Source organism: Sphingomonas sp. SphC10 (assembly GCF_057004845.1).
Map to the genome: position 1 here is coordinate 3,691,792 of NZ_CM168044.1, position 56,998 is coordinate 3,748,789.

Sequence of the window (56,998 nt, forward strand, 5' to 3'; positions counted from 1 at the left end):
GTGGTCGAACGCCCGGTCGTCCGGCTGGAAGGACTGGTGGCGACCCCGGCCAGGGGGCTTTCGGGCGACCTCATCCCCTATCTGCTGCCCAGCCGTTACTGCGAGTCGGACCGGCTCGAGGGCTTTGTCCGCCAGCGTTTCGCTGGGCTTTCCGGCGGCGCGATGGCGGCGGCGCTGACCGATTGGGTGGCGACCCGCATGACCTATCAGTCGGGCGGGTCGAGCGGCGTCACGACCGCGCTGGATACCTTCGGATCACGCAGCGGGGTATGCCGCGACTATACCCATTTGCTGGTGGCGCTGGCGCGGGCGGCGGAGATTCCGGCACGCTGCGTCGCGGCCTATGCGCCCGGCGTCGACCCGCCCGATTTCCACGCCGTGGCCGAACTGTGGCTGGAGGGCGGCTGGCACCTGGTCGACGCGACCGGCATGGCGCAGGCCGACGAGATCGCGCGGGTGTGCGTCGGCCGCGATGCGACCGACATCGCCTTCATGACCGTATTCGGCGAGGCACAGCTTTGCGATCAACGGGTTACCGTGCGGCGATTGGACGGATCGGCTTAGGAACGCTTGTCCGATCTGGCTCGTTGATCCTGTCCACTATGATGGGGAAGTGACATGAACGACAGCATCGACGATCGCGCGCTGGACAGCGTCTCGGTCGCGCCGGGCGGCGAGCAGGCCGAGCAGGGCAACCGCCCGCGTCCCCCCGAACAGGATGCCGGGCAGGATCCCGCCATCACCGAGGATCTGCAGAAGAATCCGCAGGATGTCGACGCCCAGCTCGACGAGAGCCTAGACGAATCGATGGACGCCAGCGATCCGCCCTCGATCACCCAGCCCGGCCGCGACGGCCCGGCCGAGTCGTCGGGCTATAGCGAAGAGGATCGCTGATCCGCATCGCATGACCGGGGGCGGGGGCCGGACAGGGCCCTCGCCTCGGCTTTTTCACACGGAATTTGCCTGCCGTTGCGAGATCGCAACAAACTTGCCGAATATGTCGAAGACGGGCGTCATTGGGGAAATTGATTGCCGCGATGGCCATTCGTCGCAATCTATGTTGCGGCGCGGCGTTTTTCATGTTCGTCTGTCCTGGCTCGTTCAGCGTTGCGTTAACCAAATGGGCGCATGATGATCGGGTCAGTTTCGATTGGGCGGGGTGATGATATGGGATCGAGGAGCAGACCGGCCGAAGGCGCAATGACCTTGGCGGAAATGAAGGAATTTGCAGGCTTCGCGGCGGCGACGCAGCGTTATATCCGCCGGTCGCTCGATATCGGGCTGGACCGTGAAGACGCGATGACCCGCTGGTCGCGCGATGTGGTCGAGGCGGCGAGCATCCGCGCCCAGGCCCGGCTGTACCGCAACCTGCCGGAAAGCCGACACCTGATCCCGGTCGATAGCGGCCTTGAGGCGCTGGAGCCCTTCATGGCGCCGTTCGTCACGATTGCGGCCTTCGATCTGGGGCAAGGGCGGCTGACCAGCTTTTCGGCCTTCCGATTCCTCTATGAGCGGCTGATCGGTGCCGAGGTGCGGCCATGGCTGCCCTCGATTTTCTGCGCGGCAGCGGCCTTGCCGCATCTGCACCCCGAATTGCGGCGGCAGCTTCTCCAGTCGATCAGCGAAGCGGCGGCCACCGCAGCGGGCTGGTCGAGCCGTCAGCCTGCCTTCTTCCCGCACTGGGTCGAAAAGGTCGACACCAACGGGACGTCGCTGGCCAACTGATGATGCGCGATGGCGGGCCGGGGGGCTCCGCCATCGCTCCTGTTCCTCCCCTTGCAGGAGAGGAATTTATCCTCACCGGCACGCGCGCCAGCCCATCGGCCCGCGATAGGCCTGATCCAGATGGAAATGGTCGGCATGCGCCGCATTGTAATCGGGCGATAGGGTCGTCGCGAACAGGTCGCAGGCGCGGTCGCGGACACGGCGCAGGAACTGGCCCTTCGCCCCCTGATCCTTCCAGTCGCGCAGCACGCTGATCCGCCGCCCGTCTTTCAGGCGAAAGCCTGCTATGTCGACCGCATTGGCGCGGGCATGCTCGCTCCAGTCGCTGGTGCTGCGGCCGCTGATCCGGCGGCAATTATAGCTGCCCAGATGATCGACCGCGACGACCTCGCTGCCCAGCAGATCGCGCGCGGCGGGCTGCACCGCATCCCATTCCCACAGCGCGAGCGAGGCCGCGACCGGACACGACACGCCCAGTGCCGCAGGGCGATAGCCGATGGCCCTTGCCCCACCGACCGTAAAACGCACCGCGTCGTCATACCCGCATTGCGCGCCGTCCGACCGAGCGGGCAGTGCGGTGTAGCGGATGCCTGCGCGATCGAGCAGTCCGAGGCATTGTGGTCTGTCCTGGGTCAGTGCGGTCAGCTTGCGCCCGGTGAACATCCCGACCGGCTGGCCCAGATCGAGCGGTGCCCAGGGCACATCCTGCGGATTCCGCCGCGCCCAGCCCCAGAGCAGCAGCGCGAGCATCGCCAGTCCGGCGACCACGACCAGTACGGTCGTCCATCGCCGGAGCGCCCGCATCAGCCGCGTCTCGCGCTGGCGACGGGTTCCGCCGTGATCGGATAACCCAGATCGTCGGGGATGCAGATACAAGCCACGCCGTCACGCTCCGCCTGAAAAGGGGTGATCCGTCGTATCGGCCAGGCCCGCGCGTCGGCGGCGGCCGAAGCGAAATCGCGGTAGAGCGCCAATCGTTCCAGCGTCCGGCGGGTGGGAAGGATGATGCGGATCGCCCCGTGGTCCCCTGCCGCCAGCGCGTCGCGGGCGGTCATCCACATGGCCCCGACCGTTTCCGAACCGTCGATCGCGGGGGTCGACGCCTCACGCGCGATCGCCGCCAGATAGAAACGGGCATCGAACCGGCGGACCGGCACATGTTCGGGGCACCAGCGGGCAAAGGGCGTCAGCGCTTGTGTGTCGATCGTCAGGCCGTGCTCGGCGAGTGCCTCGGCAAAGGATCGTCCCGCCGCCATGGTTGCACGCAAGCGGGTCAGCGTCGCCGCATCGGGAGAGGGCGACAGGCCGATGCTCAAGCCCACTTCCTCAATCGTCTCCCGGATCGCGGCGATGCGGGCGGCGGTTTCCTCCCGGTCGGGGGCGTCGGCGGGGACCAGCGCATGATCGCCCGGATCGACCCGCCCGCCCGGAAACACCATCGCACCGCCTAGAAAGGCCAGTGCCGCACCCCGCTCGACCATCAGGATTTCGGGAAGCGCATCGGCGTCGGGCCCCTCGCGCATCAGGATCAGGGTGGCGGCGGGAATGGGATCGGGTGTCATCGCGGGGTCAACGCATCAGAGGCGTTGGCGGGTATCAGCGATGGAAGGGAAGGCGGGGTGGTGGAGCTGAGGGGAATCGAACCCCTGACCTCTGCAGTGCGATTGCAGCGCTCTCCCATCTGAGCTACAGCCCCGCCCCTTCACCCGACCATGGTCGGGAGCGACGCCATTAACCCGTGATCCGGGGCGACGCAACACCGCTTTGACGGCCAGACCCAAAAATTTTGGCCTGCTTTCGGCCTTTCGCATCACTCCATCCGTCGCGGCTGGAACCTCGCCAACGGAACCTGTCTTGATCTGCCTCATTGAAACACGCGGAAGGCACGGCCCGCCAGACGAGCGGCGTCGGCCCCCGCAGGATCGAAATTCAGGAGGGTTTAGGATGGCTTACGACCGCTATTCCCGCGACGCCAATCGTGGCGACCGCGACTTCGACTATGGCCGGGACTACGGCTCGGGGCGCGACTACACCTATTCCAGCGCCCGTGACTATGAAGCCGCCGGTGCGTTCGACGACGACCGCAACGACAGCCGGAACGACAGCCGCCGTGGATACGGCGCGCGCGATTACGGCAACCAGGGCTATGGCCGTCAGGGCTATGACCGCGGTAACCATGGTACGTCTCGTCAGGATTTCGGGCGCCAGGACTTTGGCGGCCGCCAGAATGAAGGCCGTTACGGCGAAGGCCGCTCGGGCAATTACGGTGCCTATCGTGGCGGCGAGAACCGCTATGATCGCGACTCGGGTCGTGAAGGTTATCGCGGCACGTCGAGCTACGGCGATTCGTCGCGCGGCTATGGCTATACCGGCGACCGTTACGGCCGCGACGACCGTCAGGGCCGCAACGACTATGGTCGTTCGGACTATAATCGTTCGGACTATGGCCGTCAGCAGCAGTCCGGCCGCGACTATGGTCGCCAGCCGCAGGGTTATGATTACGAGGATCGTGGCTTCTTCGCGCGCGCCGGGGACGAGGTCCGCTCGTGGTTCGGTGACGAGGATGCCGAGCGACGCCGTGAAGCCGATGCGCGCTTCGACGAGCGTTATTACGCCCAGCAGGACCATGACTATAACCACTGGCGCTCGGGCCAGATCGCCGCGCTCGACCGCGACTATGACGAATATCGCAGCGAGAACCGCACCAAATTCCAGAACGAGTTCTCCAGCTGGCGCACCGAACGCGAAGGTCAGCGCGGCCTTCTGCCCAAGGTGAAGGAACATCAGGAGGTCGTCGGCTCGGACGGCAGCCATGTCGGCACCGTCGACAAGGTGCGCGGCGACCGCATCCTGCTGACCAAGAACGACAAGGATGCGGGCGGCCAGCACCACTCGATCCCGTCGCGCTGGCTGAAGTCCGTCGAGGACAAGGTCACGCTGACCAAGACCGCCGAGGAGGCCAAGGCCCAGTGGCGGGATGAGGAAAATGCGCGCGCCATGTTCGGCGATCGCACCAACGAGAACGACCGCTACGGTCAGGCCAATCGCTATGGTCAGACCGCTACGGGCGGCCAAACGGGCGGTTACGGCCAGAGTGCGACCGGTACGACCAGCTCGGCACAGAATAGCAGCAGCACGACGGGTGCGACCTCTACCACCGGTACCACGACCGGCACGGGGACCAGCACCACCGGCATCGGCACCACGTCGGGCAGCACCTCGGACACCAGCCGGGGTTATTGATAAAGAAAAACGTCACTGAATGGTGACTTTTCTTGAAGGGCTCGGGTGGACATCACCCGGGCCCTTTCCCATGTCCGCAAACATCGATGAAAAGGATATGATGATGAAGGCTTGGACCCTGGCGGCCCGCCCCAAGGGCACCCCCGTGACGGGCGATTTCGCCCTGGTCGAGCGCGAACTGCCCGCCCTGAACGACGGCGAGGTGCGGGTCGCCAATCGCTGGCTGTCGGTCGACCCCTATATGCGCGGTCGGATGAACGACACGAAGAGCTATGTCCCGCCCTTCCAGCTCGGCGAGCCGATGCAGGGCGGCGCGATCGGCGAGGTGGTCGAGAGCCGTGCGGATGGAATCGCGGTCGGCACGCTGGTCAGCCACATGGCGGGCTGGCGCGACGAGGCGGTACTGTCCGCTGCGCATGTCCAGCCGCTGCCCGATCTGGGTGTCGATCCGCAGGCCTTTCTGGGGCAGTTCGGCATGCCGGGCATGACCGCCTATTACGGCCTGCTCCAGGTGGCCGAGGCCAAGCCGGGCGAGACGGTGTTCGTCTCGGCCGCAGCCGGGGCGGTGGGCTCGACGGTGGTCCAGATCGCCAAGGCCAAGGGCATGACGGTCATCGGATCGGCCGGTGGCGCGGAGAAGTGCGACTGGGTCCGCTCGCTGGGGGCGGATGCGGTGATCGACTATAAGTCGGGCCAGTCGGTGGTCGAGGCGCTTGGCGAAGCGGCGCCCGACGGCATCGACGTCTATTTCGACAATGTCGGTGGCGATCACCTGGACGCTGCGCTGGCCCATGCCAGGCAGAATGCGCGTTTTGCGATCTGCGGCATGATCGACGTCTATAATGACGCCAAGCCGACGAGCCTGAAATATCTTGCACGGATGATCGGCAACCGCGTGCGGATTCAGGGCTTTATCTTCGGCGACTTCAAGGACCACGCGGCCTTTTATCGCGACATGGCTGCGATCCTGAAGGATGGCGGTTTGCAGCGCGAAGAGACGGTGTTCGAGGGTCTGGACAAGACGCCCGAGGCATTCCTGGCGCTGTTCACCGGCGGCAACAAGGGCAAGATGCTGGTGAAGCTGTGAGGCAACTCCCCTCTTCTACTCCCCTCCCGCAGGCGAGTTTCAGGTCGGTCATGCCCCCGGCATGACCTAAACGATGCGGGGCATCGTTTACCTGAAACTGGGCTGGGGGAGGGCGGTACGTAGAGCGGCGTCGCTTGGGGCCTGCCCTCCCCCCGGCCCCCTCCCGCTTGCGGGAGGGGGAGCGTAAGCAGCGGAGTTAGTCGCGAAACCCCTCAGATCGCGCCCGAAAACGTATCGCACTGGGCCGGATCGCCGGTCTCGATACCTCGGCGCAGCCAGCGCATCCGCTGCTCGGAACTACCATGCGTAAAGCTGTCGGGCACGACGCGGCCCGTGGCTTCGCGCTGGAGCGTGTCGTCGCCGATGGCGCGGGCGGCGGTCATGCCTTCTTCGACATCGCCGGGTTCCAGCCGGTCGCGGTTCTTCGCGGCCCAGACGCCCGCATAACAGTCCGCCTGCAATTCCAGCCGGACCGACAGGGCATTGCCCTCCGCCTGGCCCGCCGCCTGCTGCGCCTGGCGCACCTTGTCCGACGTGCCGAGCAGCGTCTGGATGTGATGACCGAACTCATGCGCGACGACATAATAACGGGCAAAGTCGCCCTTCGCGCCGAAGCGGTTGGCGAGCTCGTTGAAGAAGTTGGTGTCGAGGTAGATCTTGCGATCGGTCGGGCAATAGAAGGGGCCGACCGCCGATTGCGCGACGCCGCACCCCGACTGGGCGCTGTTCGCATCCGGCTTGAAGAAGCGCAGGCCCGGTGCCTGGAAACGCTGCCCCGACTCCGCAAAGATCTTTTCCCAGGTGTTGTCGGCATTGCTGAACGCGCGGCAGGTATCGCGGCGCTCGGGCGAGGCTTCGCAAATTTGGCGGACGCTCTGGCCCGAGGATGAGTCCGCCGACCGGGTGACGGGGGCGTTGCCGCCGCCTCCGCCGGTCAGCAGGCCGAGCGGGTTCATGCCGACCACCGCCAGAATGATAAGCACGACGACGATGCCGCCGCAACCGAAGCGGCTGCCGATCAGCGGCAACAGCCCGAACAGCAGTCCGCCGCCGCCGCCGCCGCCAAAGCCGCCGCCACCGCTCTGCGCCTCGCCGACATCGATATTGTTGTCATAATCGTCGAGCCGCATCGTCTCACCCCTTTGTCATAGTGCCCGCCTATGCGGGTCTTCGCCGGATGGTTGAACCCGCAAAGCCTTCCGGCGGTTGCACGGGTCGGTATCTGATCGCATGGTGCGGTGCATAGCACGGGAGAATGGCATGTTCCTGAAGGGCAAGACGGCGGTGATCTCGGGTTCCACCTCGGGCATCGGCCTGGCCTATGCCAAGGCGCTGGCGGCGGAGGGCGCGGCGGTCGTGCTGAACGGCTTCGGCGAGGCGGACGCAATCGAGGCGAACCGCGCCGCCCTGGAACAGGCCAGCGGTGCGGCGGCGCTTTACGACCCGGCCGACATGACCCGGCCCGACCAGATCGAAGCGATGATCGAGCGCGCCGCGAAGGAAACCGGCTCGGTCGATATCGTCATCAACAATGCCGGTATCCAGCATGTCGCTCCGATCGCCGAGTTTCCAGTCGAGAAATGGGATGCGATCATTGCGATCAACCTGTCCTCGGCCTGGCACATGATGCGCGCCGCGATCCCGCATATGCGGCAAAAGGGCTGGGGGCGGATCATCACCACCGCCTCGGCCCACAGCCTAGTCGCCAGCCCCAACAAGTCGGCCTATGTCGCGGCCAAGCATGGCGTCGTCGGCATCACCAAGACCGTGGCGCTGGAGGTCGCGACCGACGGCATCACCGCCAACTGCATCTCGCCCGGCTATGTCTGGACACCCCTGGTGGAGAACCAGATTCCCGATACGATGAAGGCGCGGGGCCTGACCCGCGAGCAGGTGATCGACGATGTCCTGCTGAAGGCACAGCCGACCAAGGAATTCGTCACCATCGAACAGGTCGCGGCCCTGGCGCTGTTCCTCTGCCGCGACGAAGCGAAGTCGATCACCGGCGCCAACCTGTCGGTCGATGGCGGCTGGACCGCGCAGTGAGGTGGCCGCTGGTCCTGCTCGGCACGGCACTGGCGGCGGGCGGCGTGGCGGCCGCGCAGGCGCAGCGGGTCGAAGAGGCCAATGACTGGCGGCTGGCGGCGACCGAGGATGACCGTATCCGCCTGCGCGGCTGGCGCAGCGCCTGGGTCAAGGGGCTGGCACAGGCGCGGGCGGGCGGGGCGACGGCCGAGATCGCCGCGCTGGGGCAACTGGCCGATCCCGACTATTCGATCGCCGACCCCAAGCTGCCCGATGGCGATTATCGCTGTCGTACGGTCAAGCTGGGGTCTCAGGGGCGCGCGACGCTGACCTATGTCGCCTATCCCTATTTCCGCTGTCGGGTGGCGGGCGGCGGCCAGCAGCTGGCCAAGATCGACGGGTCACAGCGGCTGACCGGGCGTCTCTATCCCGATACCGATGCGCGCAGCATCTTTTTAGGTACGATGATCCTCGGCGATGAGGAGCGGTCCTATGCCTATGGCCGCGACCGGGCGCGCGACATGGCGGGCGTGGTGGAGCGGGTCGATGCGACCCATTGGCGGATCGCCTTTCCCTATCCGGCTTATGAATCGGTCGTCGACATACTCGAACTGGAGCCGTTGGCACCCTGAACCGGGGCGAGAGACGGCATGACCGGCGCTGCGGGCAGCGGCGGGAGCGAGGCGAGATACTCCTTGCCGTGCTGGCCGATCGGCGTGACCCGGCCAGCATTGGCCTGTGCCACGGCCTTCAGATAGGAGCGCGGCTTCTTCATCAGGTCGGGATGGTCGAGACCGACCAGGCCCAGCCGCCGCGCCGCTTCCTGCACGAAATGCACGCAGTTGCGGTCGTTCAGATTGTAATGCGAGTCGCCCGTCTTCTCGTCCCAGGCCGCGACCAGCGCCAATATGTCGCCATATTGCGCATCGGTCATGACATAGGAAAACTGTGCGTCGCTGGTCGAGACGTAGAAGGGCTTGGAGATGTCCAGCCGTCCCTTGACCGTGCCCATCAGGATGGCGGGTGACACCGATCGGGCGGTGAAGCCGTAATTGGCGTCGACCGGCTGGCCCGTCGCGTCCACCGTGCCGCGCAGCGAGAAAAAGGCATGGGGGAAGCTGTTGCCCAGTTCATGGCTCCAGAAGGTGATCGTGACCGCCGCCTGCGCGGGCAGCGCACAGCCGAACGTCAGGGCCAGGGCCATTGCGAGTCGCAGGAACATCGTCATGACCGCCCTCATAACCTAGGTTGCGGGATCGCCGCAGCCGCATTCTCGTATTTTTCGGGCCGGATATAGATGGACGACAGGCTGGGCACGGCACGCCGCAGATCGTCCTCCAGCCCCTCGATCATCGTCTCCGCTGCACCCATGGGCAGGCTGTCGACGAAATCGGCGCTGATCGCGGCGAAGATGCTGTCGGGTGCGGTGTGGATCGTGCGGACATGATTGACATGGGTGATCCAGGGACGCGCAGCGACGATGCGGCGGATCGTCTCGACCACCTCCGGGTCGGCACGCTCGCCGATCAGCAACCCCTTGGATTCGCGTGCGAGCAGGATCGCGACCAGCCCCAGCACCAGCCCGATCAGGATCGAGGCGATCCCGTCGATCCGGGCATCGCCCGTCTCGTGCGACAGCCAGACGCCGAGCGCCGCGATGACGAGGCCCGCGAGCGCCGCCGAATCCTCGAACAGGACGATGAAGCCCGGCGGGTCCTTGGAATCATGGATGGCGCGCCACCAGCCGCTATTGCCCTTGGTGCGGGAGAATTCGCGCACGGCGATGGCCCAGCTTGCCCCCTCCAGTGCGAAGGCGATGGCGAGGACGATATAGTTGACGGTGGGATCGCGCAGCGGCTCGGGCGACTTGATGTGCAGCCAGCCCTCATAGATCGAGATGCCGGAGCCCAGCGCGAAGATCAGGATCGCGACGACGAACGCCCAGAAATACAGCTCTCGCCCATAGCCGAAGGGGTGGATTGCATCCGGGCCGCGCTTGGCGCGCTTCTGGCCGTAGAGCAGCAGGATCTGGTTGCCGCTGTCGACCACCGAATGCACGCCCTCGGTCAGCATCGAGGAGGAGCCGGTGATCCCGGCCGCTACGAACTTGGCGACGCCGATCGCCAGATTGGCCGCCAGCGCGCCGTACAGGACGATATTCTCACGGATGCGTGCGGTCAGGCCGGTGTCGGGCATGGCCGGTACAGCGTGCGATGGGGGCGGTTGTTCCGTGGGGTTAACGAAGGGCGTTTTTGGGGGCGCTTATCCCCAACCTCCGTTCAGCCTGAGCGAAGTCGAAGGCCATGGGAATCCCGGCGCAGGTTCGGGCATGCACTTCGACTTCGCTCAGTGCGAACGGAGGTGGGGGAGCTTGGTACCGCCCTCCGTTCAGCCTGAGCGAAGTCGAAGGCCAAGGGATTACCTCAGGACGCGATCCGCCCCAGCCGGTGGTAGAGATGCGCGAACTTGATCGAGCGGGGGTCGTCGGCGACGCGCTTGACGTGTTCGGCGATGGCTTCCTTCATCAGCGCGAAATCCTCGGTGGAGAAGACGGCGCGGCTGCGTTGCGGTTCGGTCGGCATGGCATATTCTCCTTCGTTATGGGTGTCAGGCGGCCTGGACGAACTGGGCGGCCTCGGTGGATTCGGCGAGCGCGGTGGTCGAACTGTCGCCGCCCGCCGCGATCTGCGCGATCAGGTCGAAATAGCCGGTCCCCACCTCGCGCTGGTGGCGGGTCGCGGTGTAGCCGTTGGCCTCGGCGGCGAACTCGGCCTGTTGCAGCTCGGAATAGGCGGCCATGCCGCGATCCCGATATCCGCGCGCCAGCTCGAACATGCCGTAGTTGAGCTGGTGGAACCCGGCGAGCGTGACGAACTGGAACTTGTACCCCATCGCCCCGATCTCGCGCTGGAAACGCGCGATGTCGTCGCGGTCGAGATTGGCCTCCCAGTTGAAGCTGGGCGAGCAATTATAGGCCAGCATCTTGTTCGGATGCTCGCGCCGGATCGCCTCGGCAAACCGCCGCGCGTCCGCCAGATTGGGTTTGGACGTCTCCCACCACAACAGATCGGCATGCGGCGCGAAGGCCAGGCCGCGCTGGATGCAATGGTCGACCCCGGTGCCCGGCTTCAGGCGGAAAAAGCCCTCCGCCGTCCGCTCGCCGGTCAGGAATTCATGGTCGCGCTCGTCCACATCCGAGGTGATGAGCCGGGCGCTCTCGGCGTCGGTGCGCGCGCAGATGACGGTCGGTACGCCCGCCACATCCGCCGCCAGTCGCGCGGCATCCAGGTTGCGGATATGCGCCTGTGTCGGGATCAGCACCTTGCCGCCCAGATGCCCGCACTTCTTTTCCGAGGCCAGCTGATCCTCGAAATGCACGCCCGCCGCCCCTGCCGCGATATAGGCCTTCATGATCTCGTGGCAGTTGAGCGGACCGCCGAACCCGGCCTCGGCATCGGCGACGATGGGCGCGAACCAGTCGCGCGTCGCGCCGCCCTCAGCATGTTCGATCTGGTCGGCGCGGGCCAGCGTCGCGTTGATCTTGCGCGCCAGCTCCGGCCCGGCATTGGCGGGGTAGAGCGACTGGTCGGGATACATTTGTCCGGCGGTGTTGGCGTCCGCCGCGACCTGCCAGCCCGAAAGATAGATGGCCTTCAGTCCGGCGCGAACCATCTGCATCGCCTGATTGCCCGACAGGGCGCCCAGCGCGGGGACATAATCCTCCGAATGGAGCAACTCCCACAGCTTCAGCGCACCACGCCGGGCCAGCGTATGCTCGACCGTGATCGATCCGCGCAGCCGTGCGACATCGGCGGCGGTGTAGGGACGGGCGATGCCGTCGAACCGCCCGGCGGGGGCGGGTATCAGATCCTGGAAGCTCGGCATCGCATCGTCCTTTACAATTTGACTGTTCTTGACCGGGAGATTGCCGCGAAGATGCGCGATCTAGAAGACGCAGTGCGCCTCCGACCGCGTCGTGCCGTCGCCAATCCTGCCGCTGTAAGATGTCGCCTTGTAAAGAATTGACAGTCTCGCGGGTGCGGCGCAGCTTGGTGTGCAAGGAGAGCGGCGATGAGCGGAGCCAAGGTCATTGCGGGCCATGTCGTGCGGCGGCTGCGGCGGCAGAACGGCCTGTCGCAGGCAGCGATGGCGGAGATGCTGGATATCTCGCCCAGCTATTTGAACCTGATCGAGCGCAACCAGCGGCCCGTCTCGGCCGCATTGCTGGTCCGGCTGGTCGAGACGTTCGACTTCGATCCACGCGCGCTGACCAGCAATGCGCCGGGCGGCGGCGCGGCGGCGATGCGGCGGCGGCTGGCCGATCCGCTATTCGCCGATCTGGAGATCGACCGCGCCGAGCTGGAGGAATGGCTGGCGGCCGCGCCCGGCGGGGCGGAGGCATTTGCGCGCGCGTTCGACCGGCTCGCCGGGGCTGGCGGTGGAGGAACGGAGGCTCCGGCAATCCCCGACCCGACCGTGAGTGTCCGGCGCGAGATCGAGCGGTGGCGCAACCATTTCCCCGATCTGGACGCCGCCGCCGAGGGGCTGGCTGACGAACTGCGCATGGGGGCAGGCGATCTCTATGCCACGCTGGCCGAACGGCTGCGCGTCCGCCATGCGCTGACCATCCGTATCCTGCCGATCGACATATTGCCCGAACTGTTGACCCGGCTGGACCTCCATGCGCGCCAATTGCAACTGTCCGAGATGCTAGACGGTCCGGCGCGGGTCTTTGCCCTGGCGACGCAACTCGCCCAGCTGGAGGCGCGCGCCGAGATCGAGGCGCTGGCGCGCGGCGCGGCCTTTGGCGACCGGCTCGCCGAGCGGCTGTTCCGGCGGTATCTGCACCGCTATTTCGCGGCCGCGCTGGTCATGCCCTATGCCCGGTTCCTGCGGGCGTGCGAAGCGACCGGCTATGATCTGGAGATCCTGGCACGGCGCTTCGGCGTGTCGCACGAGCAACTGGCCCATCGGCTGACGACGCTGGGGCGGGTCGGCGCGCGCGGACTACCATTTTTCCTGATGCGGATCGACCGGGCGGGGCAGGTGTCCAAACGCTATGCCGGGTCGGCGAATGCGGTGCTGGTCGAGGCGGAGGGACGATGCCCGCTCTGGCAGGTCTTTGCCGCGTTCGAACGGATGGGGGAGGCGATATTCCAACTGGTCGAGATGCCGGACGGCAGCCGCTTTGCGACGATCACCCGCGCGCAGGAGCGGGCCGGGCGTGACGCATCCGGGGTGCGGGCACGGTTCGCCATCGTCCTGGGTGTAGAGGCCGGGCTGGCGGGGCAGGTAGCGGCGGCGCGCGGCCACCCGCTGACCGAGGCGGCAACGCCGATCGGCCCGGGGTGTCGCCAGTGTTCGCGCCCCGCCTGTCCGCAACGATCCTTGCCGATGAACGGCCGGGTCTTGACCGTCAACGAACGGGACCGACCCATCAATACTTTGGTCTTTGCGCAGGACTGAACCAGAATTGGGCAGGCTCGCCGTGATTGCTTCACCTATTTTAAGAGAAAACTGTATACGCGACTGACCATGATCTGGCTTCGTCGTCGCATCCAATCCCTGGAATTCCGTTTCGCGACGATGCTGACGGTCGTGCTGGGCGTCAGTCTGGCGCTGGGTGGATGCGGACTTCTGCTGAACAACCAGTTGCTTAGGATGGTCCGGTCGACCCATGAGATCGCATCCCTGCTGGACCAGCATGACAAGAGGGACGCGCGACTTCGCGACTTCCGAATCCAGGTCGGCGACCTGACGCGCCGGTCGGAAAGGGGACAAAGCGTAGCTGCCGAGCGCTGGCAGGGGCTGGATGCGACGGCGCGGACATGGCTGGCGGAGCCGGTGGTCCGCAACGACCGGATGTCACGCCCTATCCGTTCGGCCCAGCTTGCGGCGGTGTCGGCGGAACGGCGCTTTCTGCACAGCGCGCGGCGCGTGATCGCCGAGGCTGCGGCCGACCCGGCTTTGCTGAAGCGCACCATGCCGCTGTTCATCGCCCGGCTGCACGACATGGAGCATCATCGCGAGATGGTGCACGGAAAGCTTAGCCGCCGCCTGACCTGGCAAACCCGTGAGGTGGAGGCACTGGCGCGGCGGGTGCTCGCCCGGATGATGCTGGCCGGACTGCTCCTCGTCATCCTGGTCAGCGGGCTGATCCTCTGGCTTCGCATCCGGGTGATGCGGCCGCTGATGGACATCGTTGCGGGGATGCGCGCGATGAGCACCGGAAAGCCGCTGGTGCCGTTATGGCTGCATCGCCGCGACGAGCTGGGCGAGCTGGCGCGGGGCATGGACATGCTGGCCCGCGCCGTCGAGGAACGCGAACGTATCCAGCGTCAGGTCGAGTATCTGGCGCATCACGATTCCCTGACCGGGCTGGCCAACCGCGTCGTTTTTGCCGATCGGCTGGATGCCGCACTGCAGGCGGGCCGCAGGATCGCGTTGCTGGCGATCGATCTCGATGGGTTCAAGGGGGTCAACGACACGCTTGGCCATGCGGCCGGCGACATCCTGCTCAAGCGCGCCAGCGACCTGTTGGCGTCGTCGGTCGGTCGCGACGACACGGTCGCGCGCATCGGTGGCGACGAGTTCGCGATCATCCATCATCTGACCACCGAAGAAGAGGATGCCGAGGCGCTGGTGCGCCGCATCTATGCCGTCATTGCCGAAGATCTCGCGAGCCCGGCGGTGCGGATGAGCATCGGGGTCGCGCTGTCGCCCCGCCACGGGCTGGAGGCCGACGAGCTTCAGGCCTGCGCCGACATCGCGCTATATCGGGCCAAGGCCGATGGTCGTCACTGCGCCCGCCGTTACGACATGGCGATGGATGAGGAGCGGCGGCAGCGCCACTGGCTGGCGCATGAACTGCACGAGGCCGTCACGCGCGGCGAACTTCATCTGGTCTATCAGCCGATCGCCGACTGTGCGTCGCGCCGGATCATCGGGCAGGAAGCGCTGGCGCGTTGGGATCATCCGGTGTTGGGGCCGGTCAGCCCGGATGTGTTCATCGGTCTGGCGGAGGAAAGCGGCCTGATCGGCGAGATCGGGCAGCGTCTGTTTGTCGATGCGCTGGCCACGGCGCGGGCCTGGCCCGCCGAATGGATGCTGGCGATCAACCTGTCGCCGGTACAGCTTCGCGAACCGAACCTCGCCCAGCGGATGCTGGCCGCCACCGCTTCCCAGGGCATCGACCCCTGCCGGATCGAGGTGGAAGTGACCGAAGGCGTGCTGATCGACAATCGCGAGGCCACCACCGCCAATCTGGCGACTCTACGCGCAGCGGGCGTCGGAATCGTGATGGACGATTTCGGCACCGGCTACGCCTCGCTCAGCAGCCTTCAGCAATTTCCGTTCGACAAGATCAAGATCGACCGCAGCTTCATCCAGGCGATGGACCAGGACGGCCCGGCCCTGTCGATCGTTCGCGCCTCGATCGGGCTGGGGCGCAGCCTGAACATCCCCATCGTGGCGGAGGGGCTGGAGACCGAGGCGCAATACCGGACGCTGTGCGATCTGGGATGCGATCAGGTGCAGGGCTATCTGATCGGCCGCCCGATGGCGTATCTGGCCGAGGCGGCGTGATCCGGAACGGAGGTGGCCAAGCCCGTGGTCAGCTAACGCATTCTCCGATCATGCGGATGATGTCGTGCCCGGTATAGGGCTTGGGTACGAACTGGACCCCGGCGGGTAGGTCGGCCGCGACATGGCGCTGTTCGCCCGACGTGACGATGATCGACACATGGGGATGCGACTTGTGGGCCTTGGCCGCCAGTGCGGCGCCGTCGATCGAACCGGGCATCGCGACGTCGGTGAACATCGCGCAAATTTCCGGGTGACGATCCAGCGCGACCAGCGCCTCATCCGCGCTGTCCGCCTGGATCACCACATAACCCGCATCTTCGAACGCGAACTGCACGTGCATCAACAGAAGCGGCTGGTCGTCGACGATCAAAATGGTCGGGGCCTTCATATAACGTGCATTAATTCTGCGCCGCCGCATCTGTTCCGAAAAAGGTGTAATTTTGCGTTCATTCGATTGTCAGGCGCCACTGTCCGTCAGCTGGGCCAGCTGAGCGTCCGACAGGGACAGGCGCATGGCGGGCGTCAGCTCGGACAGCTGCTTCACGCTCGTCGCGCTGGCGATCGGCGCAGTGACGCCGGGCTGCGCCATCAGCCAGGCAAGCGCGACCTGCGCCGGGGTGGCCCCAGTCTCCTCCGCCACCGCGTCCAGCGCCGCCAGTACCGCAGCCCCCTTGCCATGCAGCAGCTCACCCATTTTCGCGCCGCGCACGCTTTGCGACAGGTCGGCGTCGCTGCGGTACTTGCCGGTCAGGAATCCGGCCGCCAGCCCGTAATAGGGGACGACGCCGATATTCTCGGTGACGCAGTAATCCTGCAACTCGCCCTCGAACTTATGGCGGCTGACCAGGTTATATTCGGGCTGCAGGACATGATAGCGCGGCAGCCCGGCGTCGCGGGCGGCCTCGTTCGCGGACTTCAGCCGCGCGGCGTGGAAGTTGGAGGCGCCGATCACCCGCACCTTGCCCGCCTCGACCAGCTTGGCAAAGGCCTCCATCACCGCGTCCTGCGGCTGATCCTCGTCGTCCTGATGCGCGAAGTACAGGTCGATCCGGTCGGTGCCGAGTCGCTTCAGCGATGCCTCCGCCGCTGCCGCGATCCGGGCGGGGGCCAGCTTCTCGCCGCCTTCGCCGGGCAACATCCCGACCTTGGTTGCGATCAGCACCTGGTCGCGCTTGCCGCTGGCCTTCAGCCATTCGCCGATCATCGCCTCGGACTCGCCGCCCTGGTGCCCGTCGACCCAAGCGGAATAGACGTCCGCCGTGTCGATCATCACGCCGCCCTGATCGACAAAGGCGTCGAGCACCGCAAAGCTCGCCGCCCGGTCGGCCGTCCAGCCAAAGACATTGCCGCCCAGCACCAGCGGCGCGATCATCAGGTCGGTCGAGCCCAGGCGGCGAAGCGGCGTGTCGGTCATGGCGTATCAGCTTTCGTTATCGATGGGATTTTCGTCCTCAACGTCCGAAGGCGCCATCGCGTTCAGATCGACCGCATTGGCATCGAGCATGGCGACGGCATCGTTCAACTGATCATTCTCCGCCGCGCTCAACCCCTTGGGCTGGTCGTTGGAGGAACAGGCGGCCAGCGTCAGCAGCGCGGCGGTCATCAGGATACGGATCATGTCGCCATCATGCCAAAAGCGGGGGGCGGTGGGAAAGGGGGAACCCGGCGGCGGGGTGGGTGCGTTGTCGCGGCCTGGATTTCGATCATGAGGTCAATGCGATGCCCGCTTCCCGATACGCCATGTTGCTCGCGCCGTTCAAAATGGGCCTGGTCGGCGGACAGCGTGCCATGACGCCGCTGGCCGCCGTGTCGATTGCGGCGGCACGCGGACAATTGCCGGTCGGCAAGGGCGTGCTCCGCTGGCTGGCCAACCCCGTCGTTGCGGCGGGCACGCTGGCGCTCGCGATCGGCGAGATGGCGGGCGACAAGCAGAAGACCGCGCCGGATCGCGTCGTGCCCATCGGCCTGGCGGCGCGCTTCACGACCTCGGCGATTGCGGGCGCGGCGCTGGCCAGCCCGAAACAGCGCTGGCTGGGCGCGGCGATCGGCGGCGTGACGGCGGTGATCGCCTCCTATCCCGGCTGGCGCGGCCGGATGGCGGCGCTGGGGCGCTATGGCCAAACCAAGACGGGCTTTGCCGAGGATGCGGCGGTTCTGGCCGGTGCGATCGGCGTGGTGCGAGGACGCGCATCGGCCTGATTCGATGCGGCCTCCGATCAGGAGGTGGGCCGGGGTGGCTGAATGCCGGTATATTGGACCGACATCATCTTCCACTCCCGGCCGATCCGCTGCTCGACATAGGTCACCCGGACGCTGCGCGTGACCGTGCCACCATTGGGATTGGGCAGCGTATAGTCGACCGAGCCGATGACGATCGCGCTATCGCCATGTCGGCGCACGTCCTGCGTCTGAAAGTTCATGGGCGGCACCTGCCTCGCCTTTTCGGGCGCGTAGAAGGTAAGGACCGCCGGCCGCCGGTCGATCTCCCCCAGCGGAGAGACCTCGATATAATCCGCCGCCAGCAACCCATCGAGCGCCTTCGCATCATAGCGGTTGCGCGCCTCGTTGAACGACTGGACAAGCTTCAGGATCGCCGGATCGCTCGGCCCTTGCGCCGACGCCGTGCCTGCGAGCAGCGCCAGACCGGCGACGATGTACCAAGACCGCATGTTTCTTTCCCCCAATGGGGGGAAGCTATCCGTGAAGCATCGCCACGTCTACCGCAGGAAATGCGGTCCACTTCTCCTGCGATCGCGCGCTTTCCAATACGGCCTCGACGAAGGCCATGGTGCGCAGGCCCGGCTCCAGGCCCGGATACCAGTTCGCCTCGCCCGGGGCTTCGCCATTGGCCGGACCGCCATCGCGCAACGATCCCGCCACCGCGCGATAGAGGTTCCCGAACGCCTCGATATAACCTTCCGGGTGGCCCGAGGGGGTGCGCAGGCGGGGCAGGGTGGTGGGGCTGAGGCCCGGGCCACCCGCGCGGACGATTTCGGCGGGGCGGTCGAGCCAGCGCAGGGTGAGGGTGTTGGGCTCCATCTGCGACCATTCCAGTCCGCCGGTTTCGCCATGGATGCGGATACGCAGGCCGTTCTCCTCGCCCGCCGCCACCTGCGTCGCGCGCAGCGTGCCGCGTGCGCCATCGGCGAAGCGCAGGAGTACGTTCACATCGTCGTCGAGCATCCGCCCCGCGACATGAGTCGTCACGTCGGCCGACAGCGCCTCGACCTTCAGGCCCGTAATATGCTCCGCCAGCTGGAAGGCGTGGGTGCCGATATCGCCCAGCGCCCCGCCAAGCCCTGCGCGCGCCGGATCGGTGCGCCATTCGGCCTGCTTATTGCCCTCGCGGTCGAGCGCGGTGCTGAGCCAGCCCTGCACATATTCGACATGGACCAGCCGGGTGGTCCCGAAATCGCCGCGCGCGACGCGTGCTCGCGCCTCCTCGACCATCGGATAGCCGCTATAGGTGAAGGCCAGGCCATAGAGCTGCCCCGAAGCGCGCGCGGCGTCGGCAATGGCACGCGCCTCTGCCAGATTCATCGCCATCGGCTTTTCGCTGAACACCGGAAAACCGGCCTTCAGAGCGGCGATCGCCATCGGTGCGTGGAGGTGGTTGGGGGTGACGATGGCAACCGCATCGATCCGCTCGCCATCGGGCCGCGTGCGTTCGTCGGCAAGGAGGGCGTCGATGGTGGCGTGGACCCGGTCGGGAGAGAGGCCGAGTTGCTCGCCGCTACGCCGATTGCGCTCGGGATCGCTGCTGAAATTGCCTGCGACCAATTCCCAGTCGCCGTCCAGCGCCGCCGCCATCCGGTGCACGCCGCCGATGAACGCGCCCTCGCCGCCGCCCGCCATGCCCAGCCGCAACTTCCGTCCCGCCATCATCCTCTCTCCTGTCATCCTAATCGCTTATAACGCGATATTCGGTGCTTGCATGGCATCGGTTTAGCGGTAAACTCCGGCAACAACCAGCGAGTCTGGGTAAGAAAATTTCGGGAGAGAGAGGATGAGGCAGCTGATCGGGCTGGCCGCCGCCGTACCGGCCATGGTCGCCGGTATGCTGGCCGTGCAGGCACCGTCTACCGCGCAGACCGCCCCTGCCGCGGGCGCGCAGGCCTTTGCCGCGTGCCGGGCCTGTCACACGCTCAACAAGGGCGGGCGAAACGGTGTCGGCCCCAATCTGAACGGTGTATTCGGGCGGCAGGCGGGCTCGGTCGCGGGCTTCAACTATTCGCCCGCGATGAAGGCGTCGGGCCTGAAATGGGACGACAAGACGCTGGACGCGTTCATAGCCGCGCCGATGAAGAAGGTGCCGGGCACCCGGATGCCGATCGGCGTCGCCGACCCCGCCAAGCGCACCGCGCTGATCGCCTATCTCAAGGCCGAGACCGCCAAGTGACCGCCGCCGGAGCCCCCTCGTCGGCGATGCGCGGCCCGGGCATTTTCCTGGCGCAGTTCATGGGTGACGCCGCGCCGTTCGACACGCTCGACTCGGCGGCGCGCTGGATGGCGGAGGCGGGTTATGAGGGTGTGCAGATTCCGACCTGGGACGCGCGCTGCATCGACCTGAAGCTGGCTGCCGAAAGCCAGGATTATTGCGACGACCTGGCCGGGCGCTGTGCCGAGGCGGGTGTCGCGATCACCGAATTGTCGACCCATTTGCAGGGGCAGCTGGTCGCGGTCCATCCGGCCTATGACGCCGCCTTTGATGGCTTCGCGCCGGAGGCCGTTCGGGGCAAGCCCGCCGAGCGGCAGCTATGGGCGGTCCAGCAATTGCGTTACGCCGCCAAGGCCAGTCGGCGGCTGGGCTTGAGCGCGCATGCGACCTTTTCCGGCGCGCTGCTCTGGCCCTTCGTCTATCCCTGGCCGCAGCGACCCGGCGGGCTGGTGGCGGAAGGCTTTACCGAGCTGGGCAAGCGCTGGCGCCCGATCCTGGATGCGTTCGAGGAAGAGGGCGTCGACCTCTGCTATGAGCTGCATCCCGGCGAGGATTTGCACGACGGCACGACCTTCGAGCGGTTCCTGGAGTCGGTCGGCGGTCATCAGCGCGCCAATATCCTCTACGACCCCAGCCATTTCGTGCTGCAGGCGATGGATTATCTCCAGTTCATCGACTTTTACCACGACCGAATCCGCATGTTCCACGTCAAGGATGCCGAGTTCAACCCGACCGGTCGGGCGGGCGTCTATGGCAGCTATAGCGACTGGGTGGACCGGCCGGGGCGTTTCCGTTCGCTGGGCGACGGACAGGTGGATTTCGGGGGCATTTTCTCGAAGCTGACCCAGTATGGCTATGCCGGTTGGGCAGTGCTGGAATGGGAATGCTGCCTGAAGCACCCGGAAGACGGCGCGCGGGAGGGGGCGCCCTTTATCGCCGCGCACATGATCCGCCGGCCGACACGCGCCTTCGACGATTTCGCGGGTGGCGGCGATCCGGCCGCCAATCGGCGCTGGCTGGGACTTTAACGATTACAAGGACTTGACCATCCGCCCCGGAAGGTAAAGTCTGACAAAAAACATAAGCGGGAGAGGGGCATGGAAGCGATACCGGACAATCGGTCGCGTCTGTTCTGGCTGAGCGTGCTGGCGCTGTTCACGGCCGCGGCGAGCGCGGCGTTGCGCGCGGCGGTGGCGAAAAGCCTGAGGGTGGAGTGGATCGACCCGATCGCGCCGGTCGAGGCGGGCGAGTTGATCGGATCGGCCCTGGGATCGGCATTTCTCGGCTTTGCCGCGACCCTGTTCGTGGCAAGCGCGCTGCTCGACCGGATCGGCGCGCGACAGATGCTGATCGGCTGCGGCCTGTGCTTCCTGGTCGGCACCACCGCAATTATCGGCGCGGGCCATGTCGCGACCGGCATGGGCGTTTATCACATCGTCTGGGGTGGGATGCTGCTCAGCGGCATCGGCTGGGGGCTGGCCGAGGCGTCGATCAACCCGCTGACCGCGCGGCTATACCCGGAAGAGACGACGCACCGGCTGAACGTGCTTCATGCCTGGTATCCCGGCGGGCTGATCGTCGGCGGGCTGGCGGGCGTGTTCCTGGCCGAAGCCCTGTCGTGGCAGGCGATCATGGCGCTGGTGCTGATCCCCGCGCTCGGCGTACTGGTGATGGCGGCGACCACGCATTTCCCACCGGTGCCGCGCGAAGTACGCGACGTCGGCTTTGGCGGCATGATCGCCGAGGTGTTCAAGCGCCCGAGCTTCTTCGTCTGGTTCGCTGCGATGTTCCTGACCGCCGCGTCCGAACTGGCGCCTGGCCAGTGGCTCGACGTGGCGCTGAGCAGCCGGGTCGGCATGCGTGGCATCCTGCTGCTTGTCTATGTCAGCGCGCTGATGTTCGTGTTCCGCCATTTCGCCGGGCGGATCGCGGGGCGGCTGTCCAATCCGGGGCTGCTTTGGGTGTCGAGCCTGATGGCGGGCATCGGCCTGTTCCTGCTGTCGCGGGCGCAGTCGCCGGTGGCGGCGATCCTGGCCTCGACCGTGTGGGGGCTGGGCGTCTGCGCGATGTGGCCGACCATGCTGGCTTCGGTCGCCGAGCGTTATCCGCGCGGCGGCGCCTGGGCATTGGGGCTGGTCGGATCGGCGGGCGCGCTGTCCAGCTTCTTCGTCTTGCCGCGACTGGGCGCGATGTTCGACGCCGCCAAGGTCGAACTGGCCGGTGGGCCGGAGGCGTTCAAGCGGCTGACCGGCGAAGCGCTGCGTCAGGTCGAGGATGCGGCGGCGTCGCAGTCCTTTGCGCGGCTCGCCATCGTGCCGGTGATCCTGTTGTTCGTCTTCGGCGGCATCTGGCTGGCCGAGCGCCGCCGTCCCCGTCGCCCCGTTGCGGAGAGTGTCGCATGAGCTGGTCGCGTCGCACCGTCATGGGTGGCCTAGCCGCCGCCGTGCCCGCCGCCGCGCTGGCGGGGCAGAAATCGGGCCGATCGTCCAACGCCGCGCGCTTTTCGCTGGGCTTCGCACCGCATCTGGGCAGCTTCGCCAGCCGCGGCGACAGCTCGGTCGAGCAGATCGCCTATGCCGCCGATCAGGGCTTCTGGGCGTGGGAGGATAATGAATATCGCCTCCGCCCCGTCGCCGAACAGGAGGCGATCGCCAAGGCGCTGCGACAGCGCAACATGACGATGGGCGTGTTCGTCGCATCCATGCCCAAATGGTCGGAATCGCGCCCCTTGCTGGGCGGCGATGACGATGCCGAGCGGCAGGCTTTCCTGGCCGATGTGACCAGCGCGGTCGATGTCGCCAAGCGGGTCGGTGCGACGCGGATGACCGTCGTCACCGGCTTCATGGACAAGCGTCTGCACCCGGCGATCCAGATGGGCCGGATCATCGACGTGATGCGTCGCGCGGGCGATATCGTCGCGCCACACGGCATGGCGCTGGTGATGGAACCGCTCAACACCCGGACCAACCATCCGGGCGTCTTCATGCAGTCGATCGCGGAGGGCTATGCGGTGGCGCGCGGGGCGAACAGTCCGGGCGTGAAGGTGCTGGCCGACCTGTATCACGAGCAGATCCAGTCGGGGAATCTGATCCCGACGATGAAGCTCTGCTGGGACGAGATCGGCTATATCCAGTTCGGCGACAATCCCGGCCGTAACGAGCCGGGCAGCGGCGAGATCAACTACGGCAATGTCTGCCGCTTCCTGAAAGCACAGGGCTACACGGGCGTGATCGGCATGGAGCATGGCAATTCGGTCAAGGGCCGCGCGGGCGAAGACAGGCTGATCGCGGCGTACCGCGCGATCGATCCGAGAATATGAGGAGGGGAGCGATGCGGCTGATACCGTTGATCGCATTGGCCGTGGCGAGCGGTGCCATGGCGCAAGAGCATAAAGCTGACAGGCCGGGCATGGGCTTTCGCGATACGCCGATGCTGCCCGGCGGCAAATGGCATGTCCATGATCCCGACCGGCCCGCACCGAAGGTCGTCACCCCCGCTGCGCAATTAGGTGGCGCGCCGTCCGATGCGGTGGTGCTGTTCGACGGACGCTCGATGGAGGCCTGGACGCCCAGCGGCAAGCCTTGGGTGCTGAAGGACGGCGCGATGACCGTGCCCGCGCGCGACGGCAAGGCCGAGAGCGTGCTGGTCAGCAAGCAGAGCTTCGGCGACGTCCAGCTTCACCTCGAATTCCGCTCGCCCAACCCGCCGCAGAAAACGTCGCAGGACCGGGGCAATAGCGGCATCTGGTTCATGCAGCGCTACGAGGTCCAGATCCTCGACGGGTATGACAACCCGACCTATGCCGATGGCCAGGTCGGCGCGGTCTATGCCTGGAAGCCGCCGTTGGTGAATGCCGCGCGCAAGCCCGGCGAATGGCAGAGCTACGACATCGTCTTCGAGCGGCCGCGCTTCGCGGCGGACGGCAAGCTGCTCCGCCCCGCCTATGTCACGGCGTTTCTGAACGGCGTGGTCGTCCAGAATCACCAGGCGATGCTGGGCACCACCATCTGGCGGCAGGTCGAGAAATATCAGGCGCATGGCGATGCCGCGCCGATCCAGCTTCAGGATCACGACGCGCCCGTCTCGTTCCGCAATATCTGGGTCCGCCCGCTGCCGCCCGAGGCGATCGCGCAGGACCTGCCGGAGGATGCCCGATGACCCCCCATATCGACCGCAGACACGCCCTGGCGGGGATCACCGCCATGTTCGGCTCCGCGCTGTTCGCGCCCATCGCGCGGGCGGCGGGCGCGGTGGAGCAGGCGCGCGGTACCATCCCCGTCATCTCGGATGGACCGCCCAGCGTCGCGGTCTTCACCCCCGTCCAGCGCGCGACGATGACCGCGCTGGCGGAGCGCGTCCTGCCCACTACCGACACGCCCGGCGCGATCGCGGCCGGGGTGCCTGCGTTCATCGAGAAGATGCTGGCCGACTGGTCGCTGCCCGCCGATCGGGTGCCGATCATCGCCGGACTGAACGCGATCGAGGGGCGCAGCCAGAGCGTCAACAAACTGGCCGCCGCCAAGGCGACCCCGGCGCAACAGGACACGTTGCTGACCGAGGCGATGGAGGGCGTGCTGCCGGAGGGGCGGGCGTTCTTCGAGCCGTTCCGGCAACTCGTCATCACCGGCTATTACACGTCGGAGATCGGCATCACGCAGGAACGCGAATATCTGCCGGTGCCCGGCGAATATGACGGCGCCTATCCCTATTCCAAGGTCAACAAGGTGTATTCGGCATGATCGATCGTCGTTCGCTGATGGGCGCGGGGCTGGGGCTGGGCGCGGCCGCGCTGCTGCCGGGCATGGCGCAGGCCGCGCAACTCGGGGCCATCGGGCTCCAGCTCTATACGATCCGCGAGCTGTTCGCGGCCGATCCGGTCAAGACCTTGGAGGCGGTGGCCAGGATCGGCTATCGCGAGGTCGAATATGGCGGGGGCGGCTATGACGCGATGGATCATGTCATGCTCCGCCGCACGCAGGACCGGCTGGGCCTGAAAGCGCCGTCGATCCACGTCCCTTATGAGTCGCTGCTCGGCAAGTTTGATGCGTGCGTGACCATGGCGAAGACGCTGGGCGCCGATACCGTCATCCTGCCGTACATGACCGACGAGCATCGGACCGAGGCGGGCTGGAATGCGGCTTTGCCCAACATCAACCGCTTTGCCGCGCAGTTGAAGAAGGCGGGGCTCGGCTTTGCCTATCACAATCACGATTTCGAATTCACCAACAAGCCCGGCGGCATCAGCCTGTACGACCGGCTGTTGAAGGGCACCGATCCGACGCTCGTGAAGCTGGAGATCGACCTCTATTGGGCGATCCATGCGGGCGAGGATGCCGCGGCGCTGATCCGGCGGCTGGCCGGGCGAATCTATGCCTATCACGTCAAGGATGCGCGTGCCGATGGCAGCATGACGGCGGTGGGTGCGGGGCAAATCGACTTTGCCGCGCTCTTCAAGCTCAACCGGCTGGCGGGCGTGAAGCATTTCTATGTCGAGAATGATCAGGCGCCCGCGCCTTATCTGCCCGACATCACGACCAGCTTCCGGACGCTGCAAGCGCTTCGATTCTAAAACGATAAGACAGATATAGGGAGGACAGCCATGGCGGCGACGAACCGTTTCGACGCGATCGTGATCGGGTCGGGGATCAGCGGCGGGTTCGCCGCCAAGGAACTGACCGAAAAGGGCCTGCGCGTCCTGATGCTCGACCGGGGCGTCATGGTCGAGCATGGCGAGGGTTATCCGTATGACGGCAAGCCCGCCTTTGAGGTCCCGGCGCGCAACATCATGCCCAAGCCGTTGCTGGACAGCGATTATTTCATCGCCAAGCAGGGCTATGTCGCGCCCAGCAACCAGAAATTCTACAATGACGACCGGCTGAACCCCTATGCCTATGACGAGGGGAGCAAATTCTACTGGATCCGGCCGGGCGCGGTCGGCGGCAAGTCGCTGATCTGGGGCCGCTGGTCCTTCCGCTGGAGCGCCGACGATTTCGAGGCCAACAAGCGCGAGGGCGTCGCCGCCGACTGGCCGATCCGGTACGACGATGTCGCGCCCTGGTATTCCTATGTCGAGAAGTACATCGGCGTGTCGGGTTCGCGCGAGAACCTGCCCTATCTCCCCGACAGCGAGTTCCAGCCGCCGATGCCGATGAACGTTGCGGAAAAGTGGCTGAAGGAACGGCTGGAAAGCCAGTTTCCGGGGCGCAAGCTGATCCACACCCGCCTGTCCAACATGACCGAGGACAAGCCCGACAAGAACCGCACCAAATGCCAGTTCCGCAACCAGTGCGGCAATGGCTGTTCGTTCGGCGCCTATTTCTCGACCCAGGCCGTGACCCTGCCCGCCGCGCGCGCGACCGGGCGGCTGACGCTGCAATCCGATGCGGTGGTGACGGGGATCGATTATGATCCGGCAAAGAAGAAGGTCACCGGCGTTCGCTATGTCGATGCCAAGACCGGACAGGCGCAGACGGTTCAGGCCAATCTGGTCTTCGTCTGCGCCTCGGCGATGGGGTCGGTGCAGATCCTGATGAATTCGCGGGCGCCGGGTTCGGAGCGGAGCCATTTCGACAGCAGCGGGACGCTGGGCCGCTATGTCATGGACCATATCTTCCGCGTCGGCGTGTCGGGCGAGATTCCCGGCATGGACGACCTGATCGAATATGGCCGTCGTCCGGGCGGCGTGTACGTGCCGCGCTTCCGCAACCTGAAGGGTGACGAGGGGCTCGGCTTCCGGCGCGGCTATGGCTATCAGGGTTCGGCCTATCGCAACGCGGCCAAGCCGGTCGGCTTCGGGGCGGAGATGAAGCATGGCATGCGCCGCTATGGCCCGTGGCAGTTCAGCATGGGCGCGTTCGGCGAATGCCTGCCCTATGAGGATAATCGCGTGTCGCTGCATTCGAGCAAGGTCGATCGCTTCGGCGTGCCGCTGATGAAGTTCGACGTGACCTTCCGCGACAATGAGCTGAAGATGATGGCCGACGCCCGGCGCGAGGGCGAGGCGATGCTGCGCGCGGCGGGCATGAAGAACGTGACCAGCGGGGAGTCCGAGCATGTCCCGGGCGATGCGATCCACGAGATGGGCGGCGCGCGCATGGGTGCGGACCCGCGCCAGTCGGTGCTCAACAAATGGAGCCAGGCACATGACGCGTCGAACCTCTATGTGACGGACGGGGCGCAGATGGCGTCGGTGTCGTGCGTGAACCCCTCGCTGACCTTCATGGCGCTGACTGCACGCGCGGCGGATCATGCGGTCAAGGGGCTGAAGGCGGGGGCGGTTTGAGGTCGGAGGCTGTCGGATTTATCGGACGAAAGCCCCTCCCCTTCAGGGGAGGGGTTGGGGTGGGGCCTCGCCACAGGCCACACGCTTGCGGAGCCGCCCCACCCCCGGCCCCTCCCCTGAAGGGGAGGGGTGAGTTTCTGTGACATCTTCTTCCAACCATATCCTTCCGGCCAAACGCCCCGAAGGCGTCACCATCCGCGCGGTCGGCGAGCGGGCGGGGGTGTCGGCGATGACCGTGTCCAACGTCATCAACGGCGCTGGCCGGGTCAGCCCGACGACGCGCGCGGCGGTGCTCGCGGCGATCGAGGCGCTGGGCTATGTCCCCAATGTCGCGGCGCGGCGACTGGCCAAGGCGCGAGCGACGACGCTGGGGCTTTTGTACAGCGACAAGGGTACGCCCTTTATCGACTCGGTGCTGCTGGGCGCGCTGCGGGCGAGCAATGCGCGCGGCCTGCAATTCATCGCGCAAGGTGAGGAAGGACTGACCCGCGAAGCGGCGGAGGCGGCGCTGCGCACGCTGGTGCAGAGTGGTGCGGCGGCGGTGCTGCTCCTGCCCCCCTTTGCGGAATTACTGAGCGGGTCGGGACTGTTCGAGGAACTGGGCGTCGCGGCGGCGGCGATCGCGACGGGGCAGACCATGCCTGACATGGCGACCGTCCGGATCGACAATCGCGCGGCGATGGCGGCGATGACCGCGCATGTCGTGCAGGCCGGGCATCGCCGCATCGGCTTTTTGGCGGGGCCGCAGCATTTCTCCGTCGCCGACGAGCGGCTGGCGGGGTTTCGCGACGGGCTGGCGGCGAGCGGACTGGATTACGACCGGTCGCTGGTCGTGCGCGCCGGGTTCGATCCGGCGGCGGGCGCGGCGGCGGGTCGGGGGCTGCTCGACCGGCCCGACCGACCGAGCGCGATCCTGTGCAGCAGCGACGACATGGCGGCTGGGCTGATCGGCGAGGCGTCGCGCCGGGGCCTGCGCCTGCCGGACGAACTGGCCGTCACCGGGTTCGACGATACCGCGATCGCGGCGCGGCTCTGGCCGCCGCTGACCGTGATCCGCCAGCCGGTCGGCGACATGGCCTTCCGCGCGGTCGAGCAGGTACTGGCGGCGCTACGCTCGCGGGTGGTGGAGGACCAGGTGGTGGATTTCGAACTGGTGGCGCGGGAGTCGGTGGGGCTTGCGGCCCGATAACCCCACCGCCGTTCGCACTGAGCGAAGTCGAAGTGCACGCCCGGAGGCTGCCCGTATCCCTTGGCCTTCGACTTCGCTCAGGCTGAACGGCGGTGGGGGAATGGGCGTTTCACAAACCCCCGTTCCCCGGCGAAGGCCGGGGCCCAGGCGCCATCAAGTGCATGGAGCGCACCGCGAGGCGGGGGAGGCCAATCCACCCCGCCCCCGATCATCCACCGGAACTGGGCCCCGGCCTTCGCCGGGGAACTAAGTAGAAGGAAGGGCGACCGGGTTACCCTGTCCGCCCATAATCCGCGACCAGTGCCACTTCCTCGGGATCGCCAAGCACCACGCCGACGCGCTGGTGCAGGCCGACCGCCTCGACATCCATGATCGGGATGGCGCCGTCGATCGACGCGCCGCCCGCCTGTTCGATCAGGAAGCTCATCGGGTTCGCCTCATAGAGCAGGCGCAGCTTGGCCTTGCCGTCCTTGCGGTGGTCGCCCGGATAGAGGAACACCCCGCCGCGCTTCAGGATACGGTGCACGTCCGCCACCATCGAGGCGGTCCAGCGCATATTGTAATCCTCACCCAGCGGCCCTTCGGTGCCCAGGATACGCTCCTCGATATAGCGGGCGATGCCGGGCGACCATTGGCGGCGGCGCGCCATGTTGATCGCGAATTCCTTGGTGCCGGTGGGGATACGCATCGGCCCGTCGGTCAGCCGCCACGATCCGATCTCGCGGTCCAGTGTGAACTCATAGACGCCGGTGCCGACCGTCAGGACCAGCAACGTCTGCGGCCCGTAAATGGCATAGCCCGCCGCCACCTGCGCGCGGCCGGGCTGGAGGAAGTCCGCCTCGGTCACTTCGCGGCCCGCGCAATCCTCGGGCGCGCGCAGGACCGAGAAGATAGTGCCGACCGACAGGTCGACATCGACATTGCTCGACCCGTCGATGGGATCGAACAGCAGCAGATATTCGCCGCGCGGGAAGCGATTGGGGATTCGGTGGATCGTCTCCATCTCCTCCGACGCCATCGCGGCCAGATGCCCGCCCCATTCATTCGCATCGAGCAGCAGGTCGTTGGCGATCACGTCCAGCTTCTTCTGGACCTCGCCCTGCACGTTTTCGCTGCCCAGGCTGCCGAGCACATCGCCCAGCGCGCCCTTGGAAATCGCCTGATTCACCGCCTTGCACGCGCGGGCGACGGTTTCGATCAGCAGGCGCAACTCGGCGGGGCAGGTCTCTTCGGAGCGGCGCTGCTCCTCGATCAGGAAACGGGTCAGCGTCGTCTGGCGCGGTGTCGTCATCGTCGCGAATGCTCCCAGAAGGGCCGGGGGATGGGCCGGGAAATGATCGGCCCCGCAGGCTCCCTCCCGCCGGGCCAAGCCATGGTGGCGGGCGGACCATGGACCGGCCTCCGCCCGCGCGCAACCTGACGTTAAGCAAAGCTGGCGCTTTATGGGACCGTAGCAAATCTGTTATATCCCACTCCACAAATGGGATATGATGGAAGTCGGAGGATCGCATATGACGACCGGACGGCTGATGACGGATACCCCCGTGCAGGGTCATGCCCCGACGGGCATTGACGGCATCGTATCGGGCTTGCGCACCGCCCGGCATGGCTGGCGGGTGCGGCAGGATGCGGGCCGCGATGTCGAGCGTTTTCCGTCGCGCAGCGGGGTCGAGGATGTCGTCGCGCTGGTCGCCGCCGCGCTTTATCCGCGCCGCCTGGGTCATTTCCGGGGGGCGGCGCAGGAGGAGGATCGCTTCGTCGCGGCCAAGCTGCTCGCCGCGCTGACCGCGCTGGAACGCGAAATTGGGGCCGAGCTGGCCTATTGGCAGAAGGATGTCGACGCGGCCTTCCCGCCCGAACAGGCGGCGCTGGTGTCGCAGCTGTTCGGCGCGACCCTGCCGCAGGTGCGCGAATTGATCGACAGCGATGTCGAGGCCGCGTTCCTGGCCGATCCCGCCGCGCGCAGCGTCGACGAGATCCTGCTCTGCTATCCCGGCGCCATCGCCAGCCTGCATCACCGTATCGCGCATGAGCTGAACGAGCTGGGCGCGCCGATCGTGGCACGGATGATCTCCGAACTCGCCAATGAGCGGACCGGCATCGACATTCATCCGGGCGCGACCATCGGGCGGCATTTCTTCATCGACCATGGCACCGGCGTCGTCGTCGGCGAGACCGCGATCATTGGCGAGCGGGTGCGGGTCTATCAGCATGTGACGCTGGGCGCGCGTTCGGCGCTGGGGACCGCGCCGCGTTCGCCGCGCGACCGCTTCTCGCGCCATCCCATCGTCGAGGACGATGTCATCATCTACGCAGGCGCGACGATATTGGGGCGGGTGACGATCGGGGCGCGCTCGGTGATCGGGGGCAATGTCTGGCTGTTGACCGATGTCGAGCCGGACAGCGTGCTCGTCCAGCCCGAGGCGCTGGCCCTGCCGCGCGCGGACGCACGGGCGCTGCGGCAGGAATTGGAGGGGACGGCATGAAGCAGGGGCGCAAACCGGTCATCGGCCTGATGTGCGGCAACGAGGTTGCGAACCGCCCGATCCAGGCCGTCGCGACGCGATTTATCGAACCGCTGGTCCAGCTGTGCGGCGCGAGCGTCCTGATCGTCCCCGCCGTGCCCGAAGCGGTCGACACCGCATTGATGGCGGACATGCTCGACGGGCTGCTGCTGACCGGCGGGCGCTCGCATGTCGCGCCTGCCCAATATGGCGACTGCGCCGAACTGGCGCCGCAAGCCTGCGACCCGCAGCGGGACTCGGTCGCGCTGGCGCTGGCCGGGCGCATGATCGAGCGCGGCAAGACGGTGTTCGGCATCTGCCGGGGAATGCAGGAAATCAACGTGCTGTTCGGCGGCTCGCTGACCTGCCTGGGCGGCCTGCCGCGTCATCATCGCGGATCGTGGGAAGGCGATTACGACACGCTGTTCGGCCATCATCATCCGGTCGACCTGATGCCCGGCGGCGCGCTGGCCGGGCGCAGCGGGCATCGCCGGGTCGAGGTCAACTCGGTGCATCAGCAGGGCGTCGACCGGCTGGGCTATGGTCTGGTGGTCGAGGCGCGCGATGCCGAGGACGGATTGATCGAGGCGTTCCGCGCACCCGGCTGCGGCGCGGACGTGCTGGCGGTGCAGTGGCATCCCGAATGGGACATCGCGACCTGCGGCGTGGCGCGCGGCTTCTTTACCATGCTGGGCGAGTCGGTGCGCGGCCACGCCTGACCGCCATTTTTCCCGGCCCTCCATCGATTGTCGCACGGACGGTTCGCGCCGTCCGATAGCGCTTGCCTTCGGCGCTTCGCTCGCCGTACATTTGCGCTCATAAAAGAAGACTTTCATGGAGAAGGAGTCGTGATGGCGACAGTCGGCACGGGACGGCATAAGCGAGGACATGGCTGATGGCGCTGCCTGTCGATCTACCCCCCATGGCCATAACAGGGCAGGGCGGTGACGCCGCGGGCCATGGCGATACGGTCGCGCGCGGCTATCTCCCCGCGCTCATCATCACGGTCAGCCTGTTCTTCCTGTGGGGGATGGCGAACAACCTGAACGACATTCTGATCGCGCAATTCCGCAAGGCCTTCACGCTCAGCGATTTCGGGACCAGCTTTGTCCAGCAGGTCTTCTATCTCGGCTATTTCCTGCTCGCGGTGCCCGCCTCGATGGTGATGCGCCGTTATGGCTATAAGGCGGCGATCGTGCTGGGGCTGACGCTCTACGGCACCGGCGCGCTGCTCTTCTATCCGGCGGCGGCGGCGAGCCTGTACCAGCTGTTCCTGCTCGGCCTGTTCGTGATCGCGGCGGGCCTCGCCTTCCTGGAAACATCCGCCAATCCGCTGATGGGCGATCTGGGCGATCCGGCGGGGGCGACCCGGCGGCTCAACTGGGCGCAGGCGGCCAATCCGCTGGGCGCGATCACCGGCATCCTGATCGGGCGCTTCTTCATCCTGTCGGGCATCGAACATGACGAGCGGGCGCTGGCCACGATGGACGCCGCCGCGCGCACCGCCTTCTACAAGGCCGAGGTGCAGGCCATCGCGCCGCCCTATGTCGCGATCGCGATCGTCGTCCTGCTGTTCGCCGTGGCGGCCGCCTTGGTCCGCTTCCCCAGCGGTACGCCGGTGCATGCGGAGGAAGGGCGCAGCGGCCGCTTCGTCGACGTGTTCCGTCAGCGGCGCCTGATGGGCGCGGTCGTCGCGCAGTTCTTCTATGTCGGTGCGCAGGTCGGCGTGTGGAGCTATACCATCCGTTATGCGCAGGCCAATGTCGGCCTGAACGAGCGGGGTGGCGCGGATGCGCTGTTCGTCTCGCTGGTGCTGTTCGCCGCCGGGCGTTTCCTGGGCAGTGCGCTCATGGGTCGCGCCGCTCCGGTGAAGCTGCTGGCGCTGTTCGCGGGGCTGTCGGTGCTGCTGACGGCGGTGGCGGCCGTGCTGGGCGGCTGGCCGGGGCTGATCGCGCTGGTCGCGGCGAGCTTCTTCATGTCGATCCAGTTCCCGACGATCTTCGCGCTCGGGATCGAGGGGCTGGGGCCGCTGCGCCGGGCGGGGGCGTCGCTGATCGTGATGGCGATCATCGGCGGCGCGGGGCTGACCGCGCTGATGGGCTTGGTGTCCGACCATGCCGGCATTACCAGCGCCATGCTGGTCCCGACCGTCAGCTTTGTGGTCGTGACACTCTTCGCCCTGATGCTGGGCCGCCGGAAGGAGATGAAGGAATGAACCGTCTGCAAGGTAAGCGGGCGATCGTGACGGGCGCCGGACAGGGCATCGGCCGCGCCGCCGCCGAGCTGTTCGCCGCCGAGGGGGCGCAGGTGATCGCGGTCGATCGCAACGCCGACGCGCTGGCCAGCCTTCTGGGCTGCACGACCGAGATACTGGACCTGACCGACCCGGCGGCGATCGCGGCGTTCGGCGAGCGGACGGGGGCGGTCGATGTGCTGTTCAACTGCGCGGGCTATGTCGATGCGGGCGATCTTCTGGCCACGCAGGACGGGGGATATCGCCTGTCCTTCGACCTGAACGTCCATGCGATCACCCATATGCTCCAGGCGTTCGTGCCCGCGATGATCGCGCAAGGCGGCGGCTCGATCGTCAACATGGCCTCGGTCGCGGGGGCGCTGATCGGCGTGCCCAATCGCTATGCCTATTGCGCCTCCAAGGGGGCGGTGGCGGGGATCACCCGGTCGGTCGCGCTCGACTATGTCGGCAAGGGCATTCGCTGCAACGCGATCTGCCCCGGCACCGTCCAGTCGCCCAGCCTCGACGAGCGTCTGGCTGCGACCGGCGATGCGGAGGCGGCCCGTGCCGCCTTTGTCGCGCGCCAGCCCATGGGGCGGCTGGGCCGCGCCGAGGAGGTCGCCGCGCTCGCGCTCTATCTCGCCTCGGACGAGAGCGCCTATACCACCGGCCAGATGCACGCCATCGATGGCGGTTGGACGATGGCGTGACGCACGCGCGCCCGCCTTTCGTCGACGCGCATTTCCATCTGTGGGATCACGCGGTGCTGCGCTATCCATGGCTGGATGCGCCCGAGACGGCGCCGATCGCCGCAAGCTATCGCATCGCCGATTACCGGGTGGAGCTGGCGTCATGGAATCCGGCGGGCGCGGTGCATGTCGATGCGGGCGCGCGCCCCGATCAGGGTGCGGACGAAACGGTCTGGCTGAACAAGGTCGCGGATGAGGACGGCCTGCCCAGCGCGATCGTCGCGCGGGTCGAACTCGACCATCCGGCGGTCGAGGCGCAACTGGCATGGCAGGCGGCGCAGCCACGGGTGAAGGGCATTCGCCACCTCATCAACTGGCATCCGACCGACCCCGCGCGCCGCGCCTATGAGCGTGATCTGACCCGTGATCCACGTTGGCGGGCGGGCTATGCGCTGCTCGGTCGTTATGGGCTGAGCTATGATTTTCACGGCTTTCCCGCGCAACTGTCCGGACTGGCCGAAGTGGCGGCGCAGCATCCCGAGGTGCCGGTCATCCTCAACCACCTTGCCTTGCCCATCCCGGCGGACGGGCTGGAGGAATGGCGCGCCGGGTTGATCGCCTTTGCCGCCATGCCCCATGCCGCGATCAAGCTGTCCGGGGCGGGTTTTGTCGGGCCGCGCTTCGATCCCGCCGGTTTCGCCGATATCGTTGCCGAGGTGATCGATCGCTTCGGCACGCAGCGCGTGATGGTCGCGACCAACTTCCCGACCGACCGGCTCGCCGCCGATCTCGACCGTACGCTCGGCGCTTACGAGGCGTTGCTGACCGGCTTTTCCGATGACGAGCGGCGCGACCTGTGGGGGCGCAATGCCGACCGGATCTATCGACTGGGCCTGAACCTATGACCGACATTCCCCGTCGAAAGATGGGCCGGACCGACTGCCTATTGCCCGAGCTGGGCTTCGGCGCGGCGGCGATGGGCAACCTCTATGCCGCGATCGACGATGAAAGCGCGGCCGCGACGCTGGACGCCGCGTTGTCGGCCGGTTTCCGCTATTTCGACACCGCGCCGCATTATGGCCGGGGGTTGAGCGAGCGGCGGCTGGGCGACGGCTTGCGCGGGCGGGGCGACGTGATCGTTTCGACCAAGGTCGGGCGGTTGATGGACCCGGATGCCAGCACCACCGACGACCGCGAGCGTGACGGCTTTCACACCGCCATGCCGTTTCGTGCCCGCTACGACTATAGCTATGACGGCATCCTGCGCAGCCATGAGCACAGCCTGCAACGGCTGGGCCTGGCGCGGGTCGATATGCTGTTCGTCCATGACATCGGCCGGGTCACACATGGCGAGGCGGATGCGCGGTATCGCGAGCAGCTGATTACGGGCGGGGGCTTCCGTGCGCTGGAGAGCTTGCGCGATCAGGGCGCGATCTCCGGCTTCGGGCTGGGCGTGAACGAGGTCGAGGTCTGCCTCGACCTGATGCAGGCGGCGCGGTTCGACGTGATCCTGCTCGCCGGGCGTTACACGCTGCTGGAACAGGGCGCGCTCGATGCGCTGTTTCCGACGTGCGAGGCGGCGGGTACGTCGATCGTGGTCGGCGGCCCGTATAATAGCGGCATCCTGGCGACCGGCAGTGCGGCGGCCGGGCGTTACAATTATGCGCCTGCGCCCGAAACCGTCCTCGCCAAGGTCCGCGCGCTGGAGGCGGTGGCCGCGTGCCACCAGGTCTCGCTGCCCGCCGCCGCGCTTGCCTTCGTGCTGGCCCATCCACTGGTCGCCAGCGTCATTCCCGGTATCGCCGATCCGCAACAGGTATCCGACACGATGCGCCTCTACGCCGAACCCATCCCGTCCGCCTTCTGGACGGACCTGCGTGGCCAAGGGCTGGTCCGCCCCGACGCGCCCCTGCCGGGAGAGTGCGCATGAGCGTCGCCGCCATCCGGCTGACCCCGACCGACAATGTCGCCGTCTGCTGCCGCACGGTCGAGCCGGGCGAGCAGATCCTCGTCGACGGCCATGCGCTGACCGTGACCGAACGCGTCGCGCTGGGCCACAAGCTGGCGGTCGTGCCGCTGGCAACCGGCGACAAGGTCATCAAATATGGCATGCCGATCGGATCGATGACGCATGACGCGCCTGCCGGAGGCTGGGTCCATATGCACAATATGCAAAGCGACTATATTCCCGCGCATCTGCGCGACGCGCATGGAGATCATGCATGACCTTGGGCATGAACACGGGCCTGACCGAACGGAGCTGGCAGGCCTGGGCGCGCCCCGACGGGCGCAAGGGCATTCGCGACGCCATCGTCGTCGTCTACCTCGTCGAATGCGCGCATCATGTCGCGCGGCGGATCGTCGACAGGATGGACGATCCCCGCGTGCAGCTGATCGGCTTTCCCGGCTGCTATCCCAATGATTATGCGCTGGCGATGATGAAGGCGCTGACCACGCATCCCAATGTCGGCGGCGTCGTCCTGTTGTCGCTGGGCTGCGAAAGCTTCAATCGCGAGGCGCTGGCCGCCAACGCGCGCGAGCAGGGCCGTCCGGTCGAGACGATCGTGATCCAGCAGTCTGGCGGCACACGCGGGGCGATGGAGGCGGGGATCGCCGCCGTCGAGCGCGTTCGCGCGGCGGCGGATGCGCAAGGAGTGCGCGTGCCGATGACCATGTCGGAGCTGGTGATCGGCACCATCTGCGGCGGGTCGGACGGGACCAGCGGCATCACCGGCAACCCGGCGGTCGGCCGCGCCTTCGACACGCTTTATGACGCGGGTGCGATCTGCATCTTCGAGGAAACCGGCGAGATGATCGGCTGCGAGGGCCATATGGCCGAGCGCGCCGCGACGCCCGAGGTCGCGCAGGACCTGATCGCCTCGGTCGCGCAGGCCGAGCGTTATTACCGCGCCATGGGCTATGGCAGCTTCGCGCCGGGCAATGCCGAGGGCGGCCTGTCGAGCCAGGAGGAAAAGTCGGCGGGCGCCTATGCCAAGTCGGGCAGCCGTCCGATCACCGGCGTCATCCTGCCCGCCGAACAGGCGCCGGGGCCGGGGTTGTATCTGCTCGACGTGGTGCCCGCGGGCGACCCGAAGTTCGGCTTCCCCAACATCGTCGACAATGCCGAGATCGGCGAACTGATCGCGTGCGGGGCGCATATTAACCTGTTCGTGACCGGGCGCGGCTCGGTAGTCGGATCGGCCATCTCGCCGGTGATCAAGGTCGCGGCCAATCCGGAAATGTATGTCCGGATGGAGGGCGATATGGACGTGAATGCCGGGCGCATCCTGTACGGCGACGCGACGCTGGACGAGGTGGGGGCGGAGATCGTCGACCTGATCGTCGCGGTGTCGGGCGGCGCCCAGACCAAGTCCGAAGCGCTGGGGCATCAGGAGTTCGTGCTGACCTACAAGGCGGCGGGGGCGAAGGGGCCGGGCTGTCTGCCCAACGCGGCGTAAGGAGGACTGAATCTCCCCTCCCCTTCAGGGGAGGGGCCGGGGGCGTCGCCGCAAATGCGACGCTGGTGGACAGGCCCCACCCCAACCCCTCCCCTGAAGGGGAGGGGCTCGCATTGATCCAGGGCAACGTCATCTCACTATAGCCTTCGACTTTGCTCAGGCTGAACGGGGTAGGGAAGGTTAGGCGTGGTGCGTCGCCAGTGCACGCAGTTCCGGCATCGCGACCGTCTGGCCCGAACCATCGACCCAGCGGACGAACCCACAGACCCGTTTGTCGATCTTGGCCGCGTGCCCCTGGAAGATGTCCGACAGCCGATGGTCGAGGAAAGGATTGGCGAAGCGTTCCAGCGTCGTGGCGACATAGGCCTGCGCCTCCTCCGCCATGCCATGTGCGGCAAAGCCCGGCAGCACTTCCTGCGCCATCACCCGCTCCAGCGTCGCGCGGGTGTCCGCATCCGCCAGCGCCTCGCGGACCGTCAGGTCCGCCGCGCCGCCGCCGTCATGCCATCGCGCCGCCAGCCAGCTATGGCCGAGATTGAGGATGTGCAGCTTCAACCGCTCGTACCGGTCCAGATCGTCGGTCAGCACGATGTCGGGATGGGTGAAGGGCAGGGACAGGCCCGGCTGGCGCTGGATCGCCCAGAGCGCATAAGGCTCGGCCACCGCGCCCGCCGGATGGAGCGGCTCGCTGACGATGCGGTCGACCAAGGTGTTGGCCCAGACGCATTCGCGCTCCAGCCAGTCGAGGAACGCCGCCTCGCGCCCCTGATCCCGCGCAAGCCCCCGGATCGCGGCCCGAAGCACGTCGCCGTTGCGCACCACCAGTTCGCAGGGCAGCAGCGTGACACCCGCGCCCCCAGCCTGCCAGCGCTGGTGCAGCAATTCGGTCAGCATCCCGCAAAAGCTTTTCGGCACCTGACCATGGGCGGGCGCGGTCTGGTCCTCGTCTGGTATGGCATAGCCGCTGTCGCCGGTGTTGGAGACGATATGCGTCGCCGCCCCGACCGCCAGTTCGACCAGCCGGTCCCAGTCGCCCGCCGCGCTCAGTCCTTCGCGCACGCTGCGCACCCGGATGGTCCGCTCATGGCGTGCGCCGTCGCGCAGGCCGCGAAGGATGACGGGAAAGCCCGCCGGGTCGGCAAAACCGGCCAGCCGCCGCGCCCGTTCGGGATCGCGGGTGGTCTGGACGATGACGATCGGCGGCACCGCCTGTCCGGCCGCGCGGGCTTCCTCGGCGAACAGGTCGACATGGGCTTGCAGGAAGCGGCTGGTGCCGAATTGCAGGATGACCGCCGCTTCGCTCATTGCGCGTCCAGCGAGAAGATGCGGTCCATGCCCACCCATTTCTCGCCCGGCGCGGCATGGGGCAGGACCTTCTGGAAACGGTCCATCGCCGCTTCCCACCGGGCGTCGACCGCCGCCAGCTCGGCCGGAATGGCACGCGGAAAGTCGTCGGCCACCTCCGCGATCATGAACAGCCGGTCGCCGGTGCGCCAGATTTCCATCGACAGGAATCCCTTGGCCCGGATTGCTTGGGTCACTTCGGGCCAGGCCGCGCCGGGGGCATGGGCCTTTTCATATTCGGCGATCAGATCGGCGTCGGCGACCAGATCCAGGGCGAAACACAGGCGTCGGGCCAAGTCGGGCCTCCTCTCTCAAAAGGCGGCAGGACCCATTCTTCGCGTCCCATCCGCCGGAGGGTGTTTTAGCGTTCCCATCCCAGGCCATCAATGGCATATGTGAGAGTGAAATCGCATATGGGAATCTGGAGAGGATCGCAATGAAGGCACTGGTCTGTGTCGAGCCGCATGACATCCGCGTCGAGGATCGACCCGTGCCGGTGCGGGGAGAGGGCGAGGTCCTGATCAGGATGCGCCGCGCCGGAATTTGCGGTACCGACTATCATATCTATGGCGGCAAGCACCCGTTCCTCGAATATCCCCGGTTGATCGGGCATGAGCTGGCCGGGGAAATTGCCGAGGTTCCAACGGGTTCGGCCTTCACGGTCGGACAGGTGGTGACCGTGAACCCCTATATCGCGTGCGGCACCTGCCGCGCCTGTCGCCGGGGCAAGCCCAATTGCTGCGCCCGGATCAGCGTGCTGGGCGTGCACGGCGATGGCGGCATGTGCGAGCTGTTGGCGGTGCCCGAAAGCGCGGTGATCGATGCGGTCGGCCTGTCGCTCGACCAGGCGGCGATGGTCGAGTTTCTGGCGATCGGCGCCCATGCGGTACGCCGAGCCGGCGTTACCGAAGGGGAGAGCGTTGCGGTGATCGGGGCGGGGCCGATCGGCGTGGCGGCGGCCTTGTTCGCGCGGATCGCGGGCGCGGGCAGGATCGTCTTGGCCGACACGCGCGCGCCGCGCCTGGCCTATGCGCGCGACCATCTGGGTTTTGCGGAGGGTGTGGTTGCCGACGATGCGCTGGGCGCGACGCTGGCCGAGATGACCTCGGGCGAGATGTTCGACCATGTGTTCGACGCCACCGGCAACATTTACGCGATGCGCGCCGGGCTGAACTGGGTGGCGCATGGCGGCAGCTATACGCTGGTGGGCGTGTGCAAGGACGATCTGGTCTTCCCCGATCCCGAATTCCACAAGCGCGAGACGACGCTGATCGCCAGCCGCAATGCGCTGTCGGTGGATTTCGACCATGTCATCGCCAGCATCCGCAGCGGCGCGGTACCGACCGACGCGATCCGCACCCATACGCTGACGCTGGACGACGCGCCGATGCGCCTGCCCCAACTGATCGACGAGGCGGATTCGGTGTTGAAGGCGATCGTCACCATCGCCTGAGCGGACCGGCAGCTTTGGGCAACATCGCTTGCCCGTGGCGGGCCATCGCCCTAATCGTCGATGGGTGAGGGACGATATGACGGGCGACGGGGCAAGGACCAGCGAAGGACGGACGCGCAAGGGAAGCTATGCCGCACCCGCGCTGGACAAGGCGTTCCTGATTATCGAATTGCTGGCCAACCATCCGGGCGGGATGCTGGTCAGCGAGATGGCGACGGCGCTGGGGCGTTCGCTGGGCGAACTGTTCCGCATCGTCGTGGTGATGGAGGAGGCGCGCTACCTCGAAAAGTCGCCGATCGACGATCGTTACCGCGTCACCTACAAATTCCTCGACATCGCGTACCGCGCCACGCCTGCCCGGCAACTGACCGCCGCCGCACTGCCCGAGATGCAGTCGCTGGCGCTGCGTGTCGGCCAGTCCTGTCATCTGGTGGTGATCGAGGGCGGGGCGGGGCTGGTCATCGCGCGCGAGGAAAATCCCGGCACGCGCGGCTTCGCGCTGCGCATGGGCGCATCGATCGATATCGTGGCCAGCTGTTCGGGCAAGGTGCTGCTCGCCTTTGCCGCGCCGGCGCAACTGGGCCGCATCCTGGACCGTGCGGAGGCGGCGCAGGGCCGTGTCATCGACCGCGCGCCCTTGGCCGAGGAGCTGGAGCGGGTGCGCGTTCAGGGGCATGGCCTGCGCGAAAGCCCGATCACGCGCGGCGTGACGGACATCAGCGCCCCGGTCTTCGGTTTTGGCGGCGACTGCATGGCGGCGCTGACCATCCCCTTTCTGGAGACGATCGACGGATCGCAGCAATGCTCCATCCCGGAGGCGACGCAGATCCTGGTCGAAACCACCGCCCGCATCTCGCAGGCGCTCGGCTATCGTGGGGACGATGCGGGCAACGGGCTGCCCGCATCGCACGGATAGGGCCGGTCAGTTGGGGCGTGTTTCCGTGCCCCGGTTCGTCCCGTTGCCCATCGTCAGATACAGGTGCTGCAACATCGCCGTCATCGCGTTGATGCCCCGATCGGTCAGGGTGACGGCCAGCCGCCGGTGATCCGCCGGGTCGGTGCGGCGCCGCAGCAGTTCCGCCCCCTCCAGCCGATCGATCCGGCGCAGCGCGCTGGTGGCGCTTTCGCCCGAGACCAGGATCAGTTCCTTGACGCAGATCGGCCGGTTCTGCTGATCGGCGATGAACAGCTCCAGCATCATGTCCCAGGCGGAGTCGCGGAACACGTCGCGCGGAAAGAACTGCGCGGTCGAGGCGCGCATCAACTGGGTCTGCCGGGCCAGATCGAGCAGGCTGGGGGCGGTGACCTCCCGCATTGCGGGCGGCCGGATTCCGCGATGGGCCGGGGGATGATAAAAAGCGGCAAGGTCCTTGGGCATGAGCTGATCCTTGGCTGAGGGCAATGGACGGTCATGTCCATGGCATGGCGGCGGATGGGAGGAGCGGGGCTGGCCGGTCATCGTTCGCGCAATCCTTCGCGGGCGCGGTTGAGCGGCTTGAGGAGATATTGCAGCACGGTCTTGCTGCCGGTGTGGATGTCGGCGGTGGCGATCATGCCGGGCACGATCGGAAAGCGCTTGCCCGCCTTGTTGACCAGCGAGTCCGCGGTCGTGCGCACGAAGACGCGGTAATAATAGACGTCCGGGTTCACCTCGTCGCGGATCGTGTCGGGCGAGATGCTGCTGACCTTGCCCTCCAGCCCGCCATAGATCGCATAGTCATAGGCGGTGATCTTGACGCTGGCACGCTGGCCGGGGCGGATGAAGGCGATGTCGCGCGGCTGGATGCGCGCCTCGACCAGCAGCCGTTCGTCGAGCGGCACGATCTCCATGATCTTGCCGTTCGGGGGCACGACGCCGCCGATGGTCGACACCTCGATATTCTTGACCACGCCGCGCACCGGCGAGCGCAGGGTCAGGCGTTGCAGCGTGTCGGAGCGGCCGCGCACGACCGGGGCGAGCGCCTCCACCTCCTCGCTGACCTTGGCCAGGTCCTGCCGCGCCTCGACGATATATTGCGAGCGCAGGTCGGACTTCTTCAGGTCCAGGTCGGCGCGCTGGCGCTTCAGGCGCAGCACCTCGACATTGCTGGCGGCACCGACCTCGATCAGCGACTCGCCGATGCCGACCTCGCGCCCGATCAGCGCGAGCGACTCGTCGATCAGTCCGATGGAGCTGGCAAGGCTGCGGCGGCGCGCGTCGTAGAGCCGCTGCTGCTCGGCCTTGAGCGCGGGGAAGGCGTCCAGCTCGCGCGAGAAGGTCGGGGGGGTGCCGTTCACCTCGGCCTGCAACCGCGCCTGGGCGGCCAGCGCGGCGCGATATTTGGCGGCGCTTTCCTCGACGGTCGATCCGGCCTGGGTCGGGTCGAGCTGGGCGAGGATCTGGCCGGGCTTCACGATATCGTCCTGGCGAACGAGCATCTTGGCGAGAATGCCGCCCTCCAGCGATTGCAGCACCTGTTCGCGGCTGGTCGGCACGACGCGGCCGGTGCCGGTCGCCACCTCATCGAGCTTGGCGAACCAGGCCCAGACCAGCAGGACGACGAACAATGCGGCGAGCGCCCAGTTCATCCGCTTGGCCGCCAGCAAAGGTGCTGCGCCCTCATCGGCGAAGGGCAGGTCGGCGGGATGGGTGAGCGCGGTCATGCCGCCTGACTCCGGCCAGTCTGACTCCGGGCCGCACCCTGCATCGTCGCGAGCGCGGCGGCCTTGGGCTGGTCGAGCAGGATCTGGCCCTGATCGATGACGATGATCCGGTCGACCAGTTCGAGCGCGCGCATCCGGTGCGTCGCGACGACAACGGTGCGGCCCTGGCCCCAGCTGCGGAAGCGGTCGATAAACAGGCGTTCGGCGGCCTCGTCCATCGCGGCGGTGGGTTCGTCGAGCAGCATGACCTGCGGCTGGCGGATCAGCAGCCGCGCGAGCAGCAGCGCCTGTTGCTGGCCGCCCGACAGGCCCAGTCCGCCCTCCAGGACGACATGCTCCAGCCCGTCACGCAGGCGGCGGATGAAGTCGATCGCCCCCACCATGTCGAGCGCGGCGAGGATCGTCTCGTTGCTCGCCGTCACCGCGCCCATGGTCAGGTTCTCGCGCAGCGTGCCGTGGAACAAGCGGCTATTTTGGGTCAGCAGCGCGACGTCGCGACGGACATCGGCGGGGTCGATCTGGTGCAGCGCCAGGTCGTCGAGCAATATCTCGCCCGACACCGGCTGCAACATGCCCGACAGCCCCTGCAACAGCGTCGACTTGCCTGCGCCGTTGCGGCCGAGCAGCGCGATCTTCTCGCCGCTCGCGATCTCCAGCTTGGGCACGGTCAGCGCTGGCGGGGCATTGGGGTCGGCATAGGTGAACACCGCGCCACGCAAGGAAAAGCGTCCGTCGACCGAGGGCAGGGGAATGCGATGCTCGGCATCCGGATTGTCGACCGGCAGGCCCATGATCTGGTCCAGGCTGTTCGCCGCGACCTTGGCATGTTGATAGCGGCCGAGCAGATGCGACACCTGTCCCATCGGCGCCATCATCCGGCTGGCCAGCATCGAGGTGGCGACCAGTGCGCCGGTCGTGATGTCGCCCGCGATCACCATCGGCGCGCCGACGAAGATGACGGTGGCGTAGACCGCATTCTGCACGCTCTGCGCCCAGGTCGACAGGCTGGCGGTCAGGCCGCGAAGCCGCAGCTGCGCCTCGCCCGCCACCGCATTGCAGTGGTTCCACTGGCGCTGGAAACGCTCCTCGGCCTGAAGGGTCTTGATGTCCTCGATCCCCTGCACCGATTCGATCAGCAGGGCGTTGCGCAGCGAGGTCTCGCGCATCGACTCGGTCGCATAGGCGCGCAGGCGGCGCTGGGCGAGCAGGCTGGGCAGCAGGAGCGCGATCAGCGCCACCACCGGCACCAGCGCCAGGGAGCCACCGATAAAGGCGAGGATGACCAGGAACAGGAAGAAGAAGGGCAGGTCCGCCACCGCCGCGACGGTCGTGGAGGTGAGCATGTCGCGCACCTGATCCAGATCGCGAAGCTGCGCGATGAAGGTGCCCGTCGAGGTCGGCCGCGCCCGGTTGCGCACGCGCAGGGCATGGCCGAACACCACGTCCGACAGACGCAGGTCGGCGCGCTTGCCCAATATGTCGGTGATCCCGACGCGCAGCCGCCGCAGCACGAAGTCGAACCCCGTCGCCAGAATGACGCCGATGAACAGGATGTAGAGCGTCGGCATCGACTGGGCAGGGACGACGCGGTCATAGACCTGCATCGAGAAGAGTACCCCCGCCAGCCCCAGACAGTTGGTCACGACCGAGGCGATGGCGACATGGCCATAGCCCTTCATGTCCTGAAGCAGCAGGCGGCGAAGCCAATGCTCCTCGAAGGGGCGGATATAGCTGTCCACCCGAACATCCTTGGCCGAGCGGGCAGGGCGGGGGACGACGAACATTCGCGTCTGTTCGACCAGGGTGGACAGCGGGCGCCGCGCGCTCTGCCCTTCCTCGCCCGCGACCGAGAAGACCGCCTGGCCATCGGCGTCGATGCCGGTGATCAGCGCCAACTCGCCGTCATTCAGCCATGCGATGACCGGCAGCCGCCAGCTGGTCAGCCGCATCGCGCCCGGCACCACGAAGCGGACCGACAGGCCGCTTGCCCGCGCCAATGCACGGACCCGCGCCTCTTCATCGCCGCCGCCCTGCCACAGCGTCGTCAGCCGCGCGCGCTGCTCGGCAAAGGGCATGCGGTAATGACGTGCGACCTGGCCCATCATGTCGATCCAGGCGAGCGGATCGGTCTGGGGCTGGGTCTGGGTTGGGCCGCTCACAGCGTCACGCCCCGGATCGAGGTGCCGGTCAGCCCGAAATCGTCACGCGCCCGGCCCGAATAATAAAGGCATTCGATCGCCAGCCGCCGCAGGTCGTGGGTGGTGTTCACCGCATCGAAGCGCGCCTGCTGCAACTCCTGTTCGGCGTTGAGCAGGTCGACCAGCGTGCGGGTGCCCATGTCGAGATATTGCAGGCGATAGAGCTTGCCGGTCTCGACCATATTGTCCTGTCGCTCGGCCAGCGTGCCGAGCAGCTGCGACAGTCCGGCGATCTGCTGTTGCGTGGCGGCCAGCGCCTGGCCCACCTCGTTGCGTGCGGCCTGTTCGGCGGCCTGGGCGGCGCGGACGCCGTAATCGGCGCTGCGCGCGCGGGCGCGCACGGCATTGCCGCCGAACACGTCGCTGCTGACGTTCAGCCCGAAATTGTAAAGGCTGCGGTCGGAAAAGGGGGAGGCGACATCGGTCGCCGCATCGCCCGCCAGCGCGATGGTGGGCAGGCGGGCGGCATGGACACGGCGGCTCTCCGCGCTGGCCTGTTCATATTGCGCCCGTGCGCGCATGATCGCGGGGATATCGGCCCATTCGACGGTGGCGGCGCGGGTGCAACTGGCCATCAGCCAGTCGGGCACCGCCGGATCGACCGCAGGCGACGTTTCGCGGCCGAGCAGAAAGGCCAGGCTGGTGGTCCAGCGCCGTTGCTCCGCCTCGATCCGGGTCAGCGTGGCCTCGGCAGCGGCGACGCGCGACTGGGCCTGAAGCGCGTCGGAACGGGTCGTTGCGCCCTTGCCGAACCTTTTGTCGACCAGCGCGCTGATCTCGCGAATGCGGCCCAGCTGTTCCATCGCGATCCCGCGCAGCGCGGCGTTGCGCTGCACCTCGACCAGCGCGAACCCGGTGTCGCGGATCAGCCCGTCGACCGCCAGCAACAGGTCCGCCCGGCCGATCCGGGTGCCCGCGCGCGCGGACTCGACCGCGCCCGCGACCTTGCCGAAATCATAGATCATCTGCGAGGCGGAGACTTGCGGACGGGGCCGCCAGGCACTGCCCAGCCGGTTGTCATAGCCGCTGCCGACACCCGCGCTGATCCGGGGCAGATAGCCCGCCCGCGCAACCTCGATATCCTCGGCCCGCGCTTCGATGGTCGCCGTCGCCTGGTCGACCGAAGGGTGCCAGGCCAGGACCTCGTGCATCGCACTTTCCATCGTCACGACGGCGGGTTCCGCCGCTGCCGTTGCCGTGATGGCGCTCATGGCGATCATCACCCTCCCGAACCGTACCGATCGCTTCTGGTAGCGTTCTCGCCGCTCTCGCTTCATCGACCGCATTTTCGACCTCTCCTGACAAAGAGGCTGACTAAACTATTTAAACAAAAAGGGATTAGACGCCGAAGGGAAACCCCTTCGGCGTCCGAAATCAACTCCGCTTTCGGATGTATGCGCAAGATGGTCAGACCAGATGCAGGGTTGCCAACCTTTCCTGTTCGGGATCGACCGAAACGGTCAGATAGCCCAGCGGATCATGCGTCACCGGGTCCTGGGCGCTGATGTCCGAAGCGCTTGACATCACGGCAGAATCACCCGTGTCGGCAAGAGATTCGCTTGGTAGCGGTTCGGCTGCCGGGCTCTGCGCGTCGAGATAGCGGGACAGCACATCCTCGACGCTGCCCTGGTCCTCCATCAGCGACAGCGCGATCTTGGCATCCGCCTGGTCCAGGGACAGCGGCGCCGCGTCATGACCGACCGCCAGCGTCATCGGCACCACGTCGCTGTGCACCTGCACCGGATCCTCCAGCACGAAGGCGGTCAGCGTCGTCGGGAAGACGGGGGCGACGCCGTTGTTGATGTCGATCGCCACGTCCAGCCGCGCGGTCGATACCTGCCCGTCGGGCTGCACGATCTGATAGGTGAAGCGGTCGATCGGATCGGTCGCGGCATAGCCCAGGTTGGCGAAGGGCCGGTAGGCGTACTGCCCGATCTCGCTGATGGTCAGCGTGCCATAGGTGCCGGTCAGGGTGCGGCCCGCATCGCCGATGTCCACGAACGTGCCGCCGACCAGCATCTTGATGCCCAGGAAATCGCTGCCCAGCGTATCGTTGGCGAGCAGATTGCCGCTGGTCGGCGTGGTTCCCGACAAGGTGAACTGATCGAGATGGGTGATCGTCCCGCCGACATAGACGTCGGTGGTATAGCCCAGCCCCACCGTGTTGGTGCTGGTGACGGTGTAGTTGTACGTGCCCGAGGGCAGGTCGTTCATCGTCACGCTGATGCCCGAGCCAATCAGTCCGCCGACCCCGGCCAGCGCGGTGCCGGTCTGGGAGCCGACGACGGTCCCGGCCGCATTGGTGACGGTGATGGTGAAGCTGGGCACGACCGACAGGCCCGGCGCAATCACGGCGGACAGGGTGATGTTTCCGCGGCTGTTCGCATCGACCGTGAAGCTGTCGGTGATCTGACCGGTCCGCGAGCCGGTCAGCACGGCGGCCGTCGGGGTCGCGAACGACGAGTCGACCATGGGGGTACGCGTTTCCACCACATTGACGAAGGTCGCAGCGGCGGTCGCCACGTCGTTGACCGCGACCGGCGCGCCGATGATGTCCGGGCTGCCGATCGAGATGGTCAGCGTCGCGCTCTCCCGCTCGCCGTCGCTGGCATCGAACAGGGTGTAGGTGAAGCGGTCGGTCTTGCCGAGCACGGCGGCATCGGCATTGGGGGTGTAGCTATACCGGCCGTCGCTGCCCATGATCAGCACGCCCCATTGCCCGACCACCTGCGTATTGCCGGTGACGACGGTCGTCACCCCGTTCAGCGTGACGCTTTCGACGCGGGTCTGCGGGCTGACCGCATCGACCTGACCCAAGGGGCCGGGATCGGTGATGACATTGCCGTTCGTCACCAAGGGCACGATCTGGCCGACATCGGTGAAGTCGGAGTCTACGCCTGTGACGCTGAGCCCGCCGAGCAGACCGACGCCCGCCGTATTGTCGAAGGTGACGAAGGCCCGGTACTGGCCCGGCGCCAGATCATCGGCGGTGGCGACAAGATTGCCGCCGAGCAGGCTGACCTCCAGCAGCGAGGAACTGCCGCCGCCGTTCACCGCGACCCAGCTGGTGCCGTTGAACCGCTGGAGCACCACCGAATAGCCGCTGGCGACACCCAGCGACAGGGTGGCGTCATAGGTGAAGGTCGCATCCAGCGTATGGCCCTGTTGCACCGTGAACTGGACATTGGGGATGGCCAGCACCTGGGCATTCAGATTGACCAGCCCGAGCGAGACGAGCGCCGTGTAATTGGCGTTGCCCAGGGTTTCGTTGGTCTGCACGGGGACGAGGTCGACCTGTGCGGCGGCGACATTGTCGAAGGCGCTGATGTCGAAGGGCGCGATCACCGTGACCGTGCCCGACACATTGCCCGTTCCGTCGCGGAGACCGATGTTCAGCGTCTCGCCCGCGAGCTGCGGCGTGGCGAGCGTGACGGCATAGGTGCCGCCGCCCGCCACCGTGCCGGTGCCGATGACGGTGCCGCCCGCGTTGCGCACCTCCACCGTGGTACCGGCTTCGCCCGTGCCGGTGACGATCGTGCCCGTGGCGTTGATCGCGGCCGTGGGGGTCGCCGGGGGCGTGATGTCGGGTGCGGCCAGCGGTGCCTGGGGCGAGACATTGCCCGCCGCGTCCGCCTGCGTGACGGTCAGCGCCTGGCCATTGGCCTGCGGGATGAGCAGCGTGGCGGTATAGACGCCGTTCGCATCGACGATCGCAGTGCCGACCAGCTGTCCCTGCGCGCCGAGGATGCGCACCGTCGCGCCGGGCTCGCCCGAGCCGGTGACGATCGTGCCGGTGCCGTTGATCGTGGCGATGGGCAAGGCCGGTGGCGTGATGTCCGGCGCGATCAGCGGGCTGGGCAGGGAGGTGTTGCCCGCCGCATCGGCCTGGGTCACGGTCAGCGCCTGGCCATTGGCCTGCGGCGTGGTGAGCGTGACCGTATAGCTGCCGTTCGCGGCGACGATAGCGGTGCCGATCGGGTTGCCGCCCGCGTCGCGCACGGTGACGGTCGCGCCCGCCTCACCCTGACCCGTCACCAGCGTGCCGACGCCGTTGATCGCGGCGGTCAGCCCAACGGGCGCGGTGATGTCGGGCGTGCTGGCCTGGGCGATGGGCGAGACATTGCCTGCCGCATCGACCTGGGTCAGCGTCACGACCTGCCCATTGGCCTGGGCGGGGTTCAGCGTTGCGGTGAAGTTGCCGTTGGCGTCGACCAGCGCGGTGCCGATGACCACGCCGCCCAGACCCCGGATGGTGACGGTCGCACCCGCCTCACCGGTGCCGGTCAGGGTGGTGCCGTTGCCCGACACGGTGCCGATGGGCGCGAGCGGGGCGGTCAGGTCCGGTGCGATGACGGTGGCGGGCGTCGAGACATTGCCCGCCGCATCTGCCTGGCTCACCTGCAGCAACTGGGCATTGAGCTGCGCCGGGGTCAGGGTCGCCGCATAGCTGCCATTCGACGCCACGATGGTGGTGCCCACTACCGTGCCGCCGGGATCGCGGATGGTGACGGTCGCGCCCGCCTCGCCGGTGCCGGTCATGACGCTGCCCGTCCCGTTGATGACGGCGGTCAGGCCGACGGGTGCGGTAATGTCGGGCGCGGCGGCCTGGCCGAGGGGCGAGATATTGCCGGCCGCATCCGCCTGGGTCAGCGTCACGATCTGGCCATTGGCCTGGGCCGGGGTCAGCGGAGCGGTGAAATTGCCGTTCGCATCGACGATGGCGGTGCCGATGACCGCGCCTCCGACACCCCGGATGGTGACGGTGGCGCCGACCTCACCGGTGCCGGTCAGGCTGGTGCCGTCGCCCGACACCGTGCCGATGGGCGCGAGCGGGGCGGTCAGGTCCGGTGCGATGACGGTGGCGGGTGTCGACGCGTTGCCCGTCGCGTCCGCTTGGGTCACCTGCAAGACCTGTGCATTCAACTGCGCCGGGGTCAGGATCGCGGCATAGGTGCCGTTTGCGGCGACGACCGCCGTGCCCAGCACCGTGCCGCCCGCGTCACGAATGGTGACGGTAGCACCCGCCTCGCCCGCGCCGGTGACCAGATTGCCCGCCCCGTTGATCGCGGCAGTCAGGCCGATGGGCGCAGTGATGTCGGGCGCGATGGCCTGGCCAAGGGGCGAGACATTGCCCGCCGCATCCGCCTGGGTCAGCGTCACGAGCTGGCCGTTGGCCTGGACCGGGGTCAGCGGAGCGGCGAAATTGCCGTTGGCGTCGACCACGGCGGTGCCCAGTACCGCACCGCCCAGGCTGCGGATGGTGACGGTCGCGCCGACCTCACCCGAGCCGGTCAGAGTCGTGCCATCGCCCGACACGATGCCGATGGGGGCGAGCGGCGCGGTCAGGTCCGGCGCGATGACGGTGGCGGGCGTCGAGACATTGCCCACCGCATCGGCCTCCGTGACCTGCAAGACCTGCGCGTTGAGCTGCGCCGGGGTCAGGATCGCGGCATAGGTGCCGTTGGCGGCGACGACCGCCGTGCCCAGCACCGTGCCGCCCGCGTCGCGGATGGTGACGGTGCCGCCAGCCTCGCCAGTGCCGGTGACCAGGTTCCCTGCGCCGTTGATCGCGGCGGTCAGGCCGATGGGCGCGGTAATGTCGGGCGCCGTGACCTGCGCGATGGGCGAGACATTGCCCGCCGCGTCCGCCTGGATCAGCGTCACAAGCTGGCCGTTCGCCTGCGCCGGGGTCAGCGGTGCGGTGAAGTTGCCGCTCGCATCGACGACGGCGGTGCCGAGTACCGCACCCCCTGCGCCCCGGATGGTGACGGTCGCGCCGACCTCTCCGGTGCCGGTCAGACTGGTACCGTCACCCGACACGATCCCTATGGGCGCGAGCGGGGCGGTCAGGTCGGGCGCGATGACGGGGAATGCGGGCGAGCCATTGCCTGCCGCGTCGTTCTGCACGACGGTCAGCGGCTGGCCGTCGACTTGCGGTGTGACGAGCGCGGCCACATAGGCGCCGTTCGCGCTCACAATGGCGGTGCCGAGCGTCGCACCGTTGGCGTCGAGGACCTGCACCGTCGCACCGACCTCGCCGGTTCCCATGACCAGCGAGCCGGTCGGATCGATCATCGCGGTGGGCGCATCGGGGGCGGTCAAATCGGGGGCGATGACGGTGGCCGGGGGCGAGACATCGCCTTCGGCATCGGTCTGGGTCACGCGCACCGTCTCGCCGTCACGCTGCGGCGTGGTCAGCGTCGCGGTGTAGGTGCCGTCCCCGGCGACCTGCGCATTGCCGATCACCGCGCCATTCACATTACGCACGATGATCGCGGCGCCGACCTGTCCGGTGCCCGAAACGCTCGCACCGTCGAGGGCGATGATCGCGGTCGGAGCGCCGGGCGTGTCGTTGAGGATCAGATCGGGTGCGGTCGCAGTACCGGCGGCGGAGACATTGCCCGCCGCATCCGCCTGGGTCAGGGTCAGCAGCTGTCCGTTGGTCAGCGCGGTGGTCAGCGTCACGCTGAAGCTGCCGTCCGGGTTTACCGGCACGATGGCGAGGACCAGCCCGACCGGATCGGTGATCGTCACCGTCGCACCGATCTCGCCTGAGCCGCTGATCACCGTTCCGTCGGCCGAGACGGTCGCCACCGGTGCGTCCGGGGCCGTGCGGTCGAGTGCGGTGACGGTGGTCGCGAGCGATCCGTTGCCCGTGGCGTCCGCTTGGGTGACGCGCAGTATCTGGCTGTCGAGCTGGGGCGCGGACAGGATGACGGTGTAGGCGCCCTGCGGCCCGACGATCCCGGTGCCGAGCACGGCACCGCCCGCGTCGCGCACTGTGACGGTCGCGCCGACCTCTCCCTGGCCGGTGACGATGGAACCCGTCGCATCCAGCGCCGCCACGGGCGCTGCGGGCGGGGTGATGTCGGGAGCGGCGACAATGGCCGGGATAGAGACATTGCCCGCCGCATCGGTCAGCGTCGCACTGACCGTGCCGCCATCGGCCTGGGCGGGGTTGAGCGGCACGCTGAAGCTGCCGTCCGTGCCGACCTGGCCGGTGCCGATCACCGTGCCGCTGGCGTCACGCAGGGTAACGGTCGCGCCGACCTCGCCGCTGCCGGTGGCATTGGCGCCGGTGCCGTCGAGCGCGAAGACGGGGCCGAGCGGTGCGGTCAGGTCGGGCGCGGTGGCGGAGCTGGGCGGCGAGGTGTTGCCCGCCGAATCCGCTTGCGTCACCTGAAGCACCTGGCCGTTCAACTGCGGGGTGGTCAGGGTCAGCGCATAGTCGCCGGTGGCCGCCGCCGTGCCGGTACCGATGATCGTGCCATCGGGCGCGCGCACGGTGATGGTCGCGCCCGCCTCCGCCTGGCCGCTGACGATGATGCCGGTGGCGTCGACGCTGGCGGTCAGCCCGATCGGTGCGGTGGTGTCGAGCGCGGTCAGCACCAGCGGCGGCGAGACATTGCCCGCCGCATCGGCCTGGACGACCGACAGGATCTGGCCGTTGAGCTGTGCGCTGGCCAGCGGGACCGAGAAGCTGCCATCCGCGGCGACCCGCGCCGTACCCAGCACCTGCCCGGTGGCGTCACGTACCGTGACGGTCGTACCCGCTTCACCCGTGCCCGTCACCAGCGTTCCGTCGGCCGAGACGGTGCCCAGCGGGGCGAGTGGCGCGGTCAGGTCGGGCGCGGTGGCGGGGCTGGGCGGGGAGGTGTTGCCCGCTGCATCCGCCTGCGTCACCTGAAGGACCTGACCGTTCAGCTGCGGGGTGGTCAGGGTCAGCGCATAGGCACCACCGACACCCGCCGTTCCGGTGCCGATGATCGTGCCATCGGGTGCGCGAACGGTGATGGTCGCGCCCGCCTCCGCCTGACCGCTGACGATGATGCCGGTGGCGTCGACGCTGGCAGTCAGCCCGATCGGTGCGGTGGTGTCGAGCGCGGTCAGCGCCAGCGGCGGCGACACATTGCCCGCCGCATCGGCCTGGACGACCGACAGTATCTGACCGTTGAGCTGTGCGCTCGCCAGCGGGACCGAGAAGCTGCCATCGGCGGCGACCGTGGCCGTACCGAGCGGCTGTCCGGTGGCGTCACGCACCGTGACGGTCGCGCCTGCTTCACCCGTGCCGGTCACCAGCGTGCCGTCCGCCGAGATGATGCCGACGGGCGCAAGCGGTGTGGTCAGGTCCGGTGCGACGGGCGCGAGCGGCAGGGAGACATTGCCCGCCGCATCGGCTTGCGTCACCTGCAGCGTTTCGCCGTCGATCTGCGCAGGGGTGAGCGGCACGGCATAGCTGCCGTTCGTGCCGACCACGGCGGTGCCGATGACCGTGCCATCGGGATCGCGGACGGTGACGGTCGCGCCGACCTCGCCCACGCCGGTCACGAAACTGCCATCGCCGCTGATCGTGGCGGTCAACCCGGTCGGGGCGGTAATGTCGGGGGCGGTCACCGCGACGACGGGCGAGGCATTGCCCGCCGCATCGGTCTGGACCAGCTGAAGCGCCTGGCCATTGGCTTGGGCGGGGTTCAGCGTCACCGCGAAACTGCCGTCCGGGGCCACCTGGCCGCTACCCAGCAGCGTGCCGTCGGCGGCGCGGATGGTGGCGGTCGCGCCCGGCTCGCCGGTGCCGGACAGGGTCGCGCCCGCATCGACGACCGATCCGGTCGGCGCAAGCGGCGGGGTGGTATCCGGCGCGAGGACGCTGGCGGGGGCGGAGACATTGCCCGCCGCGTCGGCCTGCGTCACCTGAAGCGTTTCGCCATTGGTCTGCGGCGTGGTCAGCGTCGCATTGTAGATGCCGTTGGCGGCGACCGTGGCGGTGCCCAGCACCGCGCCGTTCGCATCGCGGATCGTCACAGTTGCACCCGCTTCGCCCGAACCGGTGACGATCGCGCCGTCACCACTGATCGTGGCGGTCAGGCCGGTGGGGGCCGTGATGTCGGGCGCGGTCAGCGGCGTGGCGGGCGACAGATTGCCGCCGCGATCCGTCTGGTCGAGCGACAGCGCCTCGCCATTGGCCTGGGGCGGCGACAGCGGCGTGGTGAAGCTGCCGTCCGCGCCGACCGTCACCGTCGCGATCACCGTGCCATCGGCGGCGCGCACGCGGACGGTGGCGAAGGGCTCGCCGGTGCCGGTCACGCTGGTGCCATCGGCGGCGATGGTCGCGAGCGGGGCCGGGGGCGCGGTCAGGTCGGGCGCGGCGACGGTGGCGGGCTGCGACGGGTTGCCCGCCGGGTCGGTCTGCACCGCCGACAGGGTCTGGCCGCTGGTCTGCGGCGGGGTGAGGGGCAGGGTATAGCTGCTGTCCGCCGCCACGACCGCACTGCCGAGCAGCGTGCCGTTGCCGTCGACGACCCGCACCGTCGCACCCGGCTCGCCATTGCCATAGACCGCCGAGCCATCCGCCGACAGGATGGCGACCGGCGGGGCGGGGGGCGTGATATCGGGCGCGGTGACGGTGGCGACGGGCGAGACATTGCCCGCCGCATCGCTCTGCGTCACGGACAATGCTTCACCATTGGCCTGCGGCGTGGCGAGCGGCGCGCTGAAGCTGCCATCGGCGGCGACGGTGACGGTGGCGAGCACGCTGTTGTCGGGCGCGCGTACGATCAGGGTCGCGCCCGGCTCGCCGGTGCCGCTGATGCTGGTGCCGTCCGCGCTGACCGTCGCCACGGGGGTGGCGGGGGCGGCGAGATCGGGCGTGACCGTCGTCGTTGCGGGCGAGGCATTGCCCGCCGCATCGGTCTGGATCGCCGAAAGCGTCTGGCCGTTGGCGACACCCGTTGGCAGGGGCAGACTGAAGCTGCCGTCGCTGCCGACCGTCGCGGTGCCCACCGGCTGGCCGCCCGCATCGACGACCTGCACCGTGGCACCCGGCTCACCCGTGCCGATCAGTTGCGTGCCGTCCGCGCTTACGGTGACGACCGGCGCGGCAGGCGCAGTGATGTCGGGCGCACTGACGCTGGTGGCCGGCGAGGTGTTGCCTGCCGTATCGCTCTGCGTGACGGTCAGGGTTTCGCCATTGGCCTGCGGCGTGGTCAGCGGCAGGGTATAGTTGCCCTGCGCGTCGACCGTGACAGTGCCGAGTGGCTGCCCGGCTGCGTCGCTGACGGTGACGGTCGCGCCGGGTTCGCCGGTGCCGGTGATGCTGGTGCCGTCGCCCGCGATGGTCGCGGTCGGGGCGGCGGGTGCCGTGATGTCGGGCGCGGTGATGGTTGTGGCGGGCGAGGTGTTACCTGCCGGATCGCTCTGCGTGACGGTCAGGGTCTCGCCATTGGCCTGCGGCGTACCCAGCGGCAGGGTGTAGTTGCCCTGCGCGTCGACCGTGGCGGTGCCGAGCGGCTGGCCAGCCGCGTCGCTGACGGTGACGGTCGCGCCCGGTTCGCCGGTGCCGGTGATGCTGGCACCGTCGCCAGCGACGGTGGCGGTGGGGGCAGCGGGGACGGTGATATCCGGAGCACTGACCGATGTAGCGGGGGAGGTGTTGCCCGCCGGATCGTTTTGCGTGACGGTCAGGGTTTCGCCATTGGCCTGCGGCGTGGTCAGCGGCAGGGTGTAGTTGCCCTGCGCGTCGACCGTGACAGTGCCGAGCGGCTGTCCAGCGGCGTCGCTGACGGTGATGGTCGCGCCGGGCTCACCGGTACCGGTGATGCTGGTGCCATCGCCCGCGATGGTGGCGGTCGGGGCGGCGGGTGCCGTGATGTCAGGGGCGGTGACCGTCGTGGCGGGCGAGATGTTACCCGCCGGATCGCTTTGCGTGACGGTCAGCGTCTCGCCATTCGCCTGTGGCGTGCCCAGCGGCAGGCTGTAGTTACCCTGCGCGTCGACCGTGGCGCTGCCGAGCGGCTGTCCGGCGGCATCGCTGACGGTGACGGTCGCGCCGGGTTCGCCGGTGCCGGTTATGGTGCTGCCGTCGCCCGCGACAGTCGCGCTGGGGGCGGCGGGAGCAGTGGTATCGGGTGCGCTGACCGAGGCAGCGGGAGAGGTGTTGCCCGCCGGATCGCTCTGCGTGACGGTCAGGGTTTCGCCATTGGCCTGCGGCGTGGTCAGCGGCAAGGTGTAGTTGCCCTGCGCATCGACCGTGGCGGTGCCGAGCGGCTGGCCAGCGGGATCGCGCACCGTGACGGTCGCGCCGGGCTCACCGGTGCCGGTGATGGCGCTGCCGTCCTCGGCGATGGTCGCGGTGGGCGTGGCCGGGGCGGTGAAGTCGGGGGCGGTGAGGGTGATGGTGGGGGAGACATTGCCCAGCGTGTCGCTCTGCACGACGGTCAGGGTTTCGCCATTCCCCTGCGGCGTGGCCAGCGTCAGGCTGTAATTGCCGTTTGCGTCGACCGTCCCCTGGCCGATCGTCTGACCGGCCGCGTCGCGCACGACCACCGTCGCACCGGGCTCGCCGGTGCCGCTGACCGTCGTCCCCTGCGCATCGATCTGGGCGGTGGGCAGCGGCATGGTGCCGGTATCGACGGCGTCGAGCTGGGTCGTGGGCGAGACATTGCCCGCCGCGTCCGTCTGGGTCACGACCAGCACGCCGCCGCCCGTCTGCGCGGTGGTCAGCGTCACCGTATAGCTGCCATCGGCGGCGACGATGGCGGTGCCGATCTGCTGGCCGTCCGGGCCGATGACGCGCACGGTCGCGCCGGGCTCGCCCGATCCGGTCACGGTGGTGCCGTCTGCCGACAGGGTTGCGGCGGGAGCGGCGGGCGGCGTGATGTCGGGCGCGGCCAGCGTGACGGCGGGCGAGACATTGCCTGCCGGGTCGCTCTGTGTGACGGTCAGGGTGCCGCCATTGGCCTGCGGCGTGGTCAGCGGCAGCGTATAGCCGCCCTGCGCATCGACGATCGCGGTGCCCAGCACCTGCCCGGCGGCGTTGCGCACGGTGACGGTCGCGCCCGCCTCGCCGGTGCCGGAAAGGCTGGTGCCGTCGCCGTTGATGCTTGCGGTGGGCAAGGCGGGCGGGG

Annotated in this window: 49 protein-coding genes and 1 tRNA gene (2 of these 50 running past the window's edge); 29 read left to right on the forward strand and 21 right to left on the reverse strand. The window is 67.7% G+C overall.

The features are described from left to right. From ACWKSV_RS17185 to ACWKSV_RS17195, 3 genes are all read left to right on the forward strand, one after another. A protein-coding gene (locus tag ACWKSV_RS17185) for a transglutaminase-like domain-containing protein (RefSeq protein ID WP_076715166.1) crosses the window boundary here: on the forward strand, positions 1 to 564 show its 3' portion. 225 nt of this gene lie to the left of the window's left edge; the window shows 564 of its 789 coding nt (coding positions 226-789); its start codon lies beyond the left edge, outside the window; its stop codon occupies positions 562 to 564. Positions 565 to 618: 54 nt separating this feature from the next. Then, the gene (locus tag ACWKSV_RS17190) at positions 619 to 894 is read left to right on the forward strand and encodes a hypothetical protein (protein WP_076715168.1); all 276 of its coding nucleotides are present in this window, start codon (positions 619 to 621) and stop codon (positions 892 to 894) included. Between the two features lie 273 nt (positions 895 to 1,167). Next, entirely contained in the window at positions 1,168 to 1,725 is a 558-nt protein-coding gene (locus tag ACWKSV_RS17195; protein ID WP_483666824.1) for a hypothetical protein, read from the forward strand. 72 nt (positions 1,726 to 1,797) lie between these two features. On the opposite strand, the gene ACWKSV_RS17200 is transcribed toward ACWKSV_RS17195, so the two are convergent. The 3 genes from ACWKSV_RS17200 to ACWKSV_RS17210 form a co-directional block, all read right to left on the reverse strand. Beyond that, positions 1,798 to 2,529 carry an extensin-like domain-containing protein gene (locus ACWKSV_RS17200; RefSeq protein WP_076715170.1) on the reverse strand — a complete coding sequence of 244 codons (732 nt, stop codon included), beginning with the start codon at positions 2,527 to 2,529 and terminating at the stop codon, positions 1,798 to 1,800. Next, positions 2,529 to 3,287 carry an NUDIX hydrolase gene (locus ACWKSV_RS17205; protein WP_076715172.1) on the reverse strand — a complete coding sequence of 253 codons (759 nt, stop codon included), beginning with the start codon at positions 3,285 to 3,287 and terminating at the stop codon, positions 2,529 to 2,531. Before ACWKSV_RS17205 ends, ACWKSV_RS17200 begins: the two co-directional genes overlap by 1 nt. Before the next feature lie 58 nt (positions 3,288 to 3,345). Beyond that, positions 3,346 to 3,421, reverse strand: a tRNA-Ala gene (locus ACWKSV_RS17210). Positions 3,422 to 3,669: 248 nt separating this feature from the next. On the opposite strand from ACWKSV_RS17210, the gene ACWKSV_RS17215 reads away from it, so the two are divergent. Beyond that, entirely contained in the window at positions 3,670 to 4,968 is a 1,299-nt protein-coding gene (locus tag ACWKSV_RS17215) for an SWFGD domain-containing protein (protein ID WP_076715173.1), read from the forward strand. A gap of 100 nt (positions 4,969 to 5,068) precedes the next feature. Continuing rightward, positions 5,069 to 6,055, forward strand: a complete 987-nt coding sequence (locus tag ACWKSV_RS17220) for an NADP-dependent oxidoreductase (RefSeq protein ID WP_172839624.1) — start codon at positions 5,069 to 5,071, stop codon at positions 6,053 to 6,055. A 212-nt stretch (positions 6,056 to 6,267) separates the two neighbouring features. On the opposite strand, the gene ypfJ is transcribed toward ACWKSV_RS17220, so the two are convergent. Next, positions 6,268 to 7,185: a KPN_02809 family neutral zinc metallopeptidase gene (ypfJ, locus tag ACWKSV_RS17225; protein ID WP_076715175.1), complete on the reverse strand. Its 918-nt coding sequence runs from the start codon at positions 7,183 to 7,185 to the stop codon at positions 6,268 to 6,270. A gap of 130 nt (positions 7,186 to 7,315) precedes the next feature. On the opposite strand from ypfJ, the gene ACWKSV_RS17230 reads away from it, so the two are divergent. Both ACWKSV_RS17230 and ACWKSV_RS17235 read left to right on the forward strand, forming a co-directional pair. After that, positions 7,316 to 8,101 carry a 3-hydroxybutyrate dehydrogenase gene (locus tag ACWKSV_RS17230; RefSeq protein ID WP_058746360.1) on the forward strand — a complete coding sequence of 262 codons (786 nt, stop codon included), beginning with the start codon at positions 7,316 to 7,318 and terminating at the stop codon, positions 8,099 to 8,101. Beyond that, positions 8,098 to 8,712 carry a DUF4893 domain-containing protein gene (locus tag ACWKSV_RS17235; RefSeq protein WP_083706556.1) on the forward strand — a complete coding sequence of 205 codons (615 nt, stop codon included), beginning with the start codon at positions 8,098 to 8,100 and terminating at the stop codon, positions 8,710 to 8,712. The genes ACWKSV_RS17230 and ACWKSV_RS17235 overlap by 4 nt, the downstream gene beginning before the upstream one ends. Here the strand turns inward: ACWKSV_RS17235 and ACWKSV_RS17240 are convergent. From ACWKSV_RS17240 to aceA, 4 genes are all read right to left on the reverse strand, one after another. Next, complete coding sequence (locus ACWKSV_RS17240; RefSeq protein ID WP_076715176.1) at positions 8,664 to 9,308, reverse strand: hypothetical protein; 645 nt, start codon at positions 9,306 to 9,308, stop codon at positions 8,664 to 8,666. The genes ACWKSV_RS17235 and ACWKSV_RS17240 overlap by 49 nt on opposite strands. Before the next feature lie 8 nt (positions 9,309 to 9,316). After that, positions 9,317 to 10,276 (reverse strand): cation diffusion facilitator family transporter, encoded by a 960-nt coding sequence (locus ACWKSV_RS17245; protein ID WP_076715178.1) that lies wholly within the window; start codon positions 10,274 to 10,276, stop codon positions 9,317 to 9,319. Between the two features lie 227 nt (positions 10,277 to 10,503). Then, positions 10,504 to 10,662 (reverse strand): hypothetical protein, encoded by a 159-nt coding sequence (locus ACWKSV_RS17250; protein ID WP_167345467.1) that lies wholly within the window; start codon positions 10,660 to 10,662, stop codon positions 10,504 to 10,506. Between the two features lie 25 nt (positions 10,663 to 10,687). After that, positions 10,688 to 11,965: an isocitrate lyase gene (gene aceA, locus ACWKSV_RS17255; protein ID WP_076715179.1), complete on the reverse strand. Its 1,278-nt coding sequence runs from the start codon at positions 11,963 to 11,965 to the stop codon at positions 10,688 to 10,690. A gap of 186 nt (positions 11,966 to 12,151) precedes the next feature. Here aceA and ACWKSV_RS17260 point away from each other — a divergent pair, with 186 nt between their 5' ends. After that, positions 12,152 to 13,546 (forward strand): helix-turn-helix domain-containing protein, encoded by a 1,395-nt coding sequence (locus ACWKSV_RS17260; RefSeq protein WP_076715181.1) that lies wholly within the window; start codon positions 12,152 to 12,154, stop codon positions 13,544 to 13,546. Positions 13,547 to 13,615: 69 nt separating this feature from the next. After that, on the forward strand, positions 13,616 to 15,664 hold the full coding sequence (locus tag ACWKSV_RS17265; RefSeq protein ID WP_191864888.1) for a putative bifunctional diguanylate cyclase/phosphodiesterase: 2,049 nt from the start codon (positions 13,616 to 13,618) through the stop codon (positions 15,662 to 15,664). A 28-nt stretch (positions 15,665 to 15,692) separates the two neighbouring features. Here the strand turns inward: ACWKSV_RS17265 and ACWKSV_RS17270 are convergent, their stop codons facing one another. From ACWKSV_RS17270 to ACWKSV_RS17280, 3 genes are all read right to left on the reverse strand, one after another. Continuing rightward, a complete protein-coding gene (locus ACWKSV_RS17270) occupies positions 15,693 to 16,052 on the reverse strand; it encodes a response regulator (protein ID WP_076715184.1) in 360 nt (119 codons plus the stop codon). A gap of 69 nt (positions 16,053 to 16,121) precedes the next feature. Continuing rightward, entirely contained in the window at positions 16,122 to 17,078 is a 957-nt protein-coding gene (locus tag ACWKSV_RS17275) for an aldo/keto reductase (protein WP_076715186.1), read from the reverse strand. Positions 17,079 to 17,084: 6 nt separating this feature from the next. Continuing rightward, a complete protein-coding gene (locus ACWKSV_RS17280; protein WP_076715188.1) occupies positions 17,085 to 17,282 on the reverse strand; it encodes a hypothetical protein in 198 nt (65 codons plus the stop codon). 122 nt (positions 17,283 to 17,404) lie between these two features. On the opposite strand from ACWKSV_RS17280, the gene ACWKSV_RS17285 reads away from it, so the two are divergent. Continuing rightward, positions 17,405 to 17,863 carry a DUF4126 family protein gene (locus ACWKSV_RS17285; RefSeq protein ID WP_380772546.1) on the forward strand — a complete coding sequence of 153 codons (459 nt, stop codon included), beginning with the start codon at positions 17,405 to 17,407 and terminating at the stop codon, positions 17,861 to 17,863. 17 nt (positions 17,864 to 17,880) lie between these two features. Here ACWKSV_RS17285 and ACWKSV_RS17290 read toward each other — a convergent pair whose 3' ends face one another. Together ACWKSV_RS17290 and ACWKSV_RS17295 are read right to left on the reverse strand one after the other, a co-directional pair. After that, positions 17,881 to 18,333 (reverse strand): nuclear transport factor 2 family protein, encoded by a 453-nt coding sequence (locus tag ACWKSV_RS17290; protein ID WP_076715189.1) that lies wholly within the window; start codon positions 18,331 to 18,333, stop codon positions 17,881 to 17,883. A gap of 25 nt (positions 18,334 to 18,358) precedes the next feature. Continuing rightward, on the reverse strand, positions 18,359 to 19,546 hold the full coding sequence (locus tag ACWKSV_RS17295) for a Gfo/Idh/MocA family protein (RefSeq protein WP_076717947.1): 1,188 nt from the start codon (positions 19,544 to 19,546) through the stop codon (positions 18,359 to 18,361). Between the two features lie 124 nt (positions 19,547 to 19,670). Here ACWKSV_RS17295 and ACWKSV_RS17300 point away from each other — a divergent pair, with 124 nt between their 5' ends. The 9 genes from ACWKSV_RS17300 to ACWKSV_RS17340 all read left to right on the forward strand — a co-directional run bounded on the left by ACWKSV_RS17300 (position 19,671) and on the right by ACWKSV_RS17340 (position 28,573). Further along, on the forward strand, positions 19,671 to 20,063 hold the full coding sequence (locus ACWKSV_RS17300) for a c-type cytochrome (RefSeq protein ID WP_076715191.1): 393 nt from the start codon (positions 19,671 to 19,673) through the stop codon (positions 20,061 to 20,063). Positions 20,064 to 20,089: 26 nt separating this feature from the next. Next, positions 20,090 to 21,130, forward strand: a complete 1,041-nt coding sequence (locus ACWKSV_RS17305; protein WP_156884352.1) for a sugar phosphate isomerase/epimerase family protein — start codon at positions 20,090 to 20,092, stop codon at positions 21,128 to 21,130. Between the two features lie 69 nt (positions 21,131 to 21,199). Further along, positions 21,200 to 22,504 carry an MFS transporter gene (locus ACWKSV_RS17310; RefSeq protein WP_076715194.1) on the forward strand — a complete coding sequence of 435 codons (1,305 nt, stop codon included), beginning with the start codon at positions 21,200 to 21,202 and terminating at the stop codon, positions 22,502 to 22,504. Further along, complete coding sequence (locus ACWKSV_RS17315) at positions 22,501 to 23,421, forward strand: hydroxypyruvate isomerase family protein (RefSeq protein ID WP_076715195.1); 921 nt, start codon at positions 22,501 to 22,503, stop codon at positions 23,419 to 23,421. The genes ACWKSV_RS17310 and ACWKSV_RS17315 overlap by 4 nt, the downstream gene beginning before the upstream one ends. A gap of 11 nt (positions 23,422 to 23,432) precedes the next feature. Beyond that, positions 23,433 to 24,260: a 3-keto-disaccharide hydrolase gene (locus ACWKSV_RS17320; protein ID WP_076715197.1), complete on the forward strand. Its 828-nt coding sequence runs from the start codon at positions 23,433 to 23,435 to the stop codon at positions 24,258 to 24,260. Next, positions 24,257 to 24,841, forward strand: a complete 585-nt coding sequence (locus ACWKSV_RS17325) for a gluconate 2-dehydrogenase subunit 3 family protein (RefSeq protein WP_076715198.1) — start codon at positions 24,257 to 24,259, stop codon at positions 24,839 to 24,841. The genes ACWKSV_RS17320 and ACWKSV_RS17325 overlap by 4 nt, the downstream gene beginning before the upstream one ends. Beyond that, complete coding sequence (locus tag ACWKSV_RS17330) at positions 24,838 to 25,671, forward strand: sugar phosphate isomerase/epimerase family protein (RefSeq protein WP_076715200.1); 834 nt, start codon at positions 24,838 to 24,840, stop codon at positions 25,669 to 25,671. The genes ACWKSV_RS17325 and ACWKSV_RS17330 overlap by 4 nt, the downstream gene beginning before the upstream one ends. A gap of 30 nt (positions 25,672 to 25,701) precedes the next feature. Next, positions 25,702 to 27,384 (forward strand): GMC family oxidoreductase, encoded by a 1,683-nt coding sequence (locus ACWKSV_RS17335; RefSeq protein ID WP_191864890.1) that lies wholly within the window; start codon positions 25,702 to 25,704, stop codon positions 27,382 to 27,384. A gap of 139 nt (positions 27,385 to 27,523) precedes the next feature. After that, a complete protein-coding gene (locus ACWKSV_RS17340) occupies positions 27,524 to 28,573 on the forward strand; it encodes a LacI family DNA-binding transcriptional regulator (RefSeq protein WP_083706559.1) in 1,050 nt (349 codons plus the stop codon). Positions 28,574 to 28,844: 271 nt separating this feature from the next. On the opposite strand, the gene ACWKSV_RS17345 is transcribed toward ACWKSV_RS17340, so the two are convergent. Next, positions 28,845 to 29,864 (reverse strand): class 1 fructose-bisphosphatase, encoded by a 1,020-nt coding sequence (locus tag ACWKSV_RS17345; protein ID WP_056430038.1) that lies wholly within the window; start codon positions 29,862 to 29,864, stop codon positions 28,845 to 28,847. Between the two features lie 238 nt (positions 29,865 to 30,102). Between ACWKSV_RS17345 and epsC the strand changes: the two genes are divergently transcribed. The 8 genes from epsC to ACWKSV_RS17385 all read left to right on the forward strand — a co-directional run bounded on the left by epsC (position 30,103) and on the right by ACWKSV_RS17385 (position 37,457). Beyond that, a complete protein-coding gene (gene epsC / locus ACWKSV_RS17350; RefSeq protein ID WP_156884354.1) occupies positions 30,103 to 31,059 on the forward strand; it encodes a serine O-acetyltransferase EpsC in 957 nt (318 codons plus the stop codon). Continuing rightward, on the forward strand, positions 31,056 to 31,796 hold the full coding sequence (locus ACWKSV_RS17355; RefSeq protein ID WP_172839626.1) for a gamma-glutamyl-gamma-aminobutyrate hydrolase family protein: 741 nt from the start codon (positions 31,056 to 31,058) through the stop codon (positions 31,794 to 31,796). The genes epsC and ACWKSV_RS17355 overlap by 4 nt, the downstream gene beginning before the upstream one ends. A 182-nt stretch (positions 31,797 to 31,978) precedes the next feature. After that, positions 31,979 to 33,292, forward strand: a complete 1,314-nt coding sequence (gene fucP / locus ACWKSV_RS17360; protein WP_443026383.1) for an L-fucose:H+ symporter permease — start codon at positions 31,979 to 31,981, stop codon at positions 33,290 to 33,292. Then, entirely contained in the window at positions 33,289 to 34,020 is a 732-nt protein-coding gene (locus tag ACWKSV_RS17365; protein ID WP_056430035.1) for an SDR family oxidoreductase, read from the forward strand. Before fucP ends, ACWKSV_RS17365 begins: the two co-directional genes overlap by 4 nt. Beyond that, positions 34,017 to 34,904, forward strand: coding sequence for an amidohydrolase family protein (locus tag ACWKSV_RS17370; protein WP_076717953.1), 888 nt, complete (start codon positions 34,017 to 34,019; stop codon positions 34,902 to 34,904). Before ACWKSV_RS17365 ends, ACWKSV_RS17370 begins: the two co-directional genes overlap by 4 nt. Then, a complete protein-coding gene (locus tag ACWKSV_RS17375) occupies positions 34,901 to 35,929 on the forward strand; it encodes an aldo/keto reductase (RefSeq protein WP_076715206.1) in 1,029 nt (342 codons plus the stop codon). The genes ACWKSV_RS17370 and ACWKSV_RS17375 overlap by 4 nt, the downstream gene beginning before the upstream one ends. Next, entirely contained in the window at positions 35,926 to 36,225 is a 300-nt protein-coding gene (locus ACWKSV_RS17380; protein ID WP_056430029.1) for a UxaA family hydrolase, read from the forward strand. The genes ACWKSV_RS17375 and ACWKSV_RS17380 overlap by 4 nt, the downstream gene beginning before the upstream one ends. After that, positions 36,222 to 37,457 carry a UxaA family hydrolase gene (locus tag ACWKSV_RS17385; RefSeq protein ID WP_237243536.1) on the forward strand — a complete coding sequence of 412 codons (1,236 nt, stop codon included), beginning with the start codon at positions 36,222 to 36,224 and terminating at the stop codon, positions 37,455 to 37,457. The genes ACWKSV_RS17380 and ACWKSV_RS17385 overlap by 4 nt, the downstream gene beginning before the upstream one ends. A 180-nt stretch (positions 37,458 to 37,637) precedes the next feature. Here the strand turns inward: ACWKSV_RS17385 and ACWKSV_RS17390 are convergent, their stop codons facing one another. Both ACWKSV_RS17390 and ACWKSV_RS17395 read right to left on the reverse strand, forming a co-directional pair. Then, on the reverse strand, positions 37,638 to 38,762 hold the full coding sequence (locus ACWKSV_RS17390) for a mannitol dehydrogenase family protein (protein ID WP_076715208.1): 1,125 nt from the start codon (positions 38,760 to 38,762) through the stop codon (positions 37,638 to 37,640). After that, entirely contained in the window at positions 38,759 to 39,097 is a 339-nt protein-coding gene (locus ACWKSV_RS17395; RefSeq protein ID WP_076715209.1) for an L-rhamnose mutarotase, read from the reverse strand. Before ACWKSV_RS17395 ends, ACWKSV_RS17390 begins: the two co-directional genes overlap by 4 nt. Positions 39,098 to 39,237: 140 nt before the next feature. On the opposite strand from ACWKSV_RS17395, the gene ACWKSV_RS17400 reads away from it, so the two are divergent. Both ACWKSV_RS17400 and ACWKSV_RS17405 read left to right on the forward strand, forming a co-directional pair. After that, on the forward strand, positions 39,238 to 40,254 hold the full coding sequence (locus tag ACWKSV_RS17400; RefSeq protein WP_076715211.1) for a zinc-binding alcohol dehydrogenase family protein: 1,017 nt from the start codon (positions 39,238 to 39,240) through the stop codon (positions 40,252 to 40,254). 64 nt (positions 40,255 to 40,318) lie between these two features. Next, on the forward strand, positions 40,319 to 41,170 hold the full coding sequence (locus ACWKSV_RS17405; RefSeq protein WP_335695364.1) for an IclR family transcriptional regulator: 852 nt from the start codon (positions 40,319 to 40,321) through the stop codon (positions 41,168 to 41,170). Between the two features lie 6 nt (positions 41,171 to 41,176). On the opposite strand, the gene ACWKSV_RS17410 is transcribed toward ACWKSV_RS17405, so the two are convergent. The 5 genes from ACWKSV_RS17410 to ACWKSV_RS17430 all read right to left on the reverse strand — a co-directional run. Beyond that, positions 41,177 to 41,569, reverse strand: coding sequence for a helix-turn-helix domain-containing protein (locus ACWKSV_RS17410; protein WP_083706560.1), 393 nt, complete (start codon positions 41,567 to 41,569; stop codon positions 41,177 to 41,179). 140 nt (positions 41,570 to 41,709) lie between these two features. Continuing rightward, the gene (locus tag ACWKSV_RS17415) at positions 41,710 to 42,897 is read right to left on the reverse strand and encodes a beta-barrel domain-containing protein (RefSeq protein ID WP_076715216.1); all 1,188 of its coding nucleotides are present in this window, start codon (positions 42,895 to 42,897) and stop codon (positions 41,710 to 41,712) included. Continuing rightward, on the reverse strand, positions 42,894 to 45,056 hold the full coding sequence (locus ACWKSV_RS17420; protein ID WP_076715218.1) for a type I secretion system permease/ATPase: 2,163 nt from the start codon (positions 45,054 to 45,056) through the stop codon (positions 42,894 to 42,896). Before ACWKSV_RS17420 ends, ACWKSV_RS17415 begins: the two co-directional genes overlap by 4 nt. After that, positions 45,053 to 46,306 carry a TolC family protein gene (locus ACWKSV_RS17425; protein ID WP_237243537.1) on the reverse strand — a complete coding sequence of 418 codons (1,254 nt, stop codon included), beginning with the start codon at positions 46,304 to 46,306 and terminating at the stop codon, positions 45,053 to 45,055. The genes ACWKSV_RS17420 and ACWKSV_RS17425 overlap by 4 nt, the downstream gene beginning before the upstream one ends. Before the next feature lie 196 nt (positions 46,307 to 46,502). Next, positions 46,503 to 56,998, reverse strand: the 3' portion of a protein-coding gene (locus tag ACWKSV_RS17430) for a BapA/Bap/LapF family large adhesin (RefSeq protein WP_172839627.1). It continues 970 nt past the right edge of the window; the window shows 10,496 of its 11,466 coding nt (coding positions 971-11,466); the start codon falls outside the window, past its right edge — the gene reads right to left on this strand; the stop codon is at positions 46,503 to 46,505.

Bases quoted from the DNA above. Each gene is read 5' to 3' on its own strand.
- ACWKSV_RS17190 (WP_076715168.1), top strand. From the start codon at position 619: ATGAACGACAGCATCGACGATCGCGCGCTGGACAGCGTCTCGGTCGCG.
- ACWKSV_RS17195 (WP_483666824.1), top strand. From the start codon at position 1,168: ATGGGATCGAGGAGCAGACCGGCCGAAGGCGCAATGACCTTGGCGGAA.
- ACWKSV_RS17200 (WP_076715170.1), bottom strand. From the start codon at position 2,529: ATGCGGGCGCTCCGGCGATGGACGACCGTACTGGTCGTGGTCGCCGGA.
- ACWKSV_RS17205 (WP_076715172.1), bottom strand. From the start codon at position 3,287: ATGACACCCGATCCCATTCCCGCCGCCACCCTGATCCTGATGCGCGAG.
- ACWKSV_RS17215 (WP_076715173.1), top strand. From the start codon at position 3,670: ATGGCTTACGACCGCTATTCCCGCGACGCCAATCGTGGCGACCGCGAC.
- ACWKSV_RS17220 (WP_172839624.1), top strand. From the start codon at position 5,069: ATGATGAAGGCTTGGACCCTGGCGGCCCGCCCCAAGGGCACCCCCGTG.
- ypfJ (WP_076715175.1), bottom strand. From the start codon at position 7,185: ATGCGGCTCGACGATTATGACAACAATATCGATGTCGGCGAGGCGCAG.
- ACWKSV_RS17230 (WP_058746360.1), top strand. From the start codon at position 7,316: ATGTTCCTGAAGGGCAAGACGGCGGTGATCTCGGGTTCCACCTCGGGC.
- ACWKSV_RS17240 (WP_076715176.1), bottom strand. From the start codon at position 9,308: ATGACGATGTTCCTGCGACTCGCAATGGCCCTGGCCCTGACGTTCGGC.
- ACWKSV_RS17245 (WP_076715178.1), bottom strand. From the start codon at position 10,276: ATGCCCGACACCGGCCTGACCGCACGCATCCGTGAGAATATCGTCCTG.
- ACWKSV_RS17250 (WP_167345467.1), bottom strand. From the start codon at position 10,662: ATGCCGACCGAACCGCAACGCAGCCGCGCCGTCTTCTCCACCGAGGAT.
- aceA (WP_076715179.1), bottom strand. From the start codon at position 11,965: ATGCCGAGCTTCCAGGATCTGATACCCGCCCCCGCCGGGCGGTTCGAC.
- ACWKSV_RS17260 (WP_076715181.1), top strand. From the start codon at position 12,152: ATGAGCGGAGCCAAGGTCATTGCGGGCCATGTCGTGCGGCGGCTGCGG.
- ACWKSV_RS17265 (WP_191864888.1), top strand. From the start codon at position 13,616: ATGATCTGGCTTCGTCGTCGCATCCAATCCCTGGAATTCCGTTTCGCG.
- ACWKSV_RS17270 (WP_076715184.1), bottom strand. From the start codon at position 16,052: ATGAAGGCCCCGACCATTTTGATCGTCGACGACCAGCCGCTTCTGTTG.
- ACWKSV_RS17275 (WP_076715186.1), bottom strand. From the start codon at position 17,078: ATGACCGACACGCCGCTTCGCCGCCTGGGCTCGACCGACCTGATGATC.
- ACWKSV_RS17280 (WP_076715188.1), bottom strand. From the start codon at position 17,282: ATGATCCGTATCCTGATGACCGCCGCGCTGCTGACGCTGGCCGCCTGT.
- ACWKSV_RS17285 (WP_380772546.1), top strand. From the start codon at position 17,405: ATGTTGCTCGCGCCGTTCAAAATGGGCCTGGTCGGCGGACAGCGTGCC.
- ACWKSV_RS17290 (WP_076715189.1), bottom strand. From the start codon at position 18,333: ATGCGGTCTTGGTACATCGTCGCCGGTCTGGCGCTGCTCGCAGGCACG.
- ACWKSV_RS17295 (WP_076717947.1), bottom strand. From the start codon at position 19,546: ATGGCGGGACGGAAGTTGCGGCTGGGCATGGCGGGCGGCGGCGAGGGC.
- ACWKSV_RS17300 (WP_076715191.1), top strand. From the start codon at position 19,671: ATGAGGCAGCTGATCGGGCTGGCCGCCGCCGTACCGGCCATGGTCGCC.
- ACWKSV_RS17305 (WP_156884352.1), top strand. From the start codon at position 20,090: ATGCGCGGCCCGGGCATTTTCCTGGCGCAGTTCATGGGTGACGCCGCG.
- ACWKSV_RS17310 (WP_076715194.1), top strand. From the start codon at position 21,200: ATGGAAGCGATACCGGACAATCGGTCGCGTCTGTTCTGGCTGAGCGTG.
- ACWKSV_RS17315 (WP_076715195.1), top strand. From the start codon at position 22,501: ATGAGCTGGTCGCGTCGCACCGTCATGGGTGGCCTAGCCGCCGCCGTG.
- ACWKSV_RS17320 (WP_076715197.1), top strand. From the start codon at position 23,433: ATGCGGCTGATACCGTTGATCGCATTGGCCGTGGCGAGCGGTGCCATG.
- ACWKSV_RS17325 (WP_076715198.1), top strand. From the start codon at position 24,257: ATGACCCCCCATATCGACCGCAGACACGCCCTGGCGGGGATCACCGCC.
- ACWKSV_RS17330 (WP_076715200.1), top strand. From the start codon at position 24,838: ATGATCGATCGTCGTTCGCTGATGGGCGCGGGGCTGGGGCTGGGCGCG.
- ACWKSV_RS17335 (WP_191864890.1), top strand. From the start codon at position 25,702: ATGGCGGCGACGAACCGTTTCGACGCGATCGTGATCGGGTCGGGGATC.
- ACWKSV_RS17345 (WP_056430038.1), bottom strand. From the start codon at position 29,864: ATGACGACACCGCGCCAGACGACGCTGACCCGTTTCCTGATCGAGGAG.
- epsC (WP_156884354.1), top strand. From the start codon at position 30,103: ATGACGGATACCCCCGTGCAGGGTCATGCCCCGACGGGCATTGACGGC.
- ACWKSV_RS17355 (WP_172839626.1), top strand. From the start codon at position 31,056: ATGAAGCAGGGGCGCAAACCGGTCATCGGCCTGATGTGCGGCAACGAG.
- ACWKSV_RS17365 (WP_056430035.1), top strand. From the start codon at position 33,289: ATGAACCGTCTGCAAGGTAAGCGGGCGATCGTGACGGGCGCCGGACAG.
- ACWKSV_RS17375 (WP_076715206.1), top strand. From the start codon at position 34,901: ATGACCGACATTCCCCGTCGAAAGATGGGCCGGACCGACTGCCTATTG.
- ACWKSV_RS17380 (WP_056430029.1), top strand. From the start codon at position 35,926: ATGAGCGTCGCCGCCATCCGGCTGACCCCGACCGACAATGTCGCCGTC.
- ACWKSV_RS17385 (WP_237243536.1), top strand. From the start codon at position 36,222: ATGACCTTGGGCATGAACACGGGCCTGACCGAACGGAGCTGGCAGGCC.
- ACWKSV_RS17390 (WP_076715208.1), bottom strand. From the start codon at position 38,762: ATGAGCGAAGCGGCGGTCATCCTGCAATTCGGCACCAGCCGCTTCCTG.
- ACWKSV_RS17400 (WP_076715211.1), top strand. From the start codon at position 39,238: ATGAAGGCACTGGTCTGTGTCGAGCCGCATGACATCCGCGTCGAGGAT.
- ACWKSV_RS17410 (WP_083706560.1), bottom strand. From the start codon at position 41,569: ATGCGGGAGGTCACCGCCCCCAGCCTGCTCGATCTGGCCCGGCAGACC.
- ACWKSV_RS17415 (WP_076715216.1), bottom strand. From the start codon at position 42,897: ATGACCGCGCTCACCCATCCCGCCGACCTGCCCTTCGCCGATGAGGGC.
- ACWKSV_RS17425 (WP_237243537.1), bottom strand. From the start codon at position 46,306: ATGAGCGCCATCACGGCAACGGCAGCGGCGGAACCCGCCGTCGTGACG.